Source organism: Pantoea sp. X-Soil-TKNS-1211, assembly GCF_059730495.1.
Window position 1 is genome coordinate 4,303,379 of the sequence record NZ_AP035953.1, and the last position, 45,387, is coordinate 4,348,765.

General features: G+C 53.2%; 36 protein-coding genes, 1 tRNA gene and 3 rRNA genes (1 of these 40 running past the window's edge). 16 read left to right on the forward strand and 24 right to left on the reverse strand.

The window, feature by feature from the left end:
• On the forward strand, positions 1-498 hold the final stretch of the coding sequence (locus tag AC6I8W_RS20340) for an AsmA family protein (RefSeq protein ID WP_497836438.1). The gene continues 1,185 nt to the left of window position 1, outside the view; 498 of the gene's 1,683 nt are visible here — the last part of the coding sequence; the start codon falls outside the window, past its left edge; its stop codon occupies positions 496-498.
• A gap of 69 nt (positions 499-567) precedes the next feature.
• Here the strand turns inward: AC6I8W_RS20340 and fabY are convergent, their stop codons facing one another.
• The 5 genes from fabY to typA all read right to left on the reverse strand — a co-directional run bounded on the left by fabY (position 568) and on the right by typA (position 5,528).
• Positions 568-1,515, reverse strand: coding sequence for a fatty acid biosynthesis protein FabY (fabY, locus tag AC6I8W_RS20345; protein ID WP_497836439.1), 948 nt, complete (start codon positions 1,513-1,515; stop codon positions 568-570).
• Between the two features lie 59 nt (positions 1,516-1,574).
• On the reverse strand, positions 1,575-2,012 hold the full coding sequence (gene dtd, locus AC6I8W_RS20350) for a D-aminoacyl-tRNA deacylase (protein WP_497836440.1): 438 nt from the start codon (positions 2,010-2,012) through the stop codon (positions 1,575-1,577).
• A complete protein-coding gene (locus AC6I8W_RS20355) occupies positions 2,009-2,878 on the reverse strand; it encodes a virulence factor BrkB family protein (RefSeq protein ID WP_497836441.1) in 870 nt (289 codons plus the stop codon). Before AC6I8W_RS20355 ends, dtd begins: the two co-directional genes overlap by 4 nt.
• Positions 2,879-2,881: 3 nt before the next feature.
• Positions 2,882-3,478, reverse strand: a complete 597-nt coding sequence (yihX, locus tag AC6I8W_RS20360; protein WP_497836442.1) for a glucose-1-phosphatase — start codon at positions 3,476-3,478, stop codon at positions 2,882-2,884.
• 229 nt (positions 3,479-3,707) lie between these two features.
• Positions 3,708-5,528, reverse strand: coding sequence for a ribosome-dependent GTPase TypA (gene typA / locus AC6I8W_RS20365; RefSeq protein WP_497836443.1), 1,821 nt, complete (start codon positions 5,526-5,528; stop codon positions 3,708-3,710).
• 444 nt (positions 5,529-5,972) lie between these two features.
• Here typA and glnA point away from each other — a divergent pair, with 444 nt between their 5' ends.
• From glnA to glnG, 3 genes are all read left to right on the forward strand, one after another.
• The gene (gene glnA / locus AC6I8W_RS20370) at positions 5,973-7,382 is read left to right on the forward strand and encodes a glutamate--ammonia ligase (RefSeq protein WP_013511064.1); all 1,410 of its coding nucleotides are present in this window, start codon (positions 5,973-5,975) and stop codon (positions 7,380-7,382) included.
• A gap of 260 nt (positions 7,383-7,642) precedes the next feature.
• The gene (glnL, locus tag AC6I8W_RS20375) at positions 7,643-8,692 is read left to right on the forward strand and encodes a nitrogen regulation protein NR(II) (RefSeq protein ID WP_013511065.1); all 1,050 of its coding nucleotides are present in this window, start codon (positions 7,643-7,645) and stop codon (positions 8,690-8,692) included.
• A gap of 7 nt (positions 8,693-8,699) precedes the next feature.
• The gene (glnG, locus tag AC6I8W_RS20380) at positions 8,700-10,109 is read left to right on the forward strand and encodes a nitrogen regulation protein NR(I) (protein ID WP_013511066.1); all 1,410 of its coding nucleotides are present in this window, start codon (positions 8,700-8,702) and stop codon (positions 10,107-10,109) included.
• A gap of 36 nt (positions 10,110-10,145) precedes the next feature.
• Here glnG and hemN read toward each other — a convergent pair whose 3' ends face one another.
• Together hemN and yihI are read right to left on the reverse strand one after the other, a co-directional pair.
• The gene (gene hemN / locus AC6I8W_RS20385) at positions 10,146-11,519 is read right to left on the reverse strand and encodes an oxygen-independent coproporphyrinogen III oxidase (protein ID WP_497836444.1); all 1,374 of its coding nucleotides are present in this window, start codon (positions 11,517-11,519) and stop codon (positions 10,146-10,148) included.
• Positions 11,520-11,755: 236 nt separating this feature from the next.
• Complete coding sequence (yihI, locus tag AC6I8W_RS20390) at positions 11,756-12,274, reverse strand: Der GTPase-activating protein YihI (RefSeq protein ID WP_497836445.1); 519 nt, start codon at positions 12,272-12,274, stop codon at positions 11,756-11,758.
• A 622-nt stretch (positions 12,275-12,896) separates the two neighbouring features.
• On the opposite strand from yihI, the gene yihA reads away from it, so the two are divergent.
• Positions 12,897-13,535: a ribosome biogenesis GTP-binding protein YihA/YsxC gene (gene yihA / locus AC6I8W_RS20395; RefSeq protein ID WP_497836446.1), complete on the forward strand. Its 639-nt coding sequence runs from the start codon at positions 12,897-12,899 to the stop codon at positions 13,533-13,535.
• An 87-nt stretch (positions 13,536-13,622) separates the two neighbouring features.
• Here yihA and spfP read toward each other — a convergent pair whose 3' ends face one another.
• From spfP to AC6I8W_RS20420, 5 genes are all read right to left on the reverse strand, one after another.
• The gene (spfP, locus tag AC6I8W_RS20400) at positions 13,623-13,670 is read right to left on the reverse strand and encodes a small protein SpfP (protein WP_071892919.1); all 48 of its coding nucleotides are present in this window, start codon (positions 13,668-13,670) and stop codon (positions 13,623-13,625) included.
• Between the two features lie 276 nt (positions 13,671-13,946).
• Positions 13,947-16,733 (reverse strand): DNA polymerase I, encoded by a 2,787-nt coding sequence (gene polA, locus AC6I8W_RS20405; protein WP_497836447.1) that lies wholly within the window; start codon positions 16,731-16,733, stop codon positions 13,947-13,949.
• Between the two features lie 366 nt (positions 16,734-17,099).
• Positions 17,100-17,729 carry a thiol:disulfide interchange protein DsbA gene (gene dsbA / locus AC6I8W_RS20410; RefSeq protein ID WP_021186430.1) on the reverse strand — a complete coding sequence of 210 codons (630 nt, stop codon included), beginning with the start codon at positions 17,727-17,729 and terminating at the stop codon, positions 17,100-17,102.
• Between the two features lie 26 nt (positions 17,730-17,755).
• Positions 17,756-18,742 carry a serine/threonine protein kinase gene (locus tag AC6I8W_RS20415; RefSeq protein WP_497838241.1) on the reverse strand — a complete coding sequence of 329 codons (987 nt, stop codon included), beginning with the start codon at positions 18,740-18,742 and terminating at the stop codon, positions 17,756-17,758.
• A gap of 45 nt (positions 18,743-18,787) precedes the next feature.
• Complete coding sequence (locus AC6I8W_RS20420) at positions 18,788-19,063, reverse strand: YihD family protein (RefSeq protein ID WP_497836448.1); 276 nt, start codon at positions 19,061-19,063, stop codon at positions 18,788-18,790.
• Between the two features lie 73 nt (positions 19,064-19,136).
• Between AC6I8W_RS20420 and mobA the strand changes: the two genes are divergently transcribed.
• Both mobA and mobB read left to right on the forward strand, forming a co-directional pair.
• The gene (mobA, locus tag AC6I8W_RS20425) at positions 19,137-19,712 is read left to right on the forward strand and encodes a molybdenum cofactor guanylyltransferase MobA (RefSeq protein ID WP_497836449.1); all 576 of its coding nucleotides are present in this window, start codon (positions 19,137-19,139) and stop codon (positions 19,710-19,712) included.
• Entirely contained in the window at positions 19,709-20,221 is a 513-nt protein-coding gene (gene mobB / locus AC6I8W_RS20430; protein WP_497836450.1) for a molybdopterin-guanine dinucleotide biosynthesis protein MobB, read from the forward strand. Before mobA ends, mobB begins: the two co-directional genes overlap by 4 nt.
• A gap of 87 nt (positions 20,222-20,308) precedes the next feature.
• On the opposite strand, the gene rrf is transcribed toward mobB, so the two are convergent.
• From rrf to AC6I8W_RS20450, 4 genes are all read right to left on the reverse strand, one after another.
• Positions 20,309-20,424, reverse strand: a 5S ribosomal RNA gene (gene rrf / locus AC6I8W_RS20435).
• Between the two features lie 147 nt (positions 20,425-20,571).
• Positions 20,572-23,477, reverse strand: a 23S ribosomal RNA gene (locus tag AC6I8W_RS20440).
• A gap of 214 nt (positions 23,478-23,691) precedes the next feature.
• A tRNA-Glu gene (locus tag AC6I8W_RS20445) sits at positions 23,692-23,766 on the reverse strand.
• Between the two features lie 90 nt (positions 23,767-23,856).
• Positions 23,857-25,398: ribosomal RNA gene (locus tag AC6I8W_RS20450) — 16S ribosomal RNA — on the reverse strand.
• Together the 16S, 23S and 5S rRNA genes with 1 tRNA gene alongside form the textbook arrangement of a ribosomal RNA operon.
• Positions 25,399-25,927: 529 nt before the next feature.
• On the opposite strand from AC6I8W_RS20450, the gene mdtD reads away from it, so the two are divergent.
• Positions 25,928-27,331, forward strand: coding sequence for a multidrug transporter subunit MdtD (gene mdtD / locus AC6I8W_RS20455; protein ID WP_497836451.1), 1,404 nt, complete (start codon positions 25,928-25,930; stop codon positions 27,329-27,331).
• On the opposite strand, the gene rbsR is transcribed toward mdtD, so the two are convergent.
• The 6 genes from rbsR to rbsD form a co-directional block, all read right to left on the reverse strand.
• The gene (rbsR, locus tag AC6I8W_RS20460) at positions 27,328-28,320 is read right to left on the reverse strand and encodes a ribose operon transcriptional repressor RbsR (RefSeq protein ID WP_497836452.1); all 993 of its coding nucleotides are present in this window, start codon (positions 28,318-28,320) and stop codon (positions 27,328-27,330) included. The genes mdtD and rbsR overlap by 4 nt on opposite strands.
• 4 nt (positions 28,321-28,324) lie before the next feature.
• Positions 28,325-29,254 (reverse strand): ribokinase, encoded by a 930-nt coding sequence (gene rbsK / locus AC6I8W_RS20465; protein ID WP_497836453.1) that lies wholly within the window; start codon positions 29,252-29,254, stop codon positions 28,325-28,327.
• Between the two features lie 65 nt (positions 29,255-29,319).
• A complete protein-coding gene (gene rbsB / locus AC6I8W_RS20470; RefSeq protein WP_480366811.1) occupies positions 29,320-30,195 on the reverse strand; it encodes a ribose ABC transporter substrate-binding protein RbsB in 876 nt (291 codons plus the stop codon).
• Positions 30,196-30,221: 26 nt separating this feature from the next.
• Entirely contained in the window at positions 30,222-31,193 is a 972-nt protein-coding gene (gene rbsC / locus AC6I8W_RS20475; RefSeq protein WP_497836454.1) for a ribose ABC transporter permease, read from the reverse strand.
• Positions 31,190-32,698: a ribose ABC transporter ATP-binding protein RbsA gene (gene rbsA, locus AC6I8W_RS20480; RefSeq protein WP_497836455.1), complete on the reverse strand. Its 1,509-nt coding sequence runs from the start codon at positions 32,696-32,698 to the stop codon at positions 31,190-31,192. The genes rbsC and rbsA overlap by 4 nt, the downstream gene beginning before the upstream one ends.
• A 7-nt stretch (positions 32,699-32,705) precedes the next feature.
• Positions 32,706-33,125 (reverse strand): D-ribose pyranase, encoded by a 420-nt coding sequence (rbsD, locus tag AC6I8W_RS20485; protein WP_497836456.1) that lies wholly within the window; start codon positions 33,123-33,125, stop codon positions 32,706-32,708.
• Positions 33,126-33,430: 305 nt separating this feature from the next.
• Here rbsD and AC6I8W_RS20490 point away from each other — a divergent pair, with 305 nt between their 5' ends.
• A complete protein-coding gene (locus AC6I8W_RS20490) occupies positions 33,431-34,168 on the forward strand; it encodes a carbohydrate-binding protein (RefSeq protein ID WP_497836457.1) in 738 nt (245 codons plus the stop codon).
• A gap of 17 nt (positions 34,169-34,185) precedes the next feature.
• Here AC6I8W_RS20490 and AC6I8W_RS20495 read toward each other — a convergent pair whose 3' ends face one another.
• Complete coding sequence (locus AC6I8W_RS20495; protein WP_497836458.1) at positions 34,186-34,581, reverse strand: YgiW/YdeI family stress tolerance OB fold protein; 396 nt, start codon at positions 34,579-34,581, stop codon at positions 34,186-34,188.
• Between the two features lie 180 nt (positions 34,582-34,761).
• Between AC6I8W_RS20495 and qseB the strand changes: the two genes are divergently transcribed.
• Positions 34,762-35,424, forward strand: a complete 663-nt coding sequence (qseB, locus tag AC6I8W_RS20500; RefSeq protein WP_497836459.1) for a quorum sensing response regulator transcription factor QseB — start codon at positions 34,762-34,764, stop codon at positions 35,422-35,424.
• The gene (qseC, locus tag AC6I8W_RS20505; protein WP_497836460.1) at positions 35,421-36,752 is read left to right on the forward strand and encodes a quorum sensing histidine kinase QseC; all 1,332 of its coding nucleotides are present in this window, start codon (positions 35,421-35,423) and stop codon (positions 36,750-36,752) included. The genes qseB and qseC overlap by 4 nt, the downstream gene beginning before the upstream one ends.
• Before the next feature lie 18 nt (positions 36,753-36,770).
• Here qseC and kup read toward each other — a convergent pair whose 3' ends face one another.
• Positions 36,771-38,639 (reverse strand): low affinity potassium transporter Kup, encoded by a 1,869-nt coding sequence (gene kup, locus AC6I8W_RS20510; protein WP_497836461.1) that lies wholly within the window; start codon positions 38,637-38,639, stop codon positions 36,771-36,773.
• Between the two features lie 300 nt (positions 38,640-38,939).
• Between kup and ravA the strand changes: the two genes are divergently transcribed.
• The 5 genes from ravA (at position 38,940) to mioC (ending at position 45,246) form a co-directional block, all read left to right on the forward strand.
• Positions 38,940-40,436, forward strand: a complete 1,497-nt coding sequence (gene ravA / locus AC6I8W_RS20515) for an ATPase RavA (protein WP_497836462.1) — start codon at positions 38,940-38,942, stop codon at positions 40,434-40,436.
• The gene (gene viaA / locus AC6I8W_RS20520; protein ID WP_497836463.1) at positions 40,433-41,893 is read left to right on the forward strand and encodes an ATPase RavA stimulator ViaA; all 1,461 of its coding nucleotides are present in this window, start codon (positions 40,433-40,435) and stop codon (positions 41,891-41,893) included. Before ravA ends, viaA begins: the two co-directional genes overlap by 4 nt.
• A 46-nt stretch (positions 41,894-41,939) precedes the next feature.
• Positions 41,940-44,084: a 5-histidylcysteine sulfoxide synthase gene (ovoA, locus tag AC6I8W_RS20525; RefSeq protein WP_497838242.1), complete on the forward strand. Its 2,145-nt coding sequence runs from the start codon at positions 41,940-41,942 to the stop codon at positions 44,082-44,084.
• A gap of 104 nt (positions 44,085-44,188) precedes the next feature.
• Positions 44,189-44,650 carry a transcriptional regulator AsnC gene (gene asnC, locus AC6I8W_RS20530; protein WP_013511092.1) on the forward strand — a complete coding sequence of 154 codons (462 nt, stop codon included), beginning with the start codon at positions 44,189-44,191 and terminating at the stop codon, positions 44,648-44,650.
• 155 nt (positions 44,651-44,805) lie between these two features.
• Entirely contained in the window at positions 44,806-45,246 is a 441-nt protein-coding gene (gene mioC / locus AC6I8W_RS20535; RefSeq protein ID WP_497836464.1) for an FMN-binding protein MioC, read from the forward strand.
• Positions 45,247-45,387: the final 141 nt, after the last annotated feature.

Consider the following 45,387-nt stretch of genomic DNA (forward strand, 5'->3'; position numbering starts at 1 on the left):
ATCATTGATATCAATCCGGCGTTTCCTTTCCAGATGACCGCGCTGGATGGCGGTGGCGAAAACCTGTTGCTGGCACGGCAGCAACAATGGGGGATCTGGGCTGGCAAAGCCAGTTTTAACGCCGCTGAAGCCACCTTTAACCGTACCGATTTACGTCATCCGTCGATTAGCTTCAGCGCCGATGATCAGCAGATTCAGGTCAGTGAATTGAGCGCCTTTAACGGCAGCGGTTTGCTGGAGGGCACAGCCACCGTCGACCAGCAGCCACAGCGTGCGTTGACATTGCATCTGAAAGGTCAGGCGGTTCCGGCGAACATTCTGCAAAACTGGGGCTGGCCCGCATTGTCGTTGACCGGAAATAGCAATTTATTGTTGCAGGTGAACGGTTCACTGAACGCGACGGCACCGTTACGTCCGAGCGTGAATGGCAACCTGTCGGTGACAACTGATACGCAATCCGTGCAGCAGACCATGCGTAGCGGGCAGATTCAGCCGTAAACTGCGCATCAATATCCGTAGCGGCGCGATTTTAATCAGAAAAGAGCGCGATAAATCGCGCCGCTATGGCTAATCGATACGTGCGCCGGAGCCACCCTCTTCCAGCGCGCCCTGTGAATCGGCGGGTAAGACGATATACACCCCTTCAAACACCGCCCCCAGCTCATCGTCTCCAAACAGTTCAACCTCCATCTGCACACGCGCTTTGCGCCCGCGCGCCAGACGATCGAGATCGCCACTCAACGAGCCGAGATCGGCAATCGCCCCCGGACGGCCGCTAATTGGTTTGCTGTAACGAATGTGTGCATCGGCAAGAATAATGGTGCCGCCCAGATGCCGCTCGCGCAGCAGCAGCCAGATCAATCCCCAACCGGTCAGGGTTGCCAGTGAGAACAGGCTACCGGCAAACAACGTGTGGTGTGGGTTCTGATTACCGGTTTCCGGCATGGTGGTGACAAACTTCTGTCCGGTATATTGCAGAATACGCACGCCCATTTTTTCACTTAGCGGGATATGCTCGTACCACGCCTGCTGGAGCTGCCCGCACCAGTCGGCGCGATGCAGGATATCATCGAGTGTCACCACCGGTTTAATCATCAGAAAATGGCGTACCGGGGTGGTTTGTGGCGCAGTGATTTCCCCCTGGTTGACGTAACCCAGCTTGGCAAAGAATTCGACGGCATCTTCGCGCGCACTACAGGTCACACGTTTTGCCCCTTCCTGGCGTGCCACCGATTCCAGGGTCATCGCCACCAGCGTACCTAAGCCTTTGCCCTGCACCGACGGATGAACCGCGAGGAAGCGGATGGCCGCTTCATTTTCAGCATTGATGTACAACCGTCCGATGGCCACCGGTTTGCCCTGTTCATCCACCACCATTTGGTGATGAGCCAGCGCATCCCAGGCATCGCGCTCGGAGCCTTGCGGCTGGCGCAACGGTTTTCGTAACATTTCCCAGCGGAACTGGTAGTACATATCCAGTTCTTCCGCAGTTTGTGGCACGCGAAGATGATACATAAAGTGATTCTCTCGTTCGGAGCTTACCTGGCTGATCCCTTGCCGCTCGGCTGAAAATCTCACACCTGTAACCAAAAGGTCACCGGACCATCGTTAACCAGCTCAACCTGCATATTGGCGGCAAAGCGGCCATTGGCGGTAGACACGCCCTGCTCACGGCAACAGGCGCTAAAATAATCATAGAGGCGCTCAGCTTCTGCCGGTTCGGCACCGCCAGAGAAGGAGGGTCTCATGCCTTTTTGCGTATCGGCTGCCAGCGTAAATTGCGACACTACCAGCACGCCGCCACCAGCCTGCTGAACATTCAGGTTCATCTTGTCGTTCTCATCCGCAAAAATGCGATAGCCCAGAACGCGTTCACACAACCGTTGTGCTTTTTTCTCATCGTCGCCCTTTTCAACACCCAACAACACCAGCAAACCGGCGTCAATCTCCCCTACAATCGCGTTGTCGACACTAACACTGGCGCGACTGACGCGTTGAATCAAAGCAATCATGTTTCCTCTCGTTCTTTTTCTCGTTCGCACTGTTTTAATTGACGGTAGTCATCCAGCGTGACGGTAATTTCTGCCCCTAACAACACAATACACCAGGTCCAGTAAACCCACAGGAACAGAATCGGGATTACTGCCAACACGCCGTAAATCAACTGGTACGAGGGAAACATCGTAACATAGAGCGCAAAGCCTTTTTTGCCCAGCTCAAACAGCAGGCCCGCGACAATAGCCCCCACCAGCGCGTCACGTCCGGGGACACGACGTGTTGGTACGATGCTATACAGTAACCAGAAGGCGAGAATGGAGAGTAATAAAGGAAAGACGCGCAGCACCTGTTCAATCAGGCTGTTGACGCCAGAGGCGCTCACCCAGCGCAACGACAGCAGATACGAACTAATGGCCAGACTTGCCCCCGCCAACAGCGGTCCGAGGGTGAGAATCATCCAGTAGACCGCGAACGAGTAGACCATTGGCCGTTTTTTATCACTGCGCCAGATAACGTTCAGCGCACTGTCCACCGAATGCATCAACAACAGCGCGGTGACAATCAGGCTGACTGCGCCCACAGCAGTCATCTTATTCACGTTAGCGACGAACTGTTCCAGATAGCGCTGGATGGTGTTGCCCGCCGCCGGCATGAAGTTGGTGAAAATGAAGTTTTTTAGCTGCACGCTAATATCGGAGAACACCGGGAAAGCAGCGAACAGCGCGAATATCACTGCAATCAGCGGCACCAGCGCCAGCAACGAGACGTAGGCGAGATTACCCGCCTGCGTCGTCATATTATCTTCATCAATACGCCGCCACAGCAGTTTGACCCACAGGAAAAATGCATGCCCGGAGTGGCGCAAATGGTGCAGGAACATCACTCAGCGATGACTCGCAAACCAGGCGGGCACGGTTTTGCTGTCAGTGACCAACACGCTTTCTATGCCGAGGGCACGTGCTGCCTCGATATTGGCGTGGTTATCATCGAAAAACACCGCCTGATCAGCCGTAAAGCCTTCATTATCCAATACATATTGATAGATGCGAGCTTCAGGTTTGCGCATACCGATATCCTGCGACATATAGAGTTTATCGGCGGCCTGTTGCACCTCGGGAAATTGCGACGGCCAGAAACCATAATGCAGCTGATTGGTATTGGACAGGATCACCACGCGGTGACCATCCGCACGGAGCTGGTTCATCAGTGCCAGGGTGTCGGGGCGCTGGTCTATAAACACGGCGTGCCAGCCAGCGGTGAACTGTTCATAACTCAACGCCACATCGAGCTGCTCACACATCCGGGCAGCGAACTCCGGATCGCTTATCTCACCACGTTCGTGTTGTTCAAAGGCCTCATCCATGCGAAAGCGGCTTTGTAGCGTTGCCAGCGGCACGCGCCCCAGGTCACTCCAGACGCCAAGTACCCGGTTGAAATCGATATCAACAATCACATTGCCTAAATCAAAAATGTACAGCATGACGCCTCCTTTATATTCCCTGGATCATTCACTCTAGCGGCAAATGCGAAGGCTGAACAGGCGGGGTGGGGGGGAAATCCCCGATCTGGAAGCGGGCGCACCCTTCTGTTTTTCAGCACGCATGCGGGTTACATCCAGAATTGGTCTTGCACACTTATCAGACAATTGCCCGGCGTTTGGGCAAAAAAAAGCCCCGCATTGCGGGGCTTTTTCATTTAATCGCTTTCGCTTAGTCTTTGCTGCCGCGAGACGCACGCTTACGGTCGTTCTCGGTCAGGTGACGTTTACGAATACGGACTGACTGCGGAGTCACTTCTACCAGTTCGTCGTCATCGATGAACTCGATAGCCTGCTCCAGCGTCATTTTCACTGGCGGAACCAGCGTGGTCGCTTCATCAGTACCTGACGCACGCATGTTGGTCAGTTTTTTACCGGTCAGGCAGTTTACCGTCAGGTCGTTAGAACGGCTGTGAATACCGATGATCTGGCCTTCATAAACTTCCGCACCATGGCCCAGGAACAGCTTACCGCGATCCTGCAAACCGAACAGGGCGAAGGCTACCGCTTTACCCTGACCGTTAGAGATCAGCACGCCGTTCTGACGCTGGCCCACTTCGCCCGGACGAACGTCGTCGTAGTGGCTGAAGGTGGAGTACAGCAGGCCTGTACCTGAAGTCATGGTCATGAATTCGTTACGGAAGCCGATCAGACCACGGCTTGGGATCACGTAGTCAAGACGCACACGGCCTTTACCATCCGGGTCCATGTTTTTCATGTCGCCTTTACGCTCACCCATCGCCATCATCACAGAACCCTGATGGGTTTCTTCGATGTCGAGGGTCACGTTTTCGAACGGCTCTTGCTTACGGCCTTCGAACTCACGGAAGATTACTTTCGGACGGGATACCGCCAGCTCGTAGCCTTCACGACGCATGTTTTCGATCAGCACGGACAGGTGCAGCTCACCACGACCTGAAACGCGGAAGGCGTCAGCATCGGCGGTTTCTTCAACGCGCAGCGCAACGTTGTGCACCAGCTCTTTGTTCAGACGCTCCAGAATCTGGCGCGAAGTCACGTACTTACCTTCTTTACCGCAGAACGGCGAGGTGTTGACGTTGAAGAACATGGTTACTGTCGGCTCGTCGACACTCAGCGCAGGCAGCGCTTCGACATTCTGCGGATCACAGATGGTGTCAGAGATGTTCAGTTCACCCAGACCGGTGATCGCGATGATGTCGCCAGCTTCCGCGATGTCGCTTTCGATACGTTCCAGACCGAGGTGGCCCAGCACTTTACCGACTTTACCGTTACGGGTTTTGCCTTCGCTGTCGATGATTGTAACTTGCTGGTTCGGTTTCACTTTACCGCGTTTGATGCGGCCGATACCGATTACACCCAGGTAGTTGTTGTAGTCCAGCTGAGAGATCTGCATCTGCAGCGGTGCTTCAACTTCAACCTGCGGCGGAGAAACACGGTCAACAATCGCCTGATACAGCGGGGTCATGTCATCAGCCATGTCGTTGTGATCCAGACCGGCGATACCATTCAGCGCTGAGGCGTAAATGATCGGGAAGTCCAGCTGTTCGTCAGTCGCATCGAGGTTAACGAACAGGTCAAATACCTGGTCAACCACCCAATCCGGACGTGCGCCAGGACGGTCAACTTTGTTGATAACAACAATCGGCTTCAAGCCATGAGCAAAGGCTTTTTTGGTTACGAAGCGGGTTTGCGGCATCGGGCCATCCATCGCATCGACAACCAGCAGCACCGAGTCCACCATGGACATCACGCGCTCAACTTCACCACCGAAGTCGGCGTGTCCAGGGGTATCAACGATGTTGATACGATAGTCATTCCATTTGATGGCGGTGTTTTTCGCGAGGATGGTAATTCCACGCTCTTTCTCCAAATCGTTGGAGTCCATTACGCGCTCAGTCGCTTCGGTACGGGCGTCAAAAGTACCAGACTGTTGCAGCAGTTTATCAACCAGGGTGGTCTTACCGTGGTCAACGTGCGCGATGATGGCGATGTTACGCAAATTTTCGGTCACAGCTTTGCCTCAGGCATTATAGAAATAGAAATAACGCGGTATTGTACACGGATTAAGCGGAAGACTGAACATGATCACATATTTCGCCTAAAGTTTCTTACAGCGCTGGTTTTTAGCACCAATTGCGGTGCATTAATCTGCACTGCGATGGCATTTTGCACTGATATGGTGCTTTTAATTGCCATTTCCGCACCAACCTGGTGCATCAAATCCATCCTGGTGCAGTCATCGACTCACGACAGGGCGCATCACAGCACGATTTTATCCGCTGTAATAAAGTTGGCACAGAATTCGCTTTACTATTTTCAAGCGAAAACGACAGTTGCACAACGGTTGAAGAGCTTGCCGAGATCTTTGGTTAGGAGATGTCAGAACCCATGACACATTCCAGGCAACGAAGTTCTCTCACCACGACGACAATGACAATTTCCAGGAGAGTTGAGTATGTCCGCTGAACACGTTCTCTCGATGATGAACGAGCACGAAGTTAAGTTTGTTGACCTGCGTTTTACCGATACCAAAGGTAAAGAACAGCACGTTACTATCCCTGCTCACCAGGTTAACGCTGACTTCTTCGAAGAAGGCAAAATGTTCGATGGCTCCTCCATCGGTGGCTGGAAAGGCATTAACGAATCAGACATGGTGCTGATGCCGGACGCAACCACTGCCGTTCTGGACCCGTTCTTCGAAGATCCGACGCTGATCATCCGTTGTGACATCCTTGAGCCAGGCACCATGCAGGGCTACGATCGCGACCCGCGTTCAATCGCCAAGCGCGCAGAAGACTTCCTGCGTTCTTCTGGTATCGCGGATACCGTTCTGTTCGGACCTGAACCGGAATTCTTCCTGTTCGATGACATCCGTTTCGGTTCTTCAACTTCTGGTTCACACGTTGCTATCGACGATATCGAAGCAGCATGGAACACCGGTAAAGAATACGAAGGCGGCAACAAAGGCCACCGTCCGGCCATCAAAGGTGGTTACTTCCCGGTTCCGCCGGTTGACTCAGCTCAGGACATCCGTTCTGCCATGTGTCTGACCATGGAGCAGATGGGCCTGGTGGTTGAAGCGCATCACCACGAAGTGGCAACTGCTGGTCAGAACGAAGTGGCTACCCGCTTCAACACCATGACCAAAAAAGCTGACGAAATTCAGATCTACAAATACGTTGTTCATAACGTTGCCCACGCTTATGGCAAAACTGCAACCTTCATGCCGAAGCCAATGTTCGGTGACAACGGTTCAGGTATGCACTGCCACATGTCTCTGTCTAAAGGCGGCGTGAACCTGTTCTCTGGCGACAAATACGGCGGCCTGTCTGAAACTGCACTGTTCTACATCGGCGGTATCATCAAGCACGCTAAAGCCATCAACGCCCTGGCTAACCCGACCACCAACTCTTACAAGCGTCTGGTCCCAGGCTACGAAGCACCGGTAATGCTGGCTTACTCTGCCCGTAACCGTTCTGCTTCAATCCGTATCCCGGTTGTTGCCAGCCCGAAAGCGCGTCGTATCGAAGCTCGCTTCCCGGACCCGGCTGCTAACCCGTACCTGGCATTCACCGCGCTGCTGATGGCTGGCCTCGACGGCATCATCAACAAGATCCACCCTGGCGATGCTATGGACAAAAACCTGTACGACCTGCCGCCGGAAGAAGAAGCTGAGATTCCAAAAGTGGCTGGTTCACTGGAAGAAGCGCTGAACTGCCTGAACGAAGACCGCGAGTTCCTGACCCGTGGTGGCGTGTTCACCGACGACGCTATCGACGCGTACATCGAACTGCGTAAGTCTGAAAATGACCGCGTTCGCATGACTCCGCACCCGGTAGAGTTCGAGCTGTACTACAGCGTGTAATTAATTAAATATTCCGCGGATTTCGTGTTGCAGCAAGGCGGCAACCGAATGAATCCCGGGGAGCTGAGATCGCTCAGTGACCCGGGTGAGTGAGAGCAGCCAACGCGGCTGCGGCACGAAAGACGCTGAAAATTTTTTGTTGCCGTGGAAACTTTCAGCCCATCTTCGGATGGGCTTTTTTCTCCACGAATTCATCGTTCAAATAACGGTTTTTACAACCAAAGGCTATAATGCACTGAATTAGTGCAGAGGAACGCTGTATGGCAACTGGCACGCTGCCCGATGCGGGGCAGATTCTCAACTCCCTGATAAACAGTATTTTGCTGGTGGATAATGAATTAGTTATTCATTACGCCAACCCGGCAGCACAGCAATTACTGGCGCAGAGTTCACGGAAATTATTTGGCACGCCGTTACCTGAATTAACCGGTTATTTTTCGCTGAATATAGAGGTGATGCGCGAGAGTCTTGAGGCTGGCCAGGGCTTTACGGACAGCGAAGTGACCTTAGTGGTAGATGGCCGCGCGCATATTATGTCGCTCACGGCACAACGTCTGCCCGATGGTTTAATTTTGCTGGAAATGGCGCCGATGGATAATCAGCGTCGTCTCAGCCAGGAACAAATTCAGCATGCTCAGCAGGTCGCCGCCCGCGATTTGGTACGCGGTCTGGCCCATGAAATTAAAAACCCGCTGGGAGGTTTACGGGGTGCCGCGCAATTATTATCCCGCGCCCTACCGGACCCTTCGCTGAATGAATATACCAAGGTGATTATTGAACAAGCCGATCGGTTGAGGAATTTAGTCGATCGTTTGCTTGGCCCGCAGCAGCCGGGTTTGCATGTGACACAAAGCATTCATCAGGTGGCTGAACGCGTGGTCAATCTGGTGTCGATGGAGCTGCCGGATAACGTTTCGCTGGTGCGTGATTACGACCCCAGCCTACCGGAGCTGCCGCACGATCCGGATCAAATTGAACAGGTTTTGCTGAATGTAGTACGCAACGCGCTTCAGGCGTTGGGTGAAGAAGGCGGCACAATTATTATTCGCACCCGCACCGCGTTCCAGTTAACGCTGCACGGTGTGCGATATCGCCTGGTGGCGCGCATTGATATTGAAGATGACGGCCCAGGCATTCCGGCTCAACTGCAGGATACGCTGTTCTATCCGATGGTGAGCGGGCGCGAAGGCGGTACCGGTTTAGGTCTGTCGATTGCCCGCAGTCTGATCGATCAGCATTCAGGAAAAATAGAATTTAACAGTTGGCCTGGTCACACCGAATTCTCGGTTTACCTGCCTATTCGCCAGTGAGGTTTCTATGCAACGAGGGATAGTCTGGATCGTCGATGACGATAGCTCCATCCGCTGGGTGCTTGAACGTGCGCTCACTGGAGCCGGTTTGAGCTGTGCAACCTTTGACAGCGGCAACGAAGTGCTGGAAGCGCTCTCGACCAAAACCCCAGATGTTTTACTGTCAGATATTCGTATGCCAGGCATGGATGGGCTGGCATTGCTGAAACAGATTAAACAGCGTCATCCGATGCTGCCGGTCATCATTATGACAGCGCACTCCGATCTGGATGCCGCCGTCAGTGCTTATCAGCAGGGAGCTTTTGATTACCTGCCGAAGCCATTTGATATTGATGAGGCGGTTGCGCTGGTCGAACGCGCCATCAGTCACTATCAGGAACAGCAGCAGCCGCGCAACCAACCGGTAAGTGGCCCGACAACCGATATTATCGGTGAAGCGCCAGCGATGCAGGATGTGTTTCGCATTATTGGCCGTCTGTCGCGTTCCTCTATCAGCGTGCTGATTAACGGTGAATCCGGGACGGGTAAAGAACTGGTGGCTCATGCCCTGCATCGCCACAGCCCGCGAGCCAAAGCGCCGTTTATCGCGCTGAACATGGCGGCGATTCCCAAAGATTTGATTGAGTCCGAGCTGTTTGGTCACGAGAAAGGCGCATTTACCGGTGCCAATCAGATTCGTCAGGGACGTTTCGAGCAGGCTGATGGCGGAACGCTGTTCCTCGACGAAATCGGTGATATGCCGCTCGACGTGCAAACTCGTCTGTTGCGCGTGCTGGCTGATGGTCAGTTCTACCGTGTTGGTGGCTATGCACCGGTGAAGGTAGATGTCCGTATTATCGCCGCAACTCACCAGAACCTGGAAATGCGCGTACAGGAAGGCAAATTCCGTGAAGACTTGTTCCATCGTCTGAATGTCATTCGCGTACATCTGCCGCCGTTGCGTGAACGTCGTGAAGATATTCCGCGTCTGGCACGTTATTTCCTGCAAGTTGCCGCACGTGAACTGGGCGTAGAAGCGAAGATTTTGCACCCTGAAACAGAAGCGGCGCTGACGCGTCTGCACTGGTCAGGTAACGTGCGTCAGTTGGAAAACACCTGTCGTTGGCTGACAGTGATGGCTGCGGGCCAGGAAGTGTTGATTCAGGATTTGCCAGCCGAACTGTTTGAATCCAGCACGCCGGAAAGCCCGGTGCAATCGCTGCCGGACAGTTGGGCCACTTTGCTGGCGCAATGGGCGGATCGCGCACTGCGTTCCGGTCATCAAAACCTGTTATCTGAAGCACAACCGGAGATGGAGCGCACCTTACTCACCACCGCGTTGCGTCATACGCAGGGGCACAAACAGGAAGCGGCTCGTTTGCTTGGCTGGGGACGTAATACCCTGACACGCAAATTGAAAGAGCTGGGAATGGAGTAAAGTTAATACAAAGGGAGCCTTCGCTCCCTTTGTCGTTTAAATCACACGTGAAAACTGCTGCTGACGCGCCGTTTGCCGCAGATACGCATCAAAGCACATACAGATATTGCGAATCAGCAAGCGACCAATCCCCGTGACGCGCAAACCATCCTCATGCTGCTCCACTAAACCATCCGCCACCAGCGGTGCCAGCAGTTGTAAATCCTCAGCAAAATAGCGCGTAAACACGATCGGCCATTGCGCCTCTATCGTCGCGTAATCAAGCGCGAAGTTGCAAATCAGCGCCTTGATGACATCACGGCGCAGGCAATCATCGTCACTCAGGGTCAGGCCGCGCCACAGCGCGTTACCCTGCTCCTCGACGCTGGCGTACCAGGTTTTTAACTCTTTGTGATTCTGCGCGTAGCTGTCACCGATCATGCTAATCGCCGACACACCCAGTCCCAGCAAATCCGTTTCGCCCTGGGTGGTATAGCCCTGAAAATTACGGTGTAGTTTGCCAGCGCGTTGGGCAACTGCCAGTTCATCGTCCGGCCGGGCGAAGTGGTCCATACCGATAAACTGATAACCTTCGCCGGTTAAGGTAGAGATGGTTTGCTGCAAAATCTCCAACTTTTGTCTCGCACCGGGCAGCTCAGCATCTTTGATTTTGCGCTGAGCGGCGAATAACGTCGGCATATGGGCGTAATTAAACACACTGAGACGGTCCGGGTTGAGGGCGATAACACGTTGCAGTGTAAATGCAAAGCTCTCGGGCGTTTGCAACGGTAATCCGTAGATAAGATCGATGCTGACCGAACGGAAACCCTGCTCGCGCGCACGTTGCACCAGTGCAAAGATCATCGCCTCGTCCTGCACGCGATTGACCTTCTCCTGTACCGCTTTATTGAAATCCTGTAAGCCCATGCTGAGACGGTTGAAGCCCTGCGAGCGCAGATGATCGATCATCTCCAGCTCAATTTCGCGCGGATCGACCTCGATCGACATCTCGATGTCTTCGGCAAGAGTGAAATGGCTGCGCAGCAGGTCCACCAGCCGACTTACTTGCTGCTGATTAAGGAACGTGGGCGTACCGCCGCCCCAATGCAGCTGAGTGACGCTACGCCCGGCAAACAGCGGTGCACGCTGACGGATTTCCTGCTCCAGCACATCAAGGTAACGATCAGCTTTATGGAGCTGACGCGTGACGATTTTATTGCAACCACAGAAGTAGCACAGGCGATGGCAAAACGGGATATGTACGTAGAGCGAGAGCGGACGTTCGGGATAGCGGGTTACCGCCTGTTGAAAATCGGCTTCGCCAAAATTCTCACTGAACTCCAGTGCAGTAGGGTAGGAAGTGTAGCGCGGACCGGCGTGATTGTATTTTTCAATCAGCCGCTGATCCCATTCAATCTGCTGTGATGACATGCTCACTCCTTACGGTGACGTCGTCTGAAGGCGGGTCGCGAAGCAGAAGGGTGAACAGGACGACGAGCAGAAACCCGGCGTAAACGCGACTTCAGGCGCGACAGACGGCGTAGTTTAAACAATAAGCTGATGAGATAACATGCCAGCAGTAGCGCTAAAATTGATCCAGGCCAAAACATCGGTCATTACCTGTTTAGCGCGGCATGCGTGAATACGCATGCCGATCAAAAAAGCCCTTATTTGCCCTTCAGCAGGCGCATCATGTCTTCTTCCGCCTGTTCATCATCGTCAGCGTCATCATCCAGCGCGATGCCAAGCGTTTCCATCAGTTCGTCAATGCGATCCAGGGTTTCGTCCAACCAGGCCTGTTCTTCGCCGCTCAGGGTCTCGCCGTTTTCCAGGCGATCCAGTAGCGTATCCAGACGTTCATCATTTTCCAGCTTTGCCAGCTCTTCCTGCGGAGTAAGACGAACTTTTTCCGCTTTCGGTTTAGGAGCCGATTTTTTCACCACGGATATCTGTTCTTCGGCTACTAAGGCGATCGGTTTTTTGCTGCCAAGGCGTGGATCCTGGGCATTTTTGGCCTGACCTTTCCCTGTGGTCTGCTTTTCCGGATGTGCACGGCTGCCCGCAGCATGGCCACGGTGTTTTTTATCACGTTTACGGTCGCGCGCTTCGAGATTCAATTCTTCACGCGATTTACGTTTCGCTTTTGCGGCGGGTTTGCCGCGTGGGGATTGTGCAGGTTGCTTCATGGTGTTGGGTCTCGGCAATTTTTAATCAGTATATACCCGTCATATTACGGACTGGTGAGGTGAGTGCGCTTTTCGCCTTCCCGCAGCCCAAATGATTTAAGGTATAGAATTGCGGCGAAATCTAGCAGAAAGCAGACAAAGAAAAAAGGCGACAGCTTATGCTGTCGCCTTATTTCGCACCTTCATACGAAGGAAACACGAGATAAATCCATTAATGGCTCACAACGTCCCGGTTTTTCCCTCGCCAAATCGCTCCTGCGAATTTCCCTGTCCCTGTCCGATTCGTTCCTGAATCGCATTCCTGCCTGCTCTTCGTCCCCCTTGACGCTCCTGAGCACATCCTTCGATGCGTGCAGCCTTGCACAGACACCAAATGTAGACCAATAGGTAAAATGAACAAGTAAGACGCTTCTCTTATTTATGGTGAAAATGCCATGTTTTTTATTAAAACATTGAATTTATTTGATAAATAATCATAGGAAAGTAACAGGAAGCGTTAATAACTGGCAGCACTTATCGCACATCTCTTACAAGATGGCGCGCAAAGACGCCATCGGGCACTTTTGCGCCATAACAGGTATACTCTGCGCAATTGCATGAATCACTTTGCCGGAGTTTTACTTTGTCTGCTTTGAACTATCACATCACCCATTTCGTTCTCAGTGCCCCGGATATTCGCCACTTGCCTTCTGATACAGGCATCGAAGTTGCCTTTGCCGGTCGCTCGAATGCAGGCAAATCCAGTGCGCTGAATACCCTGACTAACCAGAAAAGCCTGGCGCGTACCAGTAAAACACCGGGCCGCACCCAGCTAATTAACCTGTTTGAGGTAGCTGAAGGTAAACGTCTGGTGGATTTACCCGGTTATGGTTACGCAGAAGTCCCTGAAGAGATGAAGCGTAAATGGCAACGAGCGCTGGGTGAATATCTGCAAAAACGCCAGGCATTGAAAGGGTTGGTGGTGCTGATGGATATCCGTCACCCGCTGAAAGATCTCGACCAGCAGATGATTGAATGGGCGGTTCAGAGTCAGATCCCAGTTATGGTGCTATTGACCAAAGCTGACAAACTGGCCTCCGGCGCGCGTAAAGCTCAGCTAAATATGGTACGTGAAGCGTCGCTGGCTTTTCAGGGGGATGTACAGGTTGAAATGTTCTCTTCGCTGAAGAAGCTTGGCGTCGATAAACTGCGCCAAAAACTGGATAGCTGGTTCAGCGAGTTGGAACCGGCACAGGAAGATGACAACCTCCCCTCGGCATAACGCGTCTCAGCGGGTATAACCACCCGCATTTTCAGAAAAAGCCCAATAAAAAACGCCCCAGTCATAAATGACTGGGGCGGCTAATATTCAGCCAAATCCGATTACGTGAAGTAAAAGGTCTGAAAGATAGAACATCTTACCTCTGTACCCTACGCGAGAAACTTTACCTGATTTTTCCTGACCCACAAAGGGTTTTTTGTTGTTTAGTTTCAGGAATCGACATCTTTTTTACCAGGTTCGTCACAAAACCGCGTATCCAATGTAGTTTAATTACCAAAAAAATGCTTAGACGTTAAGCAGTTACAAAACGCGCATTTTACAGACGGCTTTAACGTCTTGCTGAACCGATTAAGTAAACTTTTTTCTTATGACATTGTCATAAGCGGCTTTTCGCCGCTTAAGGTGTCTGGCTTAGTGCGCCTGGTCCCAGTTTTCGCCGGTCCCGACCTCAACCTGCAACGGGACATCCAGCTTCATACTCCCCTCCATCAATTGACGGATCTTGTCACTGGCGCTGGCCACTGCATCCTGTTGAATCTCAAATACCAATTCATCGTGTACCTGCATAATCATTTTAACCTTGTCGTCCGTTTGCTCCAGCAGCCACCCATCAACCGCAATCATCGCACGCTTGATGATATCCGCTGCGGTTCCCTGCATCGGGGCGTTGATGGCCGCGCGCTCTGCTGCCTTGCGGCGAATGGCGTTGCTGGATGTGATATCCGGCAGCCATAAACGACGACCATCCAGCGTCTCAACATAGCCCTTCGCAGCCGCCTGCTCACGTGTCTCTTCCATATAACGCAATACGCCCGGATAACGTTCGAAGTAAAGATCCATATACTTTTTCGCTTCACCGGCACCGATATTCAACTGCCGCGACAAGCCAAATGCACTCATCCCGTAAATCAGACCAAAGTTGATCGCTTTCGCGCTGCGACGCTGTTCACCGGAAACCTTGCTCAGCGCTACGCCAAACACTTCTGATGCTGTCGCACGGTGAATGTCTGCCCCTTGCGCAAACGCATCCAGCAGTCCTTTATCCTGCGACAGATGCGCCATAATTCGCAGCTCAATCTGCGAGTAGTCAGCCGCGACAATACGCTTATCTGGTCCGGCAATAAACGCCTGGCGAATACGGCGTCCCTCGTCATTACGTACCGGGATATTCTGCAAGTTGGGATCGGTGGATGACAGACGACCGGTTGCGGTTACCGCCTGATGGTATGAGGTATGCACGCGCCCGGTAACCGGGTTGATCATCAGCGGCAGTTTATCGGTGTAAGTCGATTTCAGCTTCGACAAACCACGATGCTCCAGAATCACCTTCGGTAAGGGATAATCCAGTGCCAGTTCCGCCAGTACTTCTTCACTGGTCGATGGTGCACCACCCGGGGTTTTCTTCGTCGGCTTGATACCCTGTTTTTCGAACAAAATGGTTTGCAGCTGTTTGGTCGAGGACAGGTTGAACGGCTCACCCGCCAGCTCGTGTGCTTGCTGCTCCAGTTCGGCCAGACGCGTCGTCAATTCCTGAGAGTGCTTCGCCAGGATATTCTGATCAATCAACACGCCGTTACGCTCGACACGGGAGATCACCTTCAGCAGCGGCATCTCAATCTCTGTGAAGATTTTTTTCGGACCCGCTTCTTTCTCCAGCTCCGGCCACATCTTCAGATGCAGCTGCAAGGTGACATCCGCATCTTCCGCCGCGTAATGCCCAGCCTGCTCGATGGCAACCTGGTTAAAGGTCAGCTGATTTTTGCCTTTCCCGGCAATCTCTTCAAAGGTGACCGTTTTGTGGTTCAGCCAGCGCGCTGCAAGGCTGTCCATATCATGCTTACCACCCACGCTGTTCAGACAATATGACTCCAGCATGGTGTCGTACTTGATACCGTTCAGCTCAATGTCGTAGTTCTTCAGAACGCCGCGATCGTATTTGAGATTTTGCCCGACTTTTGCGACCTTGCTGTCTTCCAGCAACGGTTTCAACTGTGCCAGCACTACCGCGCGATCCAGTTGATCGGGAGCATCCAGATAATCATGTGCTACCGGCAGATAAGCCGCTTCACCGGGTGCCACAGCGAAGGCAATGCCCACAATGTTGGCGCTCAGCGTATCCAGTGAATCGGTTTCCAGATCGAAGGCAAACAGATCGCTTTTCTGCAGCTTATCCAGCCAGCCAGTAAAGGTGTCTTGATCAAGAATGGTGACGTAACCTTCGGATGACAACACGCTCATCGTTTCTGCTTTTTCCGCAGGCTGATCCGGCAATGCTTGCGGTGCCTGTGCGTTGCCCTTTTTGCCCTGCAACCATTTTCCTTCTTGCAGATCGACCAGCCAGCGCTTGAATTCATAGCGGCTGAATAGCGTTTGCAGGACAGCGGCATCCGGTTCATTGACCGTCAATTGCTCGCAGCCGAGTTCGAGTTCTACGTCGGTTTTAATGGTTGCCAGCTGATAGGAAAGGAATGCCACATCCCGGTTTTGTTCCAGTTTTGCCGCCATTGTTTTGGCGCCACGGAATGACAAATCCGCCACTTTTTCCAGGTTGTCATAAATCGACTGCATACCACCCAGCCCTTGCAACAATGCCTGCGCCGTCTTTTCACCCACGCCAGGTACACCAGGAATGTTGTCCGAGCTGTCCCCCATCATGGCGAGAAAATCGATAATCAGTGCAGGCGGCACGCCATATTTCTGTTCAACTTCTTCCGGCCCGAGCACCGTATTCGTCATGGTGTTGATCAGCGTGATACCCGGGGTGACCAATTGGGCCATATCTTTATCACCGGTGCTGATCAGGACTGCGCGCCCTTGCTTTTCTGCTTGTAGCGCCAGCGTGCCGATGACGTCATCCGCCTCAACACCAGTTACCGCCAGCAGCGGCAAGCCCATCGCTTTAACCATTTCATGGAGCGGTTCGATCTGCGCACGTAGATCGTCAGGCATCGGTGGGCGATGTGACTTGTAGTGCTCGAATAACTCATCGCGGAATGTTTTCCCTTTCGCATCGAAGACCACAGCAACATGGCTGGGTTGATACTGCATCAACAGGCTTTTCAACATGTTGAGAACACCATACATGGCGCCAGTTGGCTCGCCTGCGCTATTGGTCAGGGGCGGAAAGGCATGATATGCACGGTAGAGATAGGAGGATCCGTCTACCAGAATCAGGGGATTTTCTGCAATGTGCGCCATAAGTTTGATTTTTCTTCGTTGCGATTAAGAGATGTATAAGGATGCCATAACCAGAGGCGAATGTTGAATTTGCGGCAGGTGATGTGATGCTTTTTCCTCATTCCTCGGGGTGGATCGCAGGGATCTTATTGTGGATAACTTTGTGCGTAAATTTCATAACGTATTGTTATTTCCATCACTTCGTCATGAAGTACATATAAAAAAATATATTTTTCATATGGTTATTAAGTTTGTGATGTCTGGCATCTTTTTGAAAAGATGATCGCCCATGTGGATATTAACCACAAGGTTTACAGCAGGAAGACGAAAAAAGAGAGGTGGGTGAATTGAAAACGCCGACATCGCCGGCGTTTTTTACTGCTTAAATTAGTTTTTCTCGACGAGGAATTTCACAACGTTGGCGTAATCCGCCACGAAATTATCCATAGAACTGGTGTCGAGACCGCCGTTGTTTACCATGTATTTGCCATTGATAAACATTGCCGGTACACCCTGAAGATTCACATCAGAAGCGGCTTTCTGCTGCTGTGCAACCAGCGCTTTCACCGCAAAGCTGTTCCATGCCGCATCGTAATCTTCTGAGGTAATGCCCGCAGCCTTAATAAAAGTATCTTTCAGGCTGGCAGCATCTGTGACCGTCTGGGTTTTCTGAATCCCATCAAAGATCGGTGCCGTTACTTTATCCTCGACACCCAATGCCATTGCCACGGCCCACGCATGCGTCACGACCGGGCCGAAGTCACCACCAAGGAAATCAACGTGATATTTGGTCACTTTGGTATTAGCAGGCAGATTCTTTTTCACGGCATCGCTGACGTGATAAACGCGTTCAAACTGATAGCAATGCGGGCAGAAGAAAGAGAAAAACTCCATTACCTGCGGTTCACCAGCGATGGGTTTCGGCAGTGTGACATACTGCTTACCATCGGTAAATTGTGCCGCGGAGGCGCTAAATGCCAGCATTAAACCTACCAGCGCGAACCAAATCTTTTTCATCGTGAAAAATTCTCCTGACTGCTTCATTAAAATTGCGGGCTAAGCTGCAACGGCGGTTCGTGTAACAGCTTCTCCTGCTCGGTAAAAAGGGCAATTTGCCGACGCCAAAAATCTTCATCGGTCATCCACGGAAAGGCGCGTGGAAATGCAGGATCCTGCCAGCGACGCACGACCCAGGCTAAATAATAAACCATGCGCATCGCGCGTAAAGGCTCAATCAGTGACAATTCATGTAAATCGAAATCACTGAATTCATTGTAAGCCTCCAGTAAAATATCCCACTGGATAAGCTGTTCCTGGGGATCGCCATTCACCAGCATCCACAGATCCTGCACAGCCGGTCCGGTGCGTGCATCATCAAGATCGACAAACATCGGGCCATCACGCCACAGAATGTTACCGGGATGGCAGTCACCGTGTAATCGCAGCGGCTGCCAGCGCGTGTGCCATACCTGATGCAACGTGTGGCTCAATTTATCTATTGCCGCCATCAGTTGTGCTTTGAGCGCATCCGGCACCAGGATACTTTGCTCCAATTGTTGACGTGGCTGTGAAATATATTCATCCAGTCCAATGGTTGGCCGTAGCTGGAAGTTTTTTTGACGACCAGTTTGATGGATTCGCCCCAGAAAACGGCCAACCCACTCCATCTGTTCTTCATTATCGGTTTCGTACTGCCGCCCGCCCAGACTGGGAAATACCGCAAACATAAACCCGGCATGGCTGTTCAGGGTCGTTCCCTGTAACACCAGAGGTGCAGCAACCGGCACTTCATCATTCAGTAAGTCGTGGGTAAACTGGTGTTCTTCCAGAATTTGACCCGCGCTCCAGCGCTGCGGACGATAAAACTTCACGACATAGCGGCGTTTCTCATCATCGCTGAATTGATAAACGCGGTTTTCATAGCTGTTGAGGGCGGTTAAGCCAGATTCTACGCGCAGACCCGCTTCCCAGAGTGCATCCAGGATCACATCGGGGTTCAAGGTCTGAAAATTAAAGGTGGCTTCGCTCATCATGTGGCCTGTGTGTTACCTTTGCTTTGATGCGCAAGGATAGCACTACTCATCATCCTTAATCACACCGCGTGCACGTAATAGCGCGGTTTTGAAGTCCACTTCATAATCTTTTTTCAGACCTGGAATCTCTGCATCACCGTCTGCATCTCGCATTTTGAGATGGTAAATCAATATGTCGTCGGTTAATTCACTTAATGGGCCACTGAAGCCTGCTTCCTGCGCCAATTTTTGTAAAAATGCCAATAGGTTAAGGTCAGACTCCTTCTGCCATGCTGGTTGCAGGAGTTCGAGTAGTTCGTTGAGACGGTGATATTTCATCAATTATTCCTCATATGCAGGTGTCAGGCAGCCAACCTGTAAGTATCGTCCACTATAGATAAGGGAGACGTAGATGACAGCATTAACCGGCGTGATTCTGGCTGGCGGCCAGGGACGCCGTATGGGGTATGAAGATAAGGGTCTGCTTCTGTTGCAAGGTGAACCCCTTTATCAACACGTTCTGCGCCGTTTTCGGCCACAGGTCAATATTGTGTTGATAAGCGCCAACCGCAACATTGATCGTTATCAGTTAAGCGGTTGTCAGGTGGTCTGCGATTCTCTGCCGGATTATCCCGGCCCTCTGGCGGGAATGTTGAGTGGTTTACGTCACAGCCCGTCTGAATGGGTGGCTTTCTGTGCCTGCGATACGCCATGGATCCCTGAAGATTTCGTTGAGCGCTTATGGCAAAACAAAACAGATGCTCCTGCTGTATGGGTGAAATCATCTTTACGCGATCATCCAGCACTGGCATTAGTGAATCGATCTTTAGCAGATGATCTCGAAGCCTGCCTGTTAAGCGGAGAGCGACGTTTGATGCAGTTTTTGCGGGAAAGTGGCGGCCATGCTGTGACCTTTGGCGATCCTGAATCAGCATTTCGTAATATCAATACACCGGATGACTTACGTGATGAGGAAAGACCGTTATGACTGTGCCTTTACTGGCGATTGCCGCCTGGAGCGGAACCGGTAAAACAACCTTGCTGGAGAGAGTGATTCCATTACTGAAAGCGCAAGGGATCCGTCCAGGGTTGATTAAGCATACACATCATCATATGGATGTTGATACGCCGGGAAAAGATAGCTACCTGCTGCGAAAAGCGGGAGCGGATCAGGTGATCGTTGCCAGTAATCAACGCTGGGCGTTGATGTGCGAGACACCCGATGAACCATTAAATTTGCATCAGTTGGCTGCTCGTATGGACAGTTCTTCGCTGGATTTGGTACTGGTTGAGGGATTTAAGGACGAACCGGCTGCGAAGATCGTGCTGTGGCGTGCTGGTATGAAGGGGGATATTACCGATTTACTCGATGGAAATGTTATTGCGGTCGCCAGTGATGTGGATTTGGCATTGCGGGTGCCAACGCTGGATATTAATCACCCACAGCAGGTTGCCGATTTTATTGCTGCATGGTGTTTTTCACAGAAAAATTCGTGATTTTTTCCTGACAGGCGTCGTAGCGACGCGATTTACACACGTAAAAAAACCCTGAACTTTCGTTCAGGGTTTCTTCACTTGTTTGATGCCTGGCAGTTCCCTACTCTCGCATGGGGAGACCCCACACTACCATCGGCGCTACGGCGTTTCACTTCTGAGTTCGGCATGGGGTCAGGTGGGACCACCGCGCTACAGCCGCCAGGCAAATTCTTTGTGCTCTGTCCTGTGTCTTTTGCCGCCTTGCTTCAGCGCAAAATCCTTCGGACCTGAATCCGCAGGACACAACTTAATCCGGTCGAACAAGGCTGAAAATTCTTCGCGTCTCTCTACCAAAACGCCTCTGGCGTTGTAAGGTTAAGCCTCACGGGTCATTAGTACCGGTTAGCTCAATGCATCGCTGCACTTACACATCCGGCCTATCAACGTCGTCGTCTTCAACGTCCCTTCAGGACCCTCAAGGGGTCAGGGAGAACTCATCTCGGGGCAAGTTTCGTGCTTAGATGCTTTCAGCACTTATCTTTTCCGCACTTAGCTACCGGGCAATGCCATTGGCATGACAACCCGAACACCAGTGGTGCGTTCACTCCGGTCCTCTCGTACTAGGAGCAACCCCCCTCAATTCTCCAGCGCCCACGGCAGATAGGGACCGAACTGTCTCACGACGTTCTAAACCCAGCTCGCGTACCACTTTAAACGGCGAACAGCCGTACCCTTGGGACCTACTTCAGCCCCAGGATGTGATGAGCCGACATCGAGGTGCCAAACACCGCCGTCGATATGAACTCTTGGGCGGTATCAGCCTGTTATCCCCGGAGTACCTTTTATCCGTTGAGCGATGGCCCTTCCATTCAGAACCACCGGATCACTATGACCTGCTTTCGCACCTGCTCGAGCCGTCACTCTCGCAGTCAAGCTGGCTTATGCCATTGCACTAACCTCCTGATGTCCGACCAGGATTAGCCAACCTTCGTGCTCCTCCGTTACACTTTGGGAGGAGACCGCCCCAGTCAAACTACCCACCAGACACTGTCCGCAGCCCGGATTACGGGCCTACGTTAGAACATCAAACATTAAAGGGTGGTATTTCAAGGTCGGCTCCACGCAGACTGGCGTCCACGCTTCAAAGCCTCCCACCTATCCTACACATCAAGGCTCAATGTTCAGTGTCAAGCTATAGTAAAGGTTCACGGGGTCTTTCCGTCTTGCCGCGGGTACACTGCATCTTCACAGCGATTTCAATTTCACTGAGTCTCGGGTGGAGACAGCCTGGCCATCATTACGCCATTCGTGCAGGTCGGAACTTACCCGACAAGGAATTTCGCTACCTTAGGACCGTTATAGTTACGGCCGCCGTTTACCGGGGCTTCGATCAAGAGCTTCTCCTTACGGATAACCCCATCAATTAACCTTCCGGCACCGGGCAGGCGTCACACCGTATACGTCCACTTTCGTGTTTGCACAGTGCTGTGTTTTTAATAAACAGTTGCAGCCAGCTGGTATCTTCGACTGGCTTCAGCTCCGGGAGCAAGTCCCTTCACCTACGCGCCAGCGTGCCTTCTCCCGAAGTTACGGCACCATTTTGCCTAGTTCCTTCACCCGAGTTCTCTCAAGCGCCTTGGTATTCTCTACCTGACCACCTGTGTCGGTTTGGGGTACGATTTCGTGTTACCTGGAGCTTAGAGGCTTTTCCTGGAAGCAGGGCATCAGTTACTTCACCACCGTAGTGGCTCGTCATCACGCCTCAGCCTTAAAGCATTCCGGATTTGCCTGGAATGCAAGCCTACACGCTTAAACCGGGACAACCGTCGCCCGGATAACCCAGCCTTCTCCGTCCCCCCTTCGCAGTAACACCAAGTACAGGAATATTAACCTGTTTCCCATCGACTACGCTTTTCAGCCTCGCCTTAGGGGTCGACTCACCCTGCCCCGATTAACGTTGGACAGGAACCCTTGGTCTTCCGGCGAGCGGGCTTTTCACCCGCTTTATCGTTACTTATGTCAGCATTCGCACTTCTGATACCTCCAGCAGACCTCACAGTCCACCTTCGACGGCTTACAGAACGCTCCCCTACCCAACAACACACAGTGTCGCTGCCGCAGCTTCGGTGCATGGTTTAGCCCCGTTACATCTTCCGCGCAGGCCGACTCGACCAGTGAGCTATTACGCTTTCTTTAAATGATGGCTGCTTCTAAGCCAACATCCTGGCTGTCTGGGCCTTCCCACATCGTTTCCCACTTAACCATGACTTTGGGACCTTAGCTGGCGGTCTGGGTTGTTTCCCTCTTCACGACGGACGTTAGCACCCGCCGTGTGTCTCCCGTGATAACATTCTCCGGTATTCGCAGTTTGCATCGGGTTGGTAAGCCGGGATGGCCCCCTAGCCGAAACAGTGCTCTACCCCCGGAGATGAATTCACGAGGCGCTACCTAAATAGCTTTCGGGGAGAACCAGCTATCTCCCGGTTTGATTGGCCTTTCACCCCCAGCCACAAGTCATCCGCTAATTTTTCAACATTAGTCGGTTCGGTCCTCCAGTTAGTGTTACCCAACCTTCAACCTGCCCATGGCTAGATCACCGGGTTTCGGGTCTATACCCTGCAACTTAACGCCCGGTTAAGACTCGGTTTCCCTGCGGCTCCCCTATACGGTTAACCTTGCTACAGAATATAAGTCGCTGACCCATTATACAAAAGGTACGCAGTCACACCCCGAAGGATGCTCCCACTGCTTGTACGTACACGGTTTCAGGTTCTGTTTCACTCCCCTCGCCGGGGTTCTTTTCGCCTTTCCCTCACGGTACTGGTTCACTATCGGTCAGTCAGGAGTATTTAGCCTTGGAGGATGGTCCCCCCATATTCAGACAGGATACCACGTGTCCCGCCCTACTCATCGAACTCACAGTATGTGCATCTTCGTGTACGGGAGTATCACCCTGTACCCTGCGACTTTCCAGACGCTTCCACTGACACACAAACTGATTCAGGTTCTGGGCTGTTCCCCGTTCGCTCGCCGCTACTGGGGGAATCTCGGTTGATTTCTTTTCCTCGGGGTACTTAGATGTTTCAGTTCCCCCGGTTCGCCTCGTTAACCTATGTATTCAGTTAACGATGATGCACAGAGTGCACCGGGTTTCCCCATTCGGACATCGTCGGCTGTAGCGGTTCATATCACCTTACCGACGCTTTACGCAGATTAGCACGTCCTTCATCGCCTCTGACTGCCAGGGCATCCACCGTGTACGCTTAGTCGCTTAACCTCACAACCCACAGGCGTTTTCACGCATGCAGACTGCAAGCATTTGAGAGACTCGAACACATCGCTTTCATTTCTTATTACGGAGAAATGAAACAACGTGTCGTTTCAAATTTTCAGCTTGTTCCGGATTGTTAAAGAGCAAATATCTCAAACATGACTCGTAAGCCAGTTTTGAGATACTGAGCAGCGACACCTTTCACCTGTCACCAAGCAAGTGGCGTCCCCTAGGGGATTCGAACCCCTGTTGCCGCCGTGAAAGGGCGGAGTCCTAACCGCTAGACGAAGGGGACACAGGAAGTGTCACGACTTCGCAGCCGTCTTGCTCATTACGTTTTCATCAGACAATCTGTGTGAGCACTTCGAAGGAAGGTATCTTCAGGTAAGGAGGTGATCCAACCGCAGGTTCCCCTACGGTTACCTTGTTACGACTTCACCCCAGTCATGAATCACAAAGTGGTAAGCGCCCTCCCGAAGGTTAAGCTACCTACTTCTTTTGCAACCCACTCCCATGGTGTGACGGGCGGTGTGTACAAGGCCCGGGAACGTATTCACCGTAGCATTCTGATCTACGATTACTAGCGATTCCGACTTCATGGAGTCGAGTTGCAGACTCCAATCCGGACTACGACGCACTTTATGAGGTCCGCTTGCTCTCGCGAGATCGCTTCTCTTTGTATGCGCCATTGTAGCACGTGTGTAGCCCTGGCCGTAAGGGCCATGATGACTTGACGTCATCCCCACCTTCCTCCGGTTTATCACCGGCAGTCTCCTTTGAGTTCCCGACCGAATCGCTGGCAACAAAGGATAAGGGTTGCGCTCGTTGCGGGACTTAACCCAACATTTCACAACACGAGCTGACGACAGCCATGCAGCACCTGTCTCAGAGTTCCCGAAGGCACCAAAGCATCTCTGCTAAGTTCTCTGGATGTCAAGGCCAGGTAAGGTTCTTCGCGTTGCATCGAATTAAACCACATGCTCCACCGCTTGTGCGGGCCCCCGTCAATTCATTTGAGTTTTAACCTTGCGGCCGTACTCCCCAGGCGGTCGACTTAACGCGTTAGCTCCGGAAGCCACGCCTCAAGGGCACAACCTCCAAGTCGACATCGTTTACAGCGTGGACTACCAGGGTATCTAATCCTGTTTGCTCCCCACGCTTTCGCACCTGAGCGTCAGTCTTTGTCCAGGGGGCCGCCTTCGCCACCGGTATTCCTCCAGATCTCTACGCATTTCACCGCTACACCTGGAATTCTACCCCCCTCTACAAGACTCCAGCCTGCCAGTTTCGAATGCAGTTCCCAGGTTAAGCCCGGGGATTTCACATCCGACTTGACAGACCGCCTGCGTGCGCTTTACGCCCAGTAATTCCGATTAACGCTTGCACCCTCCGTATTACCGCGGCTGCTGGCACGGAGTTAGCCGGTGCTTCTTCTGCGGGTAACGTCAATTGCTGAAGCTATTAACTCCAACACCTTCCTCCCCGCTGAAAGTACTTTACAACCCGAAGGCCTTCTTCATACACGCGGCATGGCTGCATCAGGCTTGCGCCCATTGTGCAATATTCCCCACTGCTGCCTCCCGTAGGAGTCTGGACCGTGTCTCAGTTCCAGTGTGGCTGGTCATCCTCTCAGACCAGCTAGGGATCGTCGCCTAGGTGAGCCGTTACCCCACCTACTAGCTAATCCCATCTGGGTTCATCCGATGGTGTGAGGCCCGAAGGTCCCCCACTTTGGTCTTGCGACGTTATGCGGTATTAGCTACCGTTTCCAGTAGTTATCCCCCTCCATCGGGCAGATCCCCAGACATTACTCACCCGTCCGCCACTCGTCACCCGAGGAGCAAGCTCCTCTGTGCTACCGTTCGACTTGCATGTGTTAGGCCTGCCGCCAGCGTTCAATCTGAGCCATGATCAAACTCTTCAATTTAAGTTTGATGCTCAAAGAATTAAACTTCGTAATGAATTACGTGTTCACTCTTGAGACTTGATATTTTTTAAGTCCGTAGACTTTTGATATCAATCCTGCGAGTGCCCACACAGATTGTCTGACAAATTGTTAAAGAGCAGTGCGAACAGCGGGTTAACCGTCTGTCGCGAGGTGGCGTATATTACGCTTTCCTCCTTCAGAGTCAACCTCTTTTTTCAGAGATTTTCTCCGGCGGGATGAATCACTTCGTCCCTCGCTGACCGTCTGCGTTGCCGCTTTGCCGTGTCAGTGGAGGCGCATTATAGGGAGATAATCCTGAGTGACAAGTGTTTATTGCAAAAAATTGACCGAGCGCTACTTTTTTATACGAATGCATTAAAAACAGGCATTTTACGATGACGAAACAACCAAAACAGCTGTCCTCTCGGCACAAATCATCGTAATGGCCTCAAACGTAAGTGCTATCCTGTTGGTCCAATCGCAGTTTTCCCCCTGCTGCAGACAGAATTTTATTAAAGAAGGACTTTAAATGATTCGCTCCGCGCGCAGTATGGCCGGTTTGCCCTGGATCGCCGCTATGGCATTTTTCATGCAATCGCTCGATGCCACAATCCTTAACACCGCGCTTCCTGCCATCGCCACCAGCCTCCAACGTTCTCCCCTTGCTATGCAATCCGCCGTTATTAGCTATACACTGACCGTTGCGATGTTAATTCCCGTCAGCGGCTGGCTGGCCGATCGCTTTGGCACACGCAAAATCTTTATCCTTGCAGTATCACTGTTCACCCTGGGTTCACTGGCCTGCGCCTTGTCTGGCAGCCTGGGGTTACTGGTTTTCTCGCGCGTGGTACAAGGGATTGGCGGCGCGATGATGATGCCCGTGGCACGACTGGCGCTGCTACGCGCCTATCCACGCAGTGAACTGCTGCCGGTACTCAACTTTGTCACCATGCCTGGCCTGGTCGGGCCGATATTGGGACCTATGCTGGGCGGCTTACTGGTCACCTATGCCAGTTGGCACTGGATCTTCCTGATTAACATCCCCATCGGACTGCTTGGCATCTTTTATGCCCGTAAGTACATGCCGGATTTCACTACCCCCAAACGGCGTTTCGACTTCAGTGGGTTTGTATTATTCGGCGTCGGGCTGGTGTTGATATCGATTGGTATCGAATTGTTCGGCGAACGTATTGTGTCACCCTGGCAGGCGACTGCGGTACTGTTCACGGGGGTGTTGTTATTGCTTCTCTATATAGTACATGCGCGCCGCCATCCGGCACCGCTGATCAGTTTGCCAATGTTTAAAACTCGTACCTTTTCCATCGGAATCATTGGCAATATCGCCTCACGTCTCGGAACCGGGTGTATTCCCTTCCTGATGCCGTTGATGTTACAGGTTGGGTTTGGCTATCCGGCGATTATTGCCGGTTGCATGATGGGACCGACCGCCATTGGCTCGTTACTGGCCAAATCCACCGTTACCCAAGTCTTACGTCGCTTTGGTTATCGCCACACGCTGGTCGGCATTTCGGTGATTATCGGTTTCCTGATTGCCTCCTTCTCGCTGCAAACACCAGGAGGAAGTGTGTCATTGCTGCTGCTGGCGTTGTTTGTGCTGGGAATGGCGATGTCGACACAGTTCACCGCGATGAACACCATCACCCTGGCGGATCTGAATGATGAGAACGCCAGCGGTGGAAATAGCGTACTGGCCGTGACGCAACAGCTGTCCATCAGCTTTGGGGTGGCGGTGAGTGCCGCCGTGCTGCGCTTTTATCAGGAATTTGACGGCACCACGGTGCAACATTTCCACGCTACCTTCCTGACGATGGGCGTTATCACTGTGCTGGCCGCATTTACCTTTATGCTGCTACGTAATGGCGATGGTCGCCATTTGATTACTAACCGCGACAAAAAGAAGAAGAGTGCTTAGACCGAACCACGCTCCACCAGCTCCGGCGTCAGGACCAGCGTTTGCTGACTGGCGTCGGGGTCGCTCATCCGATGAATAAGCGTATCAATCGCCAACTCACCCAACTCATCTTTAGGTTGATGGACGGTACTTAACGGCGGCGTCAGATAACGAGAAAGTTCGATATTGTCATACCCCATCACCGCAATATCCTGCGGCACACGCAGCCCGGCCTGAAACAGCGCGTGGTAGACACCCACAGCCATCGCATCGTTGCTGGTAAACACCGCTTCCGGCAGCGGATCCAACGTCAACAGTTGGTTCATGGCGTTAAATCCACCCTGAAACTCAAAATCACCATCAACCACATAGCCCGGCAGAACCGGCAATCCGCTGTTAGACATGGCTTTATGGAAGCCATCCAGTCGTAATCGCGCTGGGGTCTTATCCAGTGGCCCGGCAATGCAGGCAATACGATGATAACCACGATCGATCAGATGCTGTGTGGCCATCTCACCACCCAGCAGCGCGTTATCCTGAATAATGTCGCCGCGACCTTCAAAAGGTGCCCAATCCATCATCACCATCGGAATTGACGGGTAGCGATTCAGGATATCCGCCGAGGGCAGATGTGTTTCCGTGCACATGATCAGCAGGCCATCAACACGCTTTTGCAGCAACGTTTCCAGGCTGCGGTTCATACGCTCCTCATCGCCTTCGGTATTGCACAGAATCAGGCTGTAGCCACGTTCATAACAACTGTTCTCTACGCCGCGCACCACTTCAGAATAGAAGGGGTTATTGCTGGCAGTCAGAAGCATGCCTATGGTGCGTGTCTGATTGATTTTCAGGCTGCGCGCGAGAGCAGAAGGAGCGTAATTGAGCGAACGGATGGCCTGCTCCACCTTTTCGCGCACCTGTTCGCTAACAAAGCGATTGTTGTTAATCACATGCGAAACGGTAGAAGTGGAGACGCCCGCGAGACGGGCGACATCTTTCATGGTAGCCAAGCGATTAGCCCTGTTGTTGCAGGAAGGCATCAATCTCGGTACGCCACGGCACCGAGGGCTGAGCGCCTGGGCGCGTCACAGCAATGGCCGCTGCCGCATGCGCGAAACGTACCGCATCATGCATAAATACACCTTCCAGACGGGCGGTAATAAAGGCACCGTTAAAGGTATCACCCGCCGCAATGGTGTCGACCGCCTGTACGCTAAACCCAGGAATGCGCACGCCGTCGCCTTGCTCGCTCAACCAGACACCACGACGACCAAGGGTAATCAGCACCGTCTGGATACCTTTGCCATGCAGCACCGCCGCCGCACGCGCCGCATCGTCATCACTTTTCACCGCAATGCCGGTGAGAATTTCTGCTTCGGTTTCGTTCGGCGTGATGATATCAATCAGCGCTAACAGTTCATCGGAAAGATGGGTCGCAGGAGCCGGATTGAGAATGACCTGCGTCTGCTGCGCTTTGGCGATTTTCGCCGCCGCTAACACGCTTTCCAACGGTGACTCCAGCTGCATCAACAACGCATCAGCATCCGCGATCACCTGTTGATGACGATCAACACAGGCAGGCGTCAACGCCGCGTTGGCACCGGAATAGATGCCGATATTGTTTTCACCTTCGCTATTAACGAAGATCATCGCCACACCGGTGGCTTCATCCGCCACGGTTTCCACCGGGGCGGTATCAATTCTGTCCTGCTGCAATTGCTGACGGATGCGTTCGCCAATGTCGTCTGCACCCACACAGGCAATAAAGGCGATATCGGCACCGGCGCGTCCGGCGGCTACCGCCTGATTAGCCCCTTTACCGCCAAAGGCAATTTGATACTGTTTCCCGATCACCGTTTCGCCCGGACGTGGAAAATGGGCGAGATTAAGGATGTGATCGGCATTGATGCTGCCGAGTACGGCCAGTTTTGCGCTTTTGCTCATAGGGAGTGATCCATCAAAATTGCGCCACCTCAATGGTGGCGCGTTGCCCTGCTTTTCTTCGCGTGTTATTTGGTAACCAGTTTCAGATCGACCGGGTTGATCGCCTGCACTTTTTCACCTTTCAATACTTTATCCGCAGTCTCTACACCGATGATACCAATCTTGTCGGGCATCTGTGCAACCGTCGCGGTCAGTTTACCTGCTTCTACTGCTTTTACACCGTCAGCGGTGCCGTCAAAACCCACCACCAGCACGTCAGTTTTACCGGCGGTTTGCAGTGCACGCAGTGCGCCCAGCGCCATTTCGTCGTTCTGTGCGAATACCGCCTGCACATCCGGATGTGCCTGCAACAGGTTCTGCATTACGTTCAAACCTTTGGTACGGTCAAAATCCGCTGGCTGACTGGCGAGGATATTGAATTTATGTGCATCGGCAGCCTGTTTGAAGCCCTCACCACGTTCACGCGCGGCGGAAGTACCGGCAATACCCTGCAACTCGATGATTTTCGCGCCATCACCCAGTTTCTTCGCAATGAAGTCACCCGCCATTTTGCCGCCAAAGCGGTTATCTGATGCCACATGGCTCACTACCGTACCTTGTGACGCCACGCGGTCGAGGGTGATCACCGGAATATTGGCCTGGTTTGCCATTTTCACCGCGTTGCCAACGGCATCAGAGTCGGTCGGGTTGATCAGCATCAGCTTGGTGCCACGCACGGTGAGATCCTGCACGTTCGCCAGTTCTTTCGCCGGGTTGTTCTGTGAATCCAGCACGACCAGGTTATAACCCAGCTTATCCGCTTCTTTCTGTGCGCCATCTTTCAGCGCCACAAAGAACGGGTTGTTCAGGGTAGAAACCACCAGAGCGATAGTATCCTTCGCCATCGCGCTGGCACTCAGAGTGGCGCCAAGAATGACGGCCAATGCGGTTAACTTTTTCATTAATTCATCCTGTGTGAAGGTCAGAGTTATTTACTGCTTTTGTTATCCACCAGCACTGCCAGCAGAATTACTACTGCTTTTACAATCATTTGATAGTAGGAGGAGACACCCAACAGATTGAGGCCATTGTTCAGGAAACCGAGAATTAATGCCCCGATCAGCGTACCCATGATGCGACCTTTGCCGCCCGCCAGGCTGGTGCCGCCCAGTACCACGGCAGCGATGGCATCCAGTTCATAACCCGTGCCTGCCGTTGGCTGTGCCGAGGAGAGTCGCGCCACCTCGATAGTGCCTGCCAGCGCCGCCAGCATGCCGCACAGTGAATAGACGATGATTTTGACGCGGTTGACATTGATACCCGACAGACGCGTGGCCGCTTCGTTACCGCCCAGCGCATAGATATAACGTCCCAGACGCGTGTGATGCAGCATGTACCAGGCCAGCGCGAACACCACCGCCATCAGCCATACCGGGGTCGGAATCCCCAGCGGACGGCCAATGCCGAACCAGCCAAACAGATCAGCGTTATCGCTAAAGCCGGTATTAATCGGGCTGCCGTCGGTGTAGACCATGGTGACGCCACGCAACAGCAGCATCATCACCAGCGTCGCGATAAACGCCTGCACTTTGCCGCGCGCCACAATGGTGCCGGTGATACCGCCAATCGCCGCACCCAGTGCCAGCGAGGCCGCCACCGCCACCAGCGCATTAACTTCGTGACCAACAATCGAGGCCGCCACCGCGCCGGTCAGCGCCAGCAGCGAGCCAACGGACAGATCGATGCCTGAGGTCAGGATCACCAGCGTCATCCCCACCGCCATAATGGCGTTGACCGAAGTCTGTTGCAGGATGTTGAACAGGTTGGCGACGGTAAAGAAATTCGGGCTGAGGCTGGCAACCACGACAATCAGCACAATCAGCGCAATCAGCGATTTCTGCTCCAGCAACCAGGCTTTGCTGAACCAGCGACGGCTGGCGGGTAAGGTTTGGGTACTCATACAACTAACTCCTCGCTGTGTTGCTTACCGACTGCTGCCGCCATCAGGGATTCCTGGCTAGCCTGCTCACGGGTAAATTCGCCACTCAGATGGCCCTCATGCATCACCAGAATGCGATCGCTCATACCCAGTACTTCAGGCATTTCGGACGACACCAGGATGATGCTCAGCCCATCGGCTTTAAACTGGTTAATTAACTGATAAATCTCTTTTTTCGCGCCAACATCCACGCCGCGTGTCGGCTCATCAAGGATCAACACATTTGGTCGCGTCATTAGCCCGCGGGCAATCGCCACTTTTTGCTGATTACCACCAGAAAGCAGGCCGATCGGCTGCTCCATGGAGGGGGTTTTCACGTTGAACAGGCGGATAAAATCGCCCACCGCCAGCTGTTCTTCCGCGTGTTTCAGGCTGCCATTACCGCGGCTGAAGTAACGCAGCGCGGTCAGTGACATGTTTTCTTTCACCGACATCCCCAGCACCAGACCATCGCGTTTGCGGTCTTCGGAGATATAAACGATGCCATTCGCCAGACCATCCTGCGGTGCATGTGTCACCACTTCGCGGCCGTCCAGCGTGACTTTGCCGCCGCTACGCGGCAGTGCGCCATATAACAACTTCATCAATTCGGTACGTCCCGCGCCCATCAGGCCGGAAACACCAAGGATTTCACCTTTACGCAGGTTAAAGCTGACGTCATGCACTCCCGGCCCGCTCAGGTTTTCCACCTGTAAACGCACCGCGCCTGGCGTCTGGTCAAGATGCGGGTACTGCTCCTCCAGCTTGCGCCCGACCATCATCTCAATCAGGCTCTCTTCACTCAGCTCGCTAACCGGACGCTCGGCAATAAACTGCCCGTCGCGGAACACCGTGACGTCATCGCAAATCTCAAAGATCTCTTTCATACGGTGGGAGATATAGACGATGCCGCACCCCTGCGCTTTCAACTCGTTAATCACGCGGAACAGCGACAGGGTTTCGGTGTCGGTCAGCGCATCCGTCGGCTCATCCATGATGATGACGCGCGACTGGAAGCTGAGAACCTTGGCGATCTCCACCATCTGCTGGTCGCCAATCGACAAATCACCCACCAGCTTATGGCTGTTAAAACGCAGGTTCAGACGCGCCAACAATGCATCCGCCTCGGCATACATCTTTTTCCACTCAATGCGGCCAAAACGGTTCACAAATTCACGTCCCAGGAAGATGTTCTCCGCCACAGTCAGTTGCGGGATCAGGTTGAGTTCCTGGTGAATGATGCCAATGCCCGCTTCCTGGGATGATTTTGGCCCGGAAAAAGTGGTTTCTTTGCCGAGCCAGTGCAGTGATCCGGCATCCATGCTGTAAATACCGGTCAGCACTTTCATCATGGTGGATTTACCGGCACCATTTTCGCCCACCAGCGCCATCACCCGACCAGGCCAAACAGCCAGCGATGCGCCTTTCAGCGCTTTCACACCGGGAAACGACTTTTCAATCCCTTTGAGTTGCAATAACGGTTGCATAGCGACCTCAGAAGGTAACGCCCGCGCTCAGGATGACATTCGCATACGGAGAGCACTCTCCGCTGCGAATGACCGCCTGACTACGCTGAGTCTGTTGTTTGAACTGTTCATGACTGGTGTAACGAATAGCGATGGTATTTCCCTGGTGTCGTTGCAAGGCATCGAGCACGGCGAGCAGTGCGCTATGGAGCTGCGGGTTGAACTGCTTAATCTCCTCCGCCATCAGAGCGCTCTCAACTTGCATCTCCTGGGTAACCACCGCAACAACCTGTAAAAACTCGGGTGTACCCGGCGTCAGCGCCAGATCGATACGTTGCGGTCCCACAGGAATGGGCAAACCCGCATCGGCAATCGCCAGCGTATCCGTGTGACCCAGACGGGCAATCACATGAGAGATTTCAGCATTTAACAAGCGACCTTTTTTCATTTCTTCCACTCCACAGCGAAACGTTTCGCTGACCGGAGTGTATAAAAAATGTATAGCAACTCAATGGTGGCATCACGGAAATGTGATCGCCATCGAAACGTTTCGCTTGTGCCAGAAAATATTTGAGTTTGGTGGGCCAAAAAACACATCTACAAACAACCGCACCCGAATTTTCTCAATCAATGAGAGAAACTCCCTGCGTTTCCAGAAGAAATTCCCTTCTGGTCCTTATGTTAAGTTTTTTCATAGGTAACGGAATGTGTATTTGTCGTGCGTAACCACGCAGGCATCGAGGATTGAATCTAATGAATTTTAAAATGAAAGCGCTTGCCAGCTTGATCGCCGTTTTATTGGTGGCTGCCGCTTATGCTGATGAGGTGAGCATAACACCAAGGGTTGAAGCGATCGGGCCTGTCGCGATCGTCTCAGCTGATTTCAGCGTTACAAGTTCATTGGACGAATCCGTCCTGTTTGAACTGGATGCTTCCGCCAGTAAGAATGCCGTTTCTTTTAGCTGGAAAGTGGCGGAAGGGAAAGGTGTTTTTTGGCTACAGGAAAAACCGGGAGGAGGCTGGAGAACCGAAGTTAATCAGGCCAAAGCCAAAGCACTGGTTCCGGCAAACCACACCGGTATCGCGGTTTATGAAGTCAGCGTAACGGACAAAGATGGCAACGTAGATACCAAACGCGTGACCATGACCGCCACTTCCCCGCTGTATTCATCCGTTCCGGAAAATCCAGCTAAACCCACTGAATTTCCAGATTGGGGTGAAGAAAGCACGTATATGGCAGGAGATAAGGTTACTTTCGCCGGTATTAAATACATTGCGACAAAATGGACCCAGTCTGAACCTGTTAATGGTGCGGGTTGGAAGTTTGCTGATCCGGAGCAGCTACGTGAATGGAATAAATCGATGTCCTATTCCACTAAGGATAAAGTCACCTGGCAGGGGAAAGCCTGGAAAGCAGCATATTGGACCCAGGGGAATACGCCGGGAGAACATTCAGTCTGGCTGGAGCTTGGCGAAGAAGAGGCTACCTGAGCAGCCTCTTAGAGAGATTACGGTAGTTTTCTGATCTGTTTCACGTCCAACTCAATCGCGTTGAAATCCTTATCCAGCTCGCCAGTCAGCTCAACGCGATCTTTGGGCGAAATGGTTTGTCCGTCCCAGCGTTTGTGATCGATTTCGACCTTCATGGTGCCCGTCTCATCGCGGAACAGGTAATCCTCTTTACCAATTTGCTTGTCCAGATAACCACGCACGGTGATCCAGCTATCGTCCTTCATCTCTTCAGCCTGCTTAACCGTCACAACGCTAGTGTTACCGGGCTGAAAGCCACCGGCATGACTTTGTGCGGCAGGCGCATTCGGGTCAACAAATCCCCCCTGTTGAGCCGCCAGAACCGGCATGGCTGCCAGCGCGACGATCGCAAAAATTGCTGCATGCTTTTTCATATTTCACCTCTTTTCCATGAATGTGCGGGATACAGGGGCTATTTCAACATACAGTTCTTAACAGGATCTTAAGGCTGATCAATTTATTAAAAATCGTGAAAATAAGGTCAAATGCTGCGATTTATCCTGTACATGAACCCTTCTGCTTCGTATAACACCAGGATACAGGGAGGGATTTACATGCGGATTTTATTGATTGAGGACGACACCTTAATTGGTGACGGCCTGAAAGTCGGCCTGACCAAACTCGGTTTCAGCGTGGACTGGTTTGTTTCCGGTGAAGCCGGGTTTCAGGCGCTGGCATCAGCCCCCTGGGATGCGGTGATCCTGGATTTGTCACTGCCGGAAAAAGATGGACTCGATATCCTGCGCCACTGGCGGCAACAAGGTCAGGACGTGCCGGTGTTGATCCTCACGGCACGCGATGCGCTCGATCAGCGGGTTCAGGGTTTGCAGCTGGGGGCGGATGATTATCTGTGCAAACCTTTTGCCCTGGCAGAAGTCTCGGCGCGTCTGGAGGCACTGATTCGTCGGCGTCACGGCCAGTTACAACCGGAGCTGCGCCACGGCAAGGTGGCGATGTCCCCCGCCAGCCACAGCGTGTTGCTGGCAGGCGAACCGATAACGTTGAAAAGCCGTGAACTGGCGCTGCTGGAGCTGTTCCTGCGTAATCCTGGTCAGGTGCTGACGCGCAGCCAGTTGGAGGAGAAACTCTACAGTTGGGATGACGATGTCTCCAGCAATGCCGTGGAGGTGCACATCCATCATCTGCGTAAAAAACTCGGCAGCCAGTTTATTCGAACCGTCCATGGCGTTGGCTACACGCTGGGGGCGGCAGAATGAGCCTGTTCCTGCGGCTCACCCTCGGTTTTGTGCTGCTGATCATACTGTGCTGGGGCAGTGCCAGCCTGAGCGCCTGGCATCAGACACGCGAAACTGTCAATGAACTGTTTGATACCCAGCAAATGCTGTTCGCCAAACGCCTGCTGGCACTCGACCCGGCGACGCTGCATAGCGCGACGTTACCGAAGAACAAAGCGTTACTGAGCCATCATCGCGGCAAACAGGATGATGACGCGCTGGCTTTCGCCATTTTTAGCCACGACGGCACGTTGCTGCTCAATGATGGAGAAAAGGGTCGCGATTTACAGTTTGATGACGGGCGCGATGGCTTTCGCAATGGCCAGCTGCACGATGATGATGACAGCTGGCGTCTGCTGTGGCTGACATCTCCCGATCAACGTTATCGCGTGGTGGTGGGCCAGGAGTGGGATTACCGCGACGATATGACCAGCAATCTGGCGCAAAGCAGCATTGTGCCGTGGCTGATCGCTTTGCCCTTTATGCTGGCGCTGTTGCTGGGACTGGTGTGGTTTGAACTACGTCCGTTGCAACGCCTCACCACCTCACTCCAGCAACGTGCAGCCGATGATGCCACACCGCTCCCGCTGACACGCTTGCCAAAAGAAGTCCAACCGCTGGTACAAGCCCTGAACGACCTGTTCAGCCGCATGGCGGATCTGGTGCAGCGTGAACGCCGTTTTACCTCAGATGCCGCCCATGAGTTGCGCAGCCCGTTGGCGGCGTTACGGGTACAGAGTGAAGTCATCCAACTGGCAGACGACGATGACGCGATGCGCAATCGCGCACTACAACAATTGGATGCAGGGATCCTGCGAGCAACCCGGCTGGTGGATCAATTGCTGACGCTATCAAGAGTGGAAGCGGATGATCTGCGCAACGAATTCCAACCGATAGCGCTGGCCACGGTGCTACAAAATTTGCTGGCCGAACATTTTCCCCAGGCAGAAGAGAAACATATCGATTTACAGCTGCATACAGCAGCCGAACCGGTGATGAACGGTCATCAGCTGCTGCTGGCATTGATGATCCGTAATCTGCTGGATAACGCGCTGCGTTATACCCCGAGCGGCAGCGAGGTGAAGGTGAGCCTGACGGCTCGCACCATGACCATCGATGATAATGGCCCGGGAGTGAGCAAGGAGATGTTAACGCGTCTGGGCGAACGTTTCTGGCGTCCTCCGGGACAAACGCAAACCGGCAGCGGATTAGGGCTGTCGATTGTGAAGAATATCGCGCTACTGCACGGTATCGACGTAGCCTTTAGCCAGCGAGAAACTGGGGGATTGCGCGTCACGCTAAGCTGGTAACGGACGCGCAGAGGCGCGTTAAATCTCGACCTGGGTTCCCAGTTCAATCACCCGATTAGGGGGGATTTCAAACTGATCCGGCGCGCGCAGCGCATTGCGTTGCAGAGCGAGGAACAACTTGCCACGCAGGCGCAGATACCACGGACGATCGCCAATAATCAGCGATTCATGCGACATAAAGAACGAGGTTTCCATCATGCGGCAGTTCAGCCCTTCCAGCCCGCAGCGATGAAAAATCTCCTCCACATTGGGCGTTTCACGCCAGCCGTAGCTGGCTACCACGCGCCAGAAGGTCGGTGAAAGTTGCTCAATCGTCACGCGCCGTACGTTATGGACATACGGCGCATCTTCAGTACGCAATGTCAGCAGCACCACACGTTCATGCAACACTTTGTTGTGCTTGAGGTTATGCAGCATGGCAAACGGGATCACATTCAACGCGCGCGACATATACACTGCCGTGCCCGGCACTCGCACTGGTGGCGATTTTTCCAGCGAGGCAATCATCGCTTCCAGAGAGTTACCGTGTTCATGCATCCGACGCAGCAGGCGGAAACGCTCGCTTTTCCAGGTGGTCATAACGATAAACATCACCAGCGCCAGACATAGCGGCAACCAACCGCCGGAGAAGATTTTCACCAGGTTGGCGGAGAACAGCGAGACATCAATGCACAGCAGTGCCACCAGAATCAAACTGACGACAATTTTATTCCAGTGCCAGTTTTTGATCGCCACGGTGCAGGAAAGAATGGTGGTCAGCACCATAGTACCGGTAACCGCGATACCGTATGCCGCCGCGAGGTTGCTGGAGTGTTCAAAGCTGACGATAACAATCAGCACCGCGAAATAGAGCAGCCAGTTGATTACCGGCACGTAGATTTGGCCGGACTCCATCTCCGAGGTATGAATAATGCGCATCGGCGGCAGATAGCCGAGACGTACCGCCTGACGCGTCAGCGAGAAGACGCCGGAAATCACCGCCTGCGAGGCAATCACCGTCGCCAGCGTGGCAAGAATCAACAGTGGAATCAACGCCCAGTCCGGTGCCAGCAGGAAAAACGGGTTTTTGATGGTTTCAGGATGTGCCAGCAACAGCGCCCCCTGACCAAAATAGTTCAGCACCAACGACGGCAGCACCACCGTGACCCATGCCAGGCGAATCGGCAACTTACCGAAGTGCCCCATATCAGCATATAACGCCTCCACCCCGGTGATTGACAGCACCACGGCCCCGAGAGCAAAGAAGGAGATGGATTTGTAATGCAGGAAGAAGTTCACCGCATGTGACGGGTTAAGCGCCTGTAATACTTCGGGATTTTTTATGATGCTGTTAGCACCCAGCACTGCCAGCACGATAAACCACAGCAGCATCACCGGGGCAAACAGCTTACCGACGATACCCGTGCCATGCTTCTGGATCATAAACAGCAGCGTCAGCACCGTGATCGACAAGGGAACAATCCAGGGGTCGAGTGAAGGTGCCGCGATCTCCAGACCTTCAATCGCCGACATCACGGAGATCGCCGGCGTGATCACCACTTCGCCATAGAAGAAGCTGCCACCAATCAATCCCATGATCACCAAAATCGCCGTGGCTCTGGCACCGGTATTACGCCCAGCCAGTGACATCAGCGTCAGAATACCACCTTCACCGGCGTTATCAGCGCGCATTACGTAGCTGATATATTTCAGCGACACCACCAGAATCAGCAGCCAAAAAATGAGGGAAAGGAAGCCGAATACCGCTTCGCGTTCCACACCAAAACCAAACTGGCCGGAGAGACATTCGCGCAAGGTATAAAGTGGACTGGTGCCAATATCGCCATATACCACACCGATTGCGGCCAGCGTGACTGCGCCAAGGGACTGCTTGTTTTCCGAGCTCATAGAGTTATCTTTTGTTGGAGTCGATCAGGCGGTTGCCGACCGCTCTGGCCATCAAAAAGCGCACAGTATGCACATATTCCCAAAAAAACCTACCCTTACAAACATACAACATGGCGTGAGCGACGCGGTTTTTCACGGCAAAATCCAGCAAAAATGCGCCGCAACAGGCGAGTAGCCTCGCATCAACCTTCTGAAACAAAAAAGCTGACGGCTATCAACGCTTTCACGCATGATAATCAGTAGAGTAATGCGCTCGCCAGAATGCGATGGCACCAGGATCAGAAGGACAATGATGTGATTATGGCTCAACCCCATCTTTTGGCAGAAAGAATTTCTCGCCTGAGCAACGCCCTGGAAAAGGGGTTGTATGAACGGCATCATGCGATCCGCCTCTGTCTGTTAGCCGCACTGAGTGGCGAAAGCGTCTTTTTGCTGGGGCCGCCAGGCATCGCCAAAAGCCTGATCGCCCGCCGCCTGAAGTACGCTTTCCAGCATGCCCGCGCGTTTGAATACCTGATGACGCGCTTCTCCACTCCTGAAGAAGTATTTGGTCCCCTCTCCATCCAGGCATTAAAAGATGAAGGTCGCTATCAGCGTCTGACCAAAGGCTATCTGCCGGATGCCGAAATCGTCTTTCTTGATGAAATCTGGAAAGCCGGTCCGGCGATTCTGAATACCCTGCTTACCGCCATCAACGAACGTCGCTTCCGCAATGGCGACAGTGAAGATAAGATTCCGATGCGCCTGCTGGTCACCGCCTCCAACGAACTGCCGGAAGCCGACAGTGGGCTGGAAGCTCTGTATGACCGGATGCTGATTCGTCTGTGGCTCGATAACGTGCACGAAAAACAGAACTTCCGCAGCATGCTAACCCACCAGCAGGATGAAAGCGTCAATCCGGTGGCCGACTCACTCTGTATCAGCGATGAAGAGTACTATCAGTGGCAACAAGGCATCAGTCAGGTGAGCCTGCCAGACCACGTATTTGAGCTGATCTATCAGCTGCGTCAGCAGCTGGAAAATCTACCCGATGCGCCTTACATTTCTGACCGCCGTTGGAAAAAAGCCATCCATCTGTTGCAGGCCAGCGCGTTCTACAGTGGCCGCACGTCTATTGCCCCGCTGGATCTGATTCTGTTGAAAGATTGCCTGTGGCATGACGTCACGTCAATGAAGCTGCTGGATCGCGAAATTGATGCCTTGATGACACAACACGCCTGGCAACAACAACCGATGCTGATGAAACTCCAGCAGATCAAAGCGCGGCGGCTGGCGCTGCAACAGCAGCAGAGCGTGGCGCAGGCGCTAACGCTGGAGAAGCACAGCGGCATGTTCAGCCGCAAACCCCATTATGAATTACCTGCGACGCTAAGCGATGAGCAACTGACGTTGATGCTGCAACAACCGTTGATGTTGCATGATATGCAGGTCAGCCACGTGCTGATCAGCCGCGAAGCGTTGAACCAATGGCTGCTGAAAGGTGGTGAGATCCGTGGCAAGCTCAACGGCATTGGCTTTGCACAAACGATTGACCTGCTGGTGGACGCACATCATTGCCTGACATTACGTGATGTCAGCCTACAGGGTACACGTCTGACACTGCCCGGCGTCAGCACCAGCAACGAATTGCCGCAGGAAATCATTGATGAATTTGACGTACTGGATAACCAGTTGCGCGCCCAGCGGACGCTGTTCAGCCAGCACCAGCGCTGCCTGTTTATCAGTGATGACTGGCTGGCACGTATCGAAACCAGCCTGCAAGATGTGGCGGAACAGTTGAAACAGGCGCGTAAATGATCTCGCTGGAGACGCTAAGCACGCTGTTGTCGATTGGTGAGACCGAGCTGATCGAGGAGTTAATTCTGGCGCTGCTGGCGTCGCCACAACTGGCGATGTTCTTTGAGAAATTCCCGCGTCTTAAGCAAGCCATGATGCGTGATCTGCCGCGCTGGCGCGCCGAAATCGCCGAAGAGATGAAAACCACGGCGGTGCCCGAGACGCTAGCGCAGGAGTTTCAACTGTTTCAGCAAGCGCAGTTGTTCAGCCAGCATGAATTCAACCTGCAATTACCCACCATCATTAGCCAACTAAAAACCTTGCCATCGCCGTTTATCGAAGAAGCCAGCAAACTGCTGCTGCATACCGATAGCGACCAGGTCAGCAACGCGCAACACACCCTGTTCCTGCAACGCTGGCGTCTCAGCCTGACATTACAAACCCTGACGCTGAATCAGACGTTGATGGAACAACAACGCGAACGTTTGCTGGCGGAGTTGCAGCAGCGCATGGCACTGAGCGGGCAACTGGCCCCGATACTCACCGATGACGATGAAGCCGCTGCCGGACGCTTGTGGGATATGAGCAAAGCACCGCTCCAGCATGGTGACTATGAACTGATCGTGCAATACGGTGATTTTCTTGCCCAACAACCCGAACTGATGAAGCTGGCGCAACAGTTGGGACGCAGCCGTGAAGCGAAAGCGGTGCCATCCCAGGATGCGCCACTGGAGGAGTTTCACCAGTTGGTACGCGAACAAGATAACGTGCCGGAAGAGGTCAGCGGTATTCATCAGAGCGATGATGTACTGCGCCTGCTACCGCCCGAGTTGGCAACATTAAGTATCAGTGAGCTGGAGCTGGAATTTTATCGTCGCCTGGTGGAAAAACGCCTGTTGACCTATCGGCTGCAAGGCGATGCCTGGCACGAAAAAATCTCTTTGCGACCGGTCAGTCATCAGCACCATGAAGAACAACCTCGTGGCCCCTTTATTGTTTGCGTCGATACTTCCGGTTCGATGGGCGGCTTCAATGAGCGCTGCGCCAAAGCCTTTTGTCTGGCGCTACTGAAGGTGGCGCTGGCGGATAAACGTCGCTGCTACATTATGCTGTTTGCCCATGAAGTCATCGGTTATGAGCTGACGGCGGATAACGGTATTGAGCAGGCGGTACGCTTCCTCAGCCAGCGCTTTCGTGGCGGCACCGATTTGGCGGCCTGTCTGGCGGCCGTAGTGGCACGGATGGAAGGCAGCCTGTGGCAGGAGGCCGATGCGGTGATCGTCTCCGATTTTATCGCCCAACGCTTGCCGGAGGAGATCGTCAACGCCGTTAAGCAGCGCCAGCGCCATCAGCAGCAGCGTTTCCATGCCGTGGCGATGTCTGCGCACGGCAAGCCGGGGATTCTGCGCATCTTCGATCATATCTGGCGCTTCGATACTGGCCTGAAAAGCCGCCTGCTACGCCGCTGGAAACGCTAATTCATCTGACGGAAATGCTTATTTGCTATAGTGATAAGTTAATTCGCTGAGCAAACTGGAGCATATCGTGACCACCGCCTTGCCAACACCAACCCGCACGCTGCGGCTCTCCGGCCAGAATTCAGAACAAAAACGTGCCGAACTGCTGGATTACTTTCTGCAAACCTGGACGCTGTACGAAAGCCTGTTCGATTGCCTGGCCGACGAACGTGCGTACTTCAATAAAGCCATTTCGCTACGCCATCCACTGATCTTCTATTTTGGTCATACCGCCACTTTCTATATTAATAAGCTGATGGCGGGTCGCTACCTTGATCACCGCGTTGACGATCGTATCGAAGCGATGATGGCGATCGGCGTGGATGAAATGAGCTGGGACGATCTGGACGACAGCCACTACAGCTGGCCGACGGTGGCGGAAGTGCGCGATTATCGCGGCAAGGTCAAAACCCTGGTCAGTGAATTTATCCAGACCATGCCACTGGAACTTCCCATCAACTGGGACAGTCCGGCATGGGTGATCCTGATGGGCATCGAACATGAACGTATCCATCTGGAAACCTCCAGCGTCCTGATGCGTCAGCTGCCGATTGAGTGGGTGCAGCCGCAAGCGCACTGGCCGGTATGCCCGCAATTCAGGCACGATCGCCAACGCGTTCCCACTAACACCTTGATTGCGATGCCCGGTGGCCGTGTGCAGCAGGGTAAAACCGACGATACCTACGGTTGGGATAACGAATATGGCAGCCAGCTGACCGAACTCAAACCGTTTAAAGCCAGCAAAATGCTGGTCAGCAATGCGGAATATTTTAACTTTGTCGCGGCAGGCGGCTATCAGGAAAAGCGCTGGTGGGATGATGAGGGCTGGGGCTGGTGTGAGTTCGCAGGCGCGCAGATGCCCACCTTTTGGGTCGGTGATATTCAGCAACCCGATCAGCTAAAACTGCGACTGATGACCGAAGAAGTCGCGATGCCGTGGGACTGGCCCGCAGAGGTTAACCAACTGGAAGCGGCAGCATTTTGTCGCTGGCTGGCCGAAGAGACCGGCAAAGCGATCCAGCTACCGTGCGAAGCCGAGTGGATGCAACTGCGTGAGTTGGTCGCTGGCGATCAGCCCGACTGGATCGATGCACCTGGCAACATCAACCTGGCATACTGGGCTTCATCCTGCCCCGTGGATCACTTCGCCCAGGGCGAGTTTTTCGATATTGTCGGCAATGTCTGGCAATGGACCACTACGCCAACCAACGGTTTCGAAGGCTTCAAGGTCCACCCACTGTATGACGATTTCTCCACCCCGACCTTTGATGGCAAACATGCCCTGATCAAAGGCGGCAGCTGGATTTCGACCGGCAACGAGGCGCTGAAATCATCACGTTACGCCTTCCGTCGCCACTTCTTCCAGCACGCAGGGTTCCGCTATGTGGTCTCCTCGCATGAAGAAAGCATGACGCTAAACCCGTATGAAACCGACAGCATGGTGTCGCAATACCTCGATTTTCAGTACGGACCGCGCTACTTCGGCGTGCCAAATTATGCCGAATACCTGGTATCACTGATGTTGCCGCACTGCCTCGGGCGTGGACAGGCACTGGATATCGGTTGTGCCACCGGCCGCGCCAGCTTTGAGCTGGCGCGCCATTTCGATCACGTGGTAGGTATGGATTACTCGGCGCGCTTTATTGATGTCGCGTTGCAACTGACCTCCGGTGCGGATTTCCGTTATGTGGTGCCGGAAGAAGGCGAGCTGGTGGAGTATCGTCAGGTGCGCCTGAAAGCGTTCGACCTCGGTGACGAACAGGCACAGCGCATTCATTTCGTGCAGGGCGATGCCTGTAACCTGAAGCCACAGCCGAATCGTTACGATCTGGTGCTGGCGTCGAATCTGTTGGATCGCCTGCGTCAGCCAAAACGCTTCCTGCTGGATATCACTCCGATGATCCGTTCTGGCGGCCTGCTGGTGCTGTCGTCGCCCTATACCTGGCTGGAAACGTTTACGCCGAAAGAGAACTGGCTGGGCGGCGTGCGTGAAAACGGTGAAGCGCTAACAACGTATCAGACGCTGCAACGCCTGTTGCGTGATGAGTTCGACGAGATTGCGTCCCCTCAGGATGTGCCTTTCGTGATCCGTGAAACAGCGCGCAAGTTTCAGCACACGCTGGCGCAGGTCACCTTGTGGCGTAAGCGTTAAAAGCGAGCAGACAGCGGCAGCTCCGTTGTCTGCGCCTTGCCTGCTTCGCTATTTTGCTGCACATTCTTCTCAGTTCACTGAAGACCTATTGAAGAGGGAAGGATATGGCAGAACATGTGCAGCTGGATAACCTCGACCGGGGCATCCTGAATGCCCTCCTGGAGAATGCGCGCACAGCCTATGCCGAGCTGGCGAAACAGTTCAATGTCAGCCCAGGTACGATCCACGTGCGCGTTGAGAAAATGCGCCAGGCAGGGATTATTCTCGGAACTCGGGTCGAGATTGATCCCCGCCAGCTAGGCTTCGACGTTTGCTGCTTCATTGGTATTATCCTGAAAAGCGCCCGTGACTATCCTGCCGCACTGAGCAAGCTGGAAGCACTCGATGAAGTGGTCGAAGCCTGGTACACCACCGGCCACTACAGCATCTTTATTAAGGTGATGTGCCGCTCTATCGATGCCCTGCAACAGGTGCTGATCAACAAGATCCAGACCATCGACGAAATTCAGTCCACCGAGACCCTGATCTCCCTGCAAAACCCGATCATGCGTACCATCAAGCCCTGACCCCCTGTTTTATTGTGCACAAACTTATCCCAGGCCGATCGCGCCTGGGTTGCCGCTTGCCAGCCAATGCTTTCTGTTATTAACCCTGTTTTCCACAGGTGGATCACGGCTTGATCACAGCGTACAATGCTCGCCTTTGAGTTCCGGAGAGCATCATGGCCGATATTACCTTAATCAGTGGCAGTACCCTTGGCAGCGCCGAATATGTCGCCGAACATCTGGAAGAAAAACTACAGGAAGCGGGTTTCTCAACCGAGATGCTGCATGGACCGGCGCTGGATGAAGTGCCACATGAAGGTATCTGGCTGATTGTGACCTCAACCCACGGTGCTGGTGAACTTCCGGATAACCTGCTGCCCTTCTATGAAGCGTTAAAAGAGGCCCAGCCAGATCTCTCTGCCGTGCGTTACGGTGCAGTGGGCATTGGCAACCATGAATACGATCTGTTCTGCGGTGCGATCAAGCTGTTGGAAGATCAGCTGAACCAGCTGGGCGCCAAACGCATTGGTGATCGTCTTGAGATCGACGTACTGGAACATGAAATTCCGGAAGATCCGGCTGAAGTGTGGGTCGAGAGCTGGAAAACGCAGTTATAAGACGATCCAGCCCGGTTGGGGATCGTGAAATCAGGGCGATCCCCAGAGTATTCCGCTGTTTTATGCTTTTTATTTCCCGATCTCCTGTGGATAACCTAGCTTAATTCATGCGTATAACCGGTAGTTATCCCAATAACAACC

Excerpts from the sequence above, each read along its gene's own strand:
- viaA (WP_497836463.1), top strand. The coding sequence starts at position 40,433 with ATGATCTCGCTGGAGACGCTAAGCACGCTGTTGTCGATTGGTGAGACC.
- mdtD (WP_497836451.1), top strand. The coding sequence starts at position 25,928 with ATGATTCGCTCCGCGCGCAGTATGGCCGGTTTGCCCTGGATCGCCGCT.
- yihX (WP_497836442.1), bottom strand. The coding sequence starts at position 3,478 with ATGCTGTACATTTTTGATTTAGGCAATGTGATTGTTGATATCGATTTC.
- yihI (WP_497836445.1), bottom strand. The coding sequence starts at position 12,274 with ATGAAGCAACCTGCACAATCCCCACGCGGCAAACCCGCCGCAAAAGCG.
- ravA (WP_497836462.1), top strand. The coding sequence starts at position 38,940 with ATGGCTCAACCCCATCTTTTGGCAGAAAGAATTTCTCGCCTGAGCAAC.
- kup (WP_497836461.1), bottom strand. The coding sequence starts at position 38,639 with ATGAGCTCGGAAAACAAGCAGTCCCTTGGCGCAGTCACGCTGGCCGCA.
- rbsA (WP_497836455.1), bottom strand. The coding sequence starts at position 32,698 with ATGCAACCGTTATTGCAACTCAAAGGGATTGAAAAGTCGTTTCCCGGT.
- hemN (WP_497836444.1), bottom strand. The coding sequence starts at position 11,519 with ATGTCATCACAGCAGATTGAATGGGATCAGCGGCTGATTGAAAAATAC.
- glnL (WP_013511065.1), top strand. The coding sequence starts at position 7,643 with ATGGCAACTGGCACGCTGCCCGATGCGGGGCAGATTCTCAACTCCCTG.
- mioC (WP_497836464.1), top strand. The coding sequence starts at position 44,806 with ATGGCCGATATTACCTTAATCAGTGGCAGTACCCTTGGCAGCGCCGAA.
- glnA (WP_013511064.1), top strand. The coding sequence starts at position 5,973 with ATGTCCGCTGAACACGTTCTCTCGATGATGAACGAGCACGAAGTTAAG.
- qseB (WP_497836459.1), top strand. The coding sequence starts at position 34,762 with ATGCGGATTTTATTGATTGAGGACGACACCTTAATTGGTGACGGCCTG.
- dtd (WP_497836440.1), bottom strand. The coding sequence starts at position 2,012 with ATGATTGCTTTGATTCAACGCGTCAGTCGCGCCAGTGTTAGTGTCGAC.
- asnC (WP_013511092.1), top strand. The coding sequence starts at position 44,189 with ATGGCAGAACATGTGCAGCTGGATAACCTCGACCGGGGCATCCTGAAT.
- rbsD (WP_497836456.1), bottom strand. The coding sequence starts at position 33,125 with ATGAAAAAAGGTCGCTTGTTAAATGCTGAAATCTCTCATGTGATTGCC.
- rbsK (WP_497836453.1), bottom strand. The coding sequence starts at position 29,254 with ATGAGCAAAAGCGCAAAACTGGCCGTACTCGGCAGCATCAATGCCGAT.
- dsbA (WP_021186430.1), bottom strand. The coding sequence starts at position 17,729 with ATGAAAAAGATTTGGTTCGCGCTGGTAGGTTTAATGCTGGCATTTAGC.
- rbsC (WP_497836454.1), bottom strand. The coding sequence starts at position 31,193 with ATGAGTACCCAAACCTTACCCGCCAGCCGTCGCTGGTTCAGCAAAGCC.
- AC6I8W_RS20355 (WP_497836441.1), bottom strand. The coding sequence starts at position 2,878 with ATGTTCCTGCACCATTTGCGCCACTCCGGGCATGCATTTTTCCTGTGG.
- glnG (WP_013511066.1), top strand. The coding sequence starts at position 8,700 with ATGCAACGAGGGATAGTCTGGATCGTCGATGACGATAGCTCCATCCGC.
- qseC (WP_497836460.1), top strand. The coding sequence starts at position 35,421 with ATGAGCCTGTTCCTGCGGCTCACCCTCGGTTTTGTGCTGCTGATCATA.
- rbsB (WP_480366811.1), bottom strand. The coding sequence starts at position 30,195 with ATGAAAAAGTTAACCGCATTGGCCGTCATTCTTGGCGCCACTCTGAGT.
- AC6I8W_RS20490 (WP_497836457.1), top strand. The coding sequence starts at position 33,431 with ATGAATTTTAAAATGAAAGCGCTTGCCAGCTTGATCGCCGTTTTATTG.
- fabY (WP_497836439.1), bottom strand. The coding sequence starts at position 1,515 with ATGTATCATCTTCGCGTGCCACAAACTGCGGAAGAACTGGATATGTAC.
- mobB (WP_497836450.1), top strand. The coding sequence starts at position 19,709 with ATGACTGTGCCTTTACTGGCGATTGCCGCCTGGAGCGGAACCGGTAAA.
- AC6I8W_RS20495 (WP_497836458.1), bottom strand. The coding sequence starts at position 34,581 with ATGAAAAAGCATGCAGCAATTTTTGCGATCGTCGCGCTGGCAGCCATG.
- mobA (WP_497836449.1), top strand. The coding sequence starts at position 19,137 with ATGACAGCATTAACCGGCGTGATTCTGGCTGGCGGCCAGGGACGCCGT.
- AC6I8W_RS20415 (WP_497838241.1), bottom strand. The coding sequence starts at position 18,742 with ATGAGCGAAGCCACCTTTAATTTTCAGACCTTGAACCCCGATGTGATC.
- polA (WP_497836447.1), bottom strand. The coding sequence starts at position 16,733 with ATGGCGCACATTGCAGAAAATCCCCTGATTCTGGTAGACGGATCCTCC.
- AC6I8W_RS20420 (WP_497836448.1), bottom strand. The coding sequence starts at position 19,063 with ATGAAATATCACCGTCTCAACGAACTACTCGAACTCCTGCAACCAGCA.